At 39.1% G+C, this 40408-nt stretch carries 32 protein-coding genes and 3 pseudogenes; 2 read left to right on the forward strand and 33 right to left on the reverse strand.

What is annotated here, in order from left to right:
- A partial coding sequence (locus HT703_RS00270; RefSeq protein ID WP_172929806.1) for a transposase family protein occupies positions 1-339 on the reverse strand: 339 nt, incomplete at its 3' end.
- Positions 340-594: 255 nt separating this feature from the next.
- Between HT703_RS00270 and HT703_RS00275 the strand changes: the two are divergent.
- Positions 595-795 (forward strand): annotated as a pseudogene (locus HT703_RS00275) (helix-turn-helix domain-containing protein); the annotation flags it as partial.
- 127 nt (positions 796-922) lie between these two features.
- Here HT703_RS00275 and HT703_RS00280 read toward each other — a convergent pair.
- The 10 genes and pseudogenes from HT703_RS00280 to HT703_RS00325 all read right to left on the reverse strand — a co-directional run.
- On the reverse strand, positions 923-1807 hold the full coding sequence (locus HT703_RS00280; RefSeq protein WP_000988345.1) for a PucR family transcriptional regulator: 885 nt from the start codon (positions 1805-1807) through the stop codon (positions 923-925).
- A 3-nt stretch (positions 1808-1810) separates the two neighbouring features.
- Positions 1811-2197, reverse strand: coding sequence for a Mini-ribonuclease 3 (locus tag HT703_RS00285; protein WP_000567930.1), 387 nt, complete (start codon positions 2195-2197; stop codon positions 1811-1813).
- Entirely contained in the window at positions 2190-3533 is a 1344-nt protein-coding gene (gene cysS, locus HT703_RS00290; RefSeq protein ID WP_166727951.1) for a cysteine--tRNA ligase, read from the reverse strand. The genes HT703_RS00285 and cysS overlap by 8 nt, the downstream gene beginning before the upstream one ends.
- Before the next feature lie 82 nt (positions 3534-3615).
- Positions 3616-4509 carry a GNAT family N-acetyltransferase gene (locus HT703_RS00295; RefSeq protein ID WP_023933242.1) on the reverse strand — a complete coding sequence of 298 codons (894 nt, stop codon included), beginning with the start codon at positions 4507-4509 and terminating at the stop codon, positions 3616-3618.
- Between the two features lie 11 nt (positions 4510-4520).
- Positions 4521-5138, reverse strand: a complete 618-nt coding sequence (cysE, locus tag HT703_RS00300) for a serine O-acetyltransferase (protein WP_023933244.1) — start codon at positions 5136-5138, stop codon at positions 4521-4523.
- A gap of 15 nt (positions 5139-5153) precedes the next feature.
- Positions 5154-7367: a polyribonucleotide nucleotidyltransferase gene (gene pnp / locus HT703_RS00305; RefSeq protein ID WP_023933246.1), complete on the reverse strand. Its 2214-nt coding sequence runs from the start codon at positions 7365-7367 to the stop codon at positions 5154-5156.
- A gap of 498 nt (positions 7368-7865) precedes the next feature.
- Positions 7866-8732, reverse strand: coding sequence for a methylenetetrahydrofolate reductase [NAD(P)H] (gene metF, locus HT703_RS00310; RefSeq protein WP_023933248.1), 867 nt, complete (start codon positions 8730-8732; stop codon positions 7866-7868).
- Between the two features lie 102 nt (positions 8733-8834).
- Complete coding sequence (metE, locus tag HT703_RS00315) at positions 8835-11084, reverse strand: 5-methyltetrahydropteroyltriglutamate--homocysteine S-methyltransferase (RefSeq protein WP_054393153.1); 2250 nt, start codon at positions 11082-11084, stop codon at positions 8835-8837.
- A 260-nt stretch (positions 11085-11344) separates the two neighbouring features.
- Positions 11345-11611 carry a helix-turn-helix domain-containing protein gene (locus HT703_RS00320; RefSeq protein ID WP_054393152.1) on the reverse strand — a complete coding sequence of 89 codons (267 nt, stop codon included), beginning with the start codon at positions 11609-11611 and terminating at the stop codon, positions 11345-11347.
- A gap of 96 nt (positions 11612-11707) precedes the next feature.
- A pseudogene (locus tag HT703_RS00325) lies at positions 11708-12197 on the reverse strand (helix-turn-helix domain-containing protein); the annotation flags it as partial.
- A 154-nt stretch (positions 12198-12351) separates the two neighbouring features.
- Here HT703_RS00325 and HT703_RS00330 point away from each other — a divergent pair.
- A complete protein-coding gene (locus HT703_RS00330) occupies positions 12352-13353 on the forward strand; it encodes an endonuclease/exonuclease/phosphatase family protein (RefSeq protein ID WP_054393151.1) in 1002 nt (333 codons plus the stop codon).
- A gap of 178 nt (positions 13354-13531) precedes the next feature.
- On the opposite strand, the gene pheT is transcribed toward HT703_RS00330, so the two are convergent.
- From pheT to HT703_RS00445, 22 genes and pseudogenes are all read right to left on the reverse strand, one after another.
- On the reverse strand, positions 13532-15937 hold the full coding sequence (gene pheT / locus HT703_RS00335; protein WP_054392951.1) for a phenylalanine--tRNA ligase subunit beta: 2406 nt from the start codon (positions 15935-15937) through the stop codon (positions 13532-13534).
- Positions 15938-16013: 76 nt separating this feature from the next.
- A complete protein-coding gene (locus HT703_RS00340; RefSeq protein WP_000619957.1) occupies positions 16014-16523 on the reverse strand; it encodes an N-acetyltransferase in 510 nt (169 codons plus the stop codon).
- Positions 16523-17569 (reverse strand): phenylalanine--tRNA ligase subunit alpha, encoded by a 1047-nt coding sequence (gene pheS / locus HT703_RS00345; protein ID WP_050265989.1) that lies wholly within the window; start codon positions 17567-17569, stop codon positions 16523-16525. The genes HT703_RS00340 and pheS overlap by 1 nt, the downstream gene beginning before the upstream one ends.
- A gap of 591 nt (positions 17570-18160) precedes the next feature.
- Entirely contained in the window at positions 18161-19576 is a 1416-nt protein-coding gene (locus HT703_RS00350) for a glycoside hydrolase family 1 protein (RefSeq protein WP_000151847.1), read from the reverse strand.
- A 12-nt stretch (positions 19577-19588) separates the two neighbouring features.
- Positions 19589-21427, reverse strand: a complete 1839-nt coding sequence (locus HT703_RS00355) for a beta-glucoside-specific PTS transporter subunit IIABC (RefSeq protein ID WP_054392952.1) — start codon at positions 21425-21427, stop codon at positions 19589-19591.
- Between the two features lie 17 nt (positions 21428-21444).
- Positions 21445-22284: a PRD domain-containing protein gene (locus HT703_RS00360; protein WP_000584530.1), complete on the reverse strand. Its 840-nt coding sequence runs from the start codon at positions 22282-22284 to the stop codon at positions 21445-21447.
- A gap of 299 nt (positions 22285-22583) precedes the next feature.
- The gene (locus HT703_RS11535; RefSeq protein WP_054392953.1) at positions 22584-25367 is read right to left on the reverse strand and encodes a DEAD/DEAH box helicase family protein; all 2784 of its coding nucleotides are present in this window, start codon (positions 25365-25367) and stop codon (positions 22584-22586) included.
- 271 nt (positions 25368-25638) lie between these two features.
- Positions 25639-26442 carry a Fic/DOC family protein gene (locus tag HT703_RS00375; protein WP_172929808.1) on the reverse strand — a complete coding sequence of 268 codons (804 nt, stop codon included), beginning with the start codon at positions 26440-26442 and terminating at the stop codon, positions 25639-25641.
- Between the two features lie 356 nt (positions 26443-26798).
- Positions 26799-27365, reverse strand: coding sequence for a hypothetical protein (locus HT703_RS00380; protein WP_000253751.1), 567 nt, complete (start codon positions 27363-27365; stop codon positions 26799-26801).
- Positions 27355-28722: an AAA family ATPase gene (locus HT703_RS00385; protein WP_172929809.1), complete on the reverse strand. Its 1368-nt coding sequence runs from the start codon at positions 28720-28722 to the stop codon at positions 27355-27357. Before HT703_RS00385 ends, HT703_RS00380 begins: the two co-directional genes overlap by 11 nt.
- 106 nt (positions 28723-28828) lie before the next feature.
- Complete coding sequence (locus HT703_RS00390; protein WP_023933260.1) at positions 28829-31480, reverse strand: valine--tRNA ligase; 2652 nt, start codon at positions 31478-31480, stop codon at positions 28829-28831.
- Positions 31481-31606: 126 nt separating this feature from the next.
- Positions 31607-32608, reverse strand: a complete 1002-nt coding sequence (locus tag HT703_RS00395; RefSeq protein WP_031243479.1) for a virulence RhuM family protein — start codon at positions 32606-32608, stop codon at positions 31607-31609.
- Between the two features lie 31 nt (positions 32609-32639).
- Positions 32640-33881 carry a hypothetical protein gene (locus HT703_RS00400; RefSeq protein ID WP_050971555.1) on the reverse strand — a complete coding sequence of 414 codons (1242 nt, stop codon included), beginning with the start codon at positions 33879-33881 and terminating at the stop codon, positions 32640-32642.
- Between the two features lie 1469 nt (positions 33882-35350).
- Positions 35351-35506, reverse strand: a complete 156-nt coding sequence (locus HT703_RS00405; RefSeq protein ID WP_004237269.1) for a hypothetical protein — start codon at positions 35504-35506, stop codon at positions 35351-35353.
- A 30-nt stretch (positions 35507-35536) separates the two neighbouring features.
- Positions 35537-35734 carry a hypothetical protein gene (locus HT703_RS00410; protein ID WP_007284866.1) on the reverse strand — a complete coding sequence of 66 codons (198 nt, stop codon included), beginning with the start codon at positions 35732-35734 and terminating at the stop codon, positions 35537-35539.
- Positions 35735-36030: 296 nt separating this feature from the next.
- A complete protein-coding gene (locus tag HT703_RS00415; protein WP_031222973.1) occupies positions 36031-36609 on the reverse strand; it encodes an AAA family ATPase in 579 nt (192 codons plus the stop codon).
- Positions 36609-37169: a GNAT family protein gene (locus tag HT703_RS00420; RefSeq protein ID WP_023933266.1), complete on the reverse strand. Its 561-nt coding sequence runs from the start codon at positions 37167-37169 to the stop codon at positions 36609-36611. Before HT703_RS00420 ends, HT703_RS00415 begins: the two co-directional genes overlap by 1 nt.
- Positions 37156-37733 (reverse strand): annotated as a pseudogene (locus tag HT703_RS00425) (flavin reductase family protein). Before HT703_RS00425 ends, HT703_RS00420 begins: the two are co-directional and overlap by 14 nt.
- Positions 37734-38015: 282 nt before the next feature.
- The gene (locus tag HT703_RS00430; protein ID WP_054392955.1) at positions 38016-38411 is read right to left on the reverse strand and encodes a helix-hairpin-helix domain-containing protein; all 396 of its coding nucleotides are present in this window, start codon (positions 38409-38411) and stop codon (positions 38016-38018) included.
- Positions 38412-38506: 95 nt separating this feature from the next.
- On the reverse strand, positions 38507-38761 hold the full coding sequence (locus HT703_RS00435; RefSeq protein WP_023933271.1) for a DUF1912 family protein: 255 nt from the start codon (positions 38759-38761) through the stop codon (positions 38507-38509).
- Positions 38762-38770: 9 nt separating this feature from the next.
- Positions 38771-40105 carry a DUF438 domain-containing protein gene (locus HT703_RS00440; RefSeq protein ID WP_172929811.1) on the reverse strand — a complete coding sequence of 445 codons (1335 nt, stop codon included), beginning with the start codon at positions 40103-40105 and terminating at the stop codon, positions 38771-38773.
- On the reverse strand, positions 40105-40338 hold the full coding sequence (locus HT703_RS00445; protein WP_000368739.1) for a DUF1858 domain-containing protein: 234 nt from the start codon (positions 40336-40338) through the stop codon (positions 40105-40107). Before HT703_RS00445 ends, HT703_RS00440 begins: the two co-directional genes overlap by 1 nt.
- Positions 40339-40408 lie beyond the last annotated feature (70 nt).

Genomic DNA, 40408 nt, shown 5'->3' on the forward strand with positions numbered 1-40408 from the left:
AATCATTACCGTGTCCTCAGAACTGAGAGGAGTTCTTGAAATCGTAAAACCACTTTGAACAAGAGTTACTTCAACCCATTGGCTCCGACGGAGTAAGTTGCTTTCGTGGATACCAAAATCAGCCGCAATTTGTTCATAAGTTCGATATTCTCGCACATATTGAAGAGTGACCATAAGAAGGTCTTCTAGGCTTAGTTTAGGTTTTCTTCCACCTTTTGCGTGTTTAAGTTGATAAGCTGTTTTTAATACAGCTAACATCTCTTCAAAAGTGGTACGCTGAACACCAACAAGACGCTTAAATTGTGCATCAGTTAGTTGTTCACTTGCTTCATAATCCATAGAACTATTATACCATATATTGTTTCGCAGGAAAGTCTAATATATAAATAGCAACTTACGACTATTTACCCCACTGTACCTCCTATGAAGAGTATACAGTCTAGTAGCAATTATACCACCCCCCCCCCGAATTTTGCAAGGAAAAACATTTGATTTTTTAGGTTTTGTAATTCGAATGTGATAATGTCTTTAGTAAATCGAACGTGAAAATGTCCCATTTGATAAAATAGTCGTATGAAAAGGATCCAACTGAATATGAATGAAACGAAAAAATATCTTGTGATAAAAGCTATAGACCAAGGAAAGAAAACAAAGAATCGAGCCTGTGTCGAACTCAATCTTTCTAAAAGACAAATCAATCGTCTGCTACTAGCCTATCAACAGAAAGGAAAAGAAGCCTTCAGACACGGAAACAGAAATCGAAAACCAAAACATGCAATCCCTGATGAAAGCAAAATAATTGCCCTCAATCTCACCATTTTTTTTGGGACATCATCACTTTCGATTGACAGCCTCAATCCACTATAACTCTGCACATAAAAATGGAGAAGATGGCAATCCTCTTCTCCAAATATTAACTTCTTTACAAACCAACTATAGTTGACAAAGAACCTAAAATCAATTGATAACACAAGGTCAAGTCGGTCAACTCTTTCAACTGAAGCCCTGTCAATTCTTCCCATTTATCAATTTTGTATTGGAGAGAATTGCGGTGCAGATAGAGTTGCTGGGCTGTTTTTGTTAGGACAGCACTATTTTCCCAAAGGGAGAGAATGATTTCCTGAATCTGATCTTGATCCAAAATCATCTGGTGTAGACATTCCTTGATTGGCTTCAAGTCCACGAGCCTTTCTCCCATACTCCAAAGATAGAGCTGTGAAAAAGTATGAACACCTTGGTGACCCTGACGCCACCAAGTCTTAAACAAATCTCTCTCTGCTTTAATCAAGTCTGATAGGGCTTGATGTCTTGCCTGAGACCAAACCTGGCCTAACATGATAGAGAGACGAAGTCCAAAGTCATACTCAACCGCTTCAATCGTATCAGATAAGATTGAACGTACAGAGGTGTACTTATCTTGTTGCAGCACGAAAACATAATCCTGAGCTCCGACCTGAAGCACCGTCTGACAATTCGGAAAAAGAGTCCGCATCATATCTAGCCAAGAAGCCAGATTTTCCTGCTGAAAATAGGAAAGATGGCAATACACCAACTGAATCTTTTTAAAAGTTTGCGGTGCCTGACCCTTCCCCTCAATCAGATAGGAATACCAAGGATTGAGCGAACGAGCCTGCTCCTGCTGGGTCAAAAGGGAAATCAACTGCTTTTCACGCTCACTGAGCCCAGCTTTCTCCAGCAAAATCCACTGCTGAGAAGCTAAAGGGAGAGTGAGATAGCCCTCTTTCTCTACTGGTTGGTCTGAAATCTGAGCCTCAGGAAACCAGTCTTGTAGTTCTTTTGTCATCATGTCCTAGCCCTCCACTTTTTGGATGCACCACCAAATCAAGCTCTCAAGACGTTCCAGATTTTCAGTCATATGGAGATAGCCCATCACAGCTTCAAAACCTGTGGACATGCGGTAAGTCACCACATCGGCATTTTTAGCCTTTGTGTGGCTATTGGTATTGCGGCCACGTTTGTAGATTTCTTTTTCTCTTTCCGTTAGGACTTGCTCCTCTAACATGAGGGAAATCAGGCGAGCCTGAGCCTTGGCCGACACATACTTGGTCGCTTCTTGATGGAGTTTATTGGGTTTGGTCATGCCTTTGAGGATGAGGTGACGACGAATATACATGGAATAAACCGCATCTCCTTCAAAGGCTAGCGCAATCCCATTAATGAGATTGACATCAATCACGTGTCCACCTCACTCCATCCTTGGTGTCAAGGAGCTTAATTCCCTGAGCAGCCAATTGATCACGGATCTGGTCCGCTATCGCAAAGTCACGATTGGCACGCGCCTCTTGGCGTTTTTGAATCAAGTCTTCAATCTCTGCATCCAAAGCTTCCTCAACAAAGACAATTCCAAAAATTTCTAACATATCTGCAAGAGCTTGCTTGACACTTGCATCATAGTTCCCTGAGTTGATCCATTTGGCCATTTCAAAGACAACTGTGATACCGTTGGCAGCATTAAAATCTTCATCCATAGCTGCTACAAACTTATCTTTAAAGTTTTGTAACTCTTGGGCATCCACGTTTCCTGTAAATGGTTGCTCATAAGTATTCTTCAGATACTTGAGATTGGTCTCGGCATCGCGAACTGCCTTTTCCGTGAAGTTGATAGGCTTACGGTAGTGCTGGGTCGCAAAGAAGAATCGAAGTACTTGCCCATCAAGAGTTTTAAGGGCATCGTGTACCGTAATGAAGTTACCCAAGGACTTAGACATTTTGACATTGTCGATATTGACAAAGCCATTGTGCATCCAGTAGTTAGCAAAAGTCTTGCCTGTTTTAGCTTCAGACTGGGCAATTTCATTGGTGTGGTGTGGAAACTCTAGGTCAGCTCCACCACCGTGGATATCAATGGTATCACCTAAAATCTCTGTCGACATGACTGAACACTCAATATGCCAACCCGGACGTCCAGGTCCCCAAGGACTATCCCAAGAAATCTCACCTGGTTTGGAAGATTTCCATAGGGCAAAGTCTACAGGATTTTCCTTACGAGCCGTTTCTTCATCGATACGACCTGAAGCACCTAGCTCCAAATCTTCCAAGGTTTTATTAGCCAATTTGGCATAGTTATGGGATTTTTCCACACGGAAGTAAACATCCCCTTGACTCTCGTAGGCAAAGCCTTTTTCAATCAAGTCTTCCACAAAACGGATGATGTCTGCCATAAACTCCACCACACGCGGATGGCGAGTCGCAGGTTTGACGCCCAAGGCCGTCACATCCTCACGAAAGGCAGCGATGTACTTGTCCGCAACCTCCTGAGGCGTGATGCCTTCTTCCCTGGCACGGTTGATTATCTTATCATCTACATCCGTAAAATTGGAAATATAGGCAACCTCATAACCACGATACTCAAAATAGCGACGAATGGTATCAAAAGTCACCGTTGAACGGGCATTCCCCACGTGGATATAGTTGTAGACGGTTGGTCCACAAACATACATCTTGACTTTGCCGTCCTCGATTGGGACAAATTCTCGCAAATCACGAGACATGGTGTCGTAGATTTTAATCATAAAATAATAGTCAGGAAAACCAAAATCAAAGAACACTTAGTTTCATCACTAAGAGTTCAATTGAATTTCAGTCCGAATATCTCTACACTTCGGAATCCCTTACTCCTTTCTCATTCAGATAAACCACCTGAGTCTGTTTGACAAAGCCAATTTTTTCATACAAACGTTTGGCACCTACATTGCTATCCTCTACTGCAATTTGGAACTCCTTATCATTTTGCTCAATTAGTTGGTTGACAAGGGATTTTGCTAAGTAGCTTCCATAGCCTTTCCCACGTTCAGGTTCCAATATTGCTAAACCGTAGAAGTAATTCGTATTAGTCGATAAATCTACCGTGCAAGTTCCAATAACCTGACCGTCTTTTAACAAAATATACAAGCGACTTTCTGGATCCTTCAGAGCTTCAGCGACATATCTATCCACAACTTCTCTAGATTCATGTTCCTCTGAAAATGCCTGAAATTTTAACTGACTAATTTGATCCTGATACGAACTATCTGCTAACAAAACTTCAAGATTGGAAAGATTGGAAACATTTCCTAACGGATAAGGTTTTCTATCCTTACCTAACCAAGTTTCTGTCTCTTCATCCTCGACCAATCCCCAATTATTGACAAAATCAGGATGACGCTCTAGAAAAATACGCTCTGTCTGAAAAGTGACTGAACAAATAGAGAAAGAAGCTGTTTCTTTCTCAAAACTCGTAAACAAAACACGCGCAATTCCCTGACGGCGATGATCTGGATGAACCAGTATCGTCACTTCCACATCTTGATCATCTGCATAAACAGTTAAGAGACCAACAAGTTCGCCTTTTTCATAATAAAGGAAAAAGGCGGGCATGTTTGGGTCAAAATTAAGCATGTTAGAGAGATAGGGATCACGATAGGTACCGTCATAGTTTTGGCAACAGTTAATTAGTTTTTTCGCCTCAGATAACTCCTCTTGGCTTAACTTGTTTCTTGCTTGAATCATATAGGTATCCTCTACAAACCAGACGATCTATGACTGGCTTCTTTAGCCTGCTCGAGTTTATTAACATAATACTCTCGTTTTTCTTCGACTTCGTGAATGACAGGCTCATCCTTCTTACCATGAAGGCGGACAATCTTAGCCGGAATACCGACAACCGTCACATCACTAGGTACATCTGCCACGACAACTGCTGCTGCACCAACCTTGGCATTTTCACCGATTTCCACTGGTCCGATGACTTGGGCATGAGCCGATATGAGAGCTCCCTTTCGAACGGTCGGATGGCGTTTTCCAACATCCTTACCAGTTCCACCAAGAGTCACCCCGTGATAAAGAAGAACGCCTTTTTCAACGATCGCTGTTTCTCCAATCACCAAGCCTGAACCGTGGTCGATAAAGACACCTGAATCAATCTGGGCACCTGGATGAATCTCAATCTGAGTCCAAAAGCGCCAGAACTGACTGTGCATACGAGCCAGGAGTTTGAAGTCGTACTTCCAGAGAAAATGCGAGAGACGGTGGGCCGCCAAGGCCTTGACACCTGGATAAGTCAGCAAAACCTCCAAAGTGGTGCGGGCCGCTGGATCATTTTCTTTTACGATATCAATGGTTTCGCGCCACCACCCCATACATTTCTCCTTTTCTTACTCTGAATCTTTTGGTGTCTCTGTAAATTCTTTCTTAGGTTTGTGTTCCTTGTGATGACGTGGGCGGTGAGGGCGCTCAGACTTTTCACCTTTTTCATCATGCTCAGGTTTTGGCGGACGAGGTAGAAGAGCCTTCATAGAGGCATCGATACGGCCTTTTTCATCAATCTTGATAACCTTAACATCAACTTCATCCCCGATTTCTACCAAATCCTCTACACGATTGGTACGAGTCCAAGCCATCTCAGAGATATGAACAAGGGCATCTGTCTTATCAAAGAGGTTAACAAAGGCACCAAATTTCTCGATACGAACGACTTTAGCACGGTAAACTTCATCCACTTTGGCTTCACGAACCAAACCAGCAATAATTTCTTTGGCACGGTTAATAGCATCTTGGTCACTAGAGTAGATAGACACATTTCCTTCTTCGTCTATATCAATCTTAACACCTGTTTCAGCGATAATCTTGTCGATGGTTTCTCCACCCTTACCGATGACAATCTTGATCTTGTCCACATCGATCTTAATCGTATCAATTTTCGGAGCAGTTGGAGCCAATTCTGGACGGACTTCTGGAATGGTTGCTTCAATCACATCAAGGATTTCAAAACGAGCTTTCTTGGCTTGGGCAAGGGCTTCAGTCAAGATTTCTGCAGTGATCCCTTGGATCTTGATATCCATTTGAAGGGCTGTAATCCCATCACGAGTACCTGCAACCTTGAAGTCCATATCTCCAAAGTGATCTTCCAAACCTTGGATATCTGTCAAGACTGTGTAGTTATTTCCATCTGAGATAAGTCCCATAGCAATACCAGCTACTGGCGCCTTGATTGGCACACCACCAGCCATAAGGGCAAGAGTACCCGCACAGATAGAGGCTTGAGATGAAGAACCGTTTGATTCCAAGACTTCTGCTACTAGGCGGATAGCGTATGGGAATTCTTCCAAGCTTGGCAAGACTTGAGCAAGAGCACGTTCACCGAGAGCACCGTGACCGATTTCACGACGACCTGGCGCACCGTAACGACCTGTTTCCCCTACAGAATATTGAGGGAAGTTATAGTGGTGCATAAAGCGTTTCTTGTACTCTGGATCCAAACCATCAATGATTTGAGTTTCTCCCATCGGAGCCAAGGTCAAGACTGAAAGAGCCTGAGTTTGTCCACGAGTGAAGAGACCGGAGCCGTGCACACGAGGAAGGAAGTCAACAACCGCATCCAAAGGACGGATTTCATCGACCTTACGACCATCAGGACGTACCTTGTCTTCTGTAATCAAACGGCGCACTTCAGCGTGTTCCATTTGTTCCAAGATTTCAGCCACATCACGCATGATGCGGTCAAATTCTTCGTGGTCTGCATATTTTTCTTCATAAACAGCAGTCACTTGGTCTTTAACTGCTTGAGTAGCAGCTTCACGAGCCAATTTTTCTTCTACTTGAACCGCTTTTTGGAGGTCGCTGTTGTAGGCTGCGATGATTTCAGCTTGCAAGTCCGCATCCACATGAAGCAATTCCACTTCTGCTTTTTCTTTACCGACAGCAGCAACGATTTCTTCTTGGAAGGCAATCAATTCTTTGACTGCTTCGTGCCCTTTAAGAAGGGCTTCCAACATGATTTCTTCTGACAATTCTTTAGCACCAGACTCTACCATGTTGATAGCGTGTTTAGTACCAGCTACTGTCAATTCAAGAAGCGATTGCTCTGCTTGTTCTTGACTTGGGTTGATAATGATTTGGCCATCTACATAACCCACTTGGACACCAGCGATTGGACCGTCAAATGGAATATCTGAAATGGAAAGTGCCAAGGATGAACCAAACATAGCAGCCATTGGTGCAGAAGCATTTTCATCATAAGAAAGCACAGTGTTGATGACTTGGACTTCATTACGGAAACCTTCCGCAAACATAGGACGGATTGGACGGTCAATCAAACGCGCTGTCAAGGTCGCATCCGTTGAAGGACGTCCTTCACGTTTCATAAAGCCACCAGGAAACTTCCCAGCTGCATACATTTTTTCTTCGTAGTTGACTTGAAGAGGGAAGAAATCCCCAGTTGCCATTTTCTTAGACATAACGGCAGCAGTCAAGACAGTTGACTCACCGTAACGCACGACAACTGCGCCATTTGCTTGCTTAGCAACCTGACCAGTCTCTACAATTAACTCACGACCCGCAAAAGTCGTTTGAAACACTTGTTTTGTCATTTTAATCCCCTTTGGATTGATGAAATTATACGCCTTGCCTACAAAAATCAAGATACTAAGGGCGTGAAGAATCCCGTATGAAAATAGGAGATTGACGCAGTGTGCGATGCGCACCAGGAAATCTATCTTTTTCACTAGGGATTTAGCCCGTGTTCAATTACTCAAGATACAAATCATTAGAAAGGTTTGATGCTAAAGCATCTAATCCTTTCACGCTAATCGCTATCAGGCGATTAGCTAAATGCTTTACTAACTCTCTCGTCAAATGATATCGATTTGACTCGTTCGTGTCGCTCAAACTAAATACTGAAAAGAACAAATTATGAAAAAATTTCTGTCATAAAATTGAGAATTGACAAAGCCTTTGAAACCCAAATACCCTCATCTTTGTATCAAGTACGTACAAAGTCTATTTTATCATATTTTTCTTAAAAAGTGCGGTCTTTACCATTAAAAAGGAACCATTCCCCTCACTTGAGAAGAATGGTTTTCTTTTTATTATCCTAGAGACTGATGATTAAACAAGGCATGTGTTGCTTGGTGGATGTATTTTGCTGTATCCGCATTGTTCATAGTGTAGAGATGCACACCGGCAACATCCTGAGTTACCAAGTCCACGATTTGGTCCACTGCATAGGCAAGTCCTGCTGCTCTGAGCGACTCAGGGTCATGCTCATACTTGTCTAAGATGGATTTAAATTTGCGTGGAAGATGGATATTCTCACAAGTCTTCAAGAGGCGGAGAGCCTGATTTCGATTCAAAATTGGCATAATCCCTGCATGAATGGGAACATCAATCCCAGCCAAGATGCACTTGTCTTGGAAATCATAGAAGCGCTCATTATCAAAGAAAAGCTGGGTTACGAGGCTCGAACAACCTGCATCCACTTTCTTCTTGAGATTTTGAATATCTAAAATCTGATTTGGCGAATCTGGGTGCCCTTCTGGATAGCAAGCACCAACAATATCAAAGTGAGGAGCTTGTTCCTTGATGAACTCAATTAAGTCCGTTGCATAGCGGAAATCCTTTTGCGGCTCCACATCTGGAATAATATCCCCACGAAGAGCCAAGATTTTCTGCACCCCAACCTTGTCCAAGTCCGCAATGGTTTCAGCCACCTTGTCCTTAGTCAAATAGATGGCTGGCAAGTGGGCAATGGTCGGAATCGCCAAGTCATTTTGGATAAAATCAGCCAAACGGACCGTCGTTTCCTTGATATTAAATTTATTATTGCTGGCAGTTACACTGATAAAGTGGGGAGTCAACTCCTGCATATCTTGAAGGGCAGAAATAATGTTATCATTACCCACGGCTGGGTTGGGAGGGAACACTTCAAATGAGAGTGACGGTGTTTGGCGTGACATAGTCATTATCCTTTTCTAGTTAATTTTTTTCGTTAGCTGGATTCCTAGAATCCAAGTGAAACAGGCAGATTGACCAAACAGCGCTTCTTGAGAAATCTAATCTTACAATTTCTCACGCGCAGCTTTCGCTGCTTCAACAAGGCGGATCAAGCTTTCTTTTGTTTCTGGAATACCACGTGTTTTCAAACCACAGTCAGGGTTGATCCAAACTTTCTTGCTTGGCACTTTAGCAAGGATGGCTTCGATTGTATTGTCGATTTCGCCTTCATTTGGCACACGAGGAGAGTGGATATCGTAAACCCCAGGTCCCACTTCTGTTTGGAAGTTTTTCGCTTTGAGTTCGTCCAAGATTTCAAGGTTTGAACGGCTAGCCTCAAAGGAAATAACGTCTGCATCCATGTTGTCGATAGCTGGGATGATATCTGTAAATTCTGAATAACACATGTGAGTGTGGATTTGTGTGTCTGGCGCTACTGTTGAGTGTACCAAGCGGAAGGCAGGAATTGCCCAGTCAAGGTAGTCTTCGTACCAGTCGCTACGACGGAGTGGCAATTTCTCACGAAGAGCAGCCTCGTCGATTTGGATGATCTTCACGCCAGCAGCTTCAAGGTCAAGAACTTCATCCTTGATAGCAAGAGCGATTTGAAGAGTAGAATCCTTGATAGAGATGTCTTCACGTGGGAATGACCAGTTGAGGATGGTAACAGGTCCAGTCAACATACCTTTAACAGGTTTGTTTGTACGGCTTTGTGCATAGCTAGACCATTTAACAGTGATAGGGTTAAGACGAGTGACATCACCCCAGATGATTGGTGGTTTCACCCCACGCATACCGTATGATTGTACCCAACCATTTTTAGAGAAGAGGTATCCTGACAAGTTTTGACCGAAGTACTCAACCATGTCATTACGCTCAAATTCACCGTGAACAAGGACATCAAAGTCAATATCTTCTTGCCACTTGATCCATTCATCGATCGTTTCAGCAAGGAAAGCGTCGTACTCTTTTTGAGACAATTCACCTTTACGGTAAGCCAAACGTTTGGCACGAACTTCTTTTGTTTGAGGGAATGAACCAATCGTTGTTGTTGGAAGAGCTGGAAGTTTGAAAGCTTCTTCTTGGATAGCTTCACGTTCTGCAAAGGCTGGCAAACGAGTGTAGTCTGTGTCTGTCAAGCCAGCGATACGCGCACGAAGTTCAGCATTTTCACCAACACGCTCAGTCGCAAAGAGTTCTTTGTTGGCTGCAAGAGCTTCTGAACCTTGACCATTGCGGATAGCATCCAAGTCACGGATTTCATCCAATTTTTCAACTGCAAAGGCAAAGTGGTTCAAGATAGCTGGTTCAAATTCTTCGTTAGCTGTTGTAAATGGCACATGAAGAAGTGAGCATGAGCTTGTCAAAACGATGTTTTCAGCTGGGATTTGCTCAAGAACAGCCAAGCTCTTTTCGTAGTTGTTGCGCCAGATGTTTTTACCATTGACAATACCTGCATAGAGAGTCTTGTCAGCTGGGAAGCCACCTTTAACGAGTTCAAGAGTTTTCTTACCTTCAACAAAGTCAAGACCGATAGCATCTACTGGCAAGTTTACAAGGTCAGCGTATACGTCACGAACATCACCGAAATAAGTTTGAAGCAAGACTTCAAGACCTTTTTTGTCAGCCAAGAGTTTGTTGTAAAGGTTCAAGAAGAGAGCTTTTTCTTCAGCTGTCAAGTCTTTTACAAGAGCCGCTTCATCCAATTGGATGCGAGTTGCACCAAGTTCAGCCAATTTAGCAAAAACTTCTTGGTAAGTAGCCACTAAGCTATCTACGAAGTCGTCTGCTTTCACGCCTTCTTCAAAGTCTGACAATTGAAGGAAAGTGAAGGGACCTACAAGAACAGGACGAGTGTTGAGACCAAGTTCTTTGGCTTCTTGAAACTCATCAAAAATCTTGTGACCTGCAAGTTTGACTTGAGTGTCTTTTTCAAATTTAGGAACGATGTAGTGGTAGTTAGTGTTAAACCATTTCTTCATTGGGAGGGCGCGAACGTCCCCTTTTTCTCCTTGGTAACCACGTCCCAAAGCGAAGTAGCGCTCAAGGTCAGACAAGTCCAAGTTTTGAACTGAAGCAGGTACCACGTTGAAAAGGAAAGCTGCATCTAGGAAGTTATCATAGTGAGAAAAGTCATTTGATGGAATCTCAGTGATGCCTTTTTCTTTGACAATGTTCCAGTGTTTAGCACGTAAGTCTTTTGCTGCTGCTAAAAGTTCTTCCTCTGAGATTTCTTTTCTAAAGTATTTTTCAGTTGTAAATTTTAATTCGCGGAATTCACCCAAACGAGGGAAACCGATGATTGTAGTTGACATGATGTGTCCTCCAAAATTTGTTGTTGAAACTATCTTAACAGAAAAGAAAGCGTCTGTATAATTGTAAAAAATTAGGGTTTGATATAGTTTGAAACTATATATCTGTTTCGGACAAAAGAAAAAGACTTGAAGCAAACGTCTCAAATCCTTTGTATAGCTTGTTTTATAGCTTTATTTCAGTTAGACGGTTCAAACGCGTTATTAGTAATTCTTATAAGTGACTATGGCTTGTTATTAGAAAAGACTATAACTGATTCTAGTCAACTTTTTCCCTGTTCAAGTCGGACGACTGCTAGTATCTTTCCTAGACTGGCTAAGACTTTTAAGACTGTGTCCAACTGAAGACTAGTCTTACCTGTTTCCATCCTAGCTATGACAGGCTGACTCACTCCACTGAGTTCCTCTAGCTTTTTCTGACTGATTCCTTGCTTATTTCTGGCTTCAATCAACTCGCTCATGATAGCTACTCGCATATCACTTTCAAGGATTTCCTCCTTGCTAAAGAGCTCAGATAGACATCCTTCCAATTACTCCCAATAGCACTATTCTTCATCACTTACCCCTCTTTCTTTTAGATCTATGTATTTTTTGAAAAAATGAGCGAATTATGATTCGATAGATTAATCAGCGGGTTTAAAATTGGGACTAACTTGTTTCTTAACAGATTTTCCTTTTCTAGGGTAAAGCAGATCCTGCTTGCTTAACCCCAATTTTCCACGATGAATCCAATAATAAATGGTTGAAATTCCCACGTTAACCCCTTTAGCCATCACCATCATTTCAGGCGAAAATTTTTGGTTATGTTTTGGTTATGTATAGTGGAGAATCTTTTCCTTTAGTTCCTTGGTCAAGCTTGATCTCTTGACCGATTGCTTGCGATTATTTTCATAAGACTGTTGAGCATAGTCGGCAGAATAAATCTCTTTGAAGCACCCTTTTCCAAGACATTTTCGGACTGTCCTACGCTTAATTTCAGTGTGGATAGTTTGAGGAGCTTTTCCAAGTAGAGAGGCAATTTCTCTATTTGATTTTCCTTCTTTTTTTCCATCATTCGATTAAGCGACGGCTATCGATTGTCAAATGTTTGCCTTTTGTAGTATAATTGTCTTGCATTTCTGTGCCTTTTAATCATTTCAATCTTAAATTGAACTTTTTTACTTGGGTTGTACTTAATCTATGAGGAAGACAAGAAAAAGAATATCAATCAAGTAAAGTCACAAAGTCACATTAGCTCCGAGCAAGCATTGCAAATTGAGGTACTCACACAATGATTAAAATATTTCTCTCTGCCTTTTCTGTCATTCTCTTTGCTATCCCTATCATAGCTTATTCTTTTTTTCCATCTTCTAATCTTAATATTTGGCTATCTACCAGACCTATCTTGGCACAGATTTATGCCTTCCCCTTAGCTACTGCAACTATGGTTTCTATTTTAAGTTTCGTATTTTTTTCCCTATCTTTTTACAAGAAAAATAAACAAATACGGTTTTATTCTAGCATCTTGCTCTTACTATCGTTCATATTACTATTATTCGGAACAGATAAAACCCTTTCTTCCGTATCAAATAAGACTAAAACCTTAAAATTAGTAACTTGGAACGTCGCTAATCAAATAGAAGCACAACATATTGAGCGAATTTTTAGCCATTTTGATGCCGATATGGCTATATTCCCTGAACTAGCTACCAATATTAGAGGTGAGCAAGAAAACCAGAGAATCAAACTATTGTTTCATCAAGTTGGACTTTCTATAGCCAACTATGATATTTTTACTTCTCCACCTACTGATAGTGGAATAGCTCCTGTGACTGTGATTGTCAAGAAAAGTTATGGTTTCTATACAGAAGCTAAAACTTTCCATACAACACGGTTCGGGACAATTGTATTACATTCGAGAAAACAAAATATACCAGATATCATTGCTTTGCATACTGCTCCTCCTCTGCCAGGTTTAATGGAAATCTGGAAGCAAGACTTAACCATCATTCATAATCAATTGGCTTCAAAATATCCAAAGGCTATTATTGCAGGTGATTTTAATGCAACTATGCGTCATGGAGCACTTGCAAAAATAAGCTCTCATAGGGACGCATTAAATGTACTACCACCTTTTGAAAGAGGAACTTGGAATAGCCAAAGTCCAAAACTTTTTAATGCAACAATAGATCATATTTTATTGCCTAAAAACCACTACTATGTTAAAGATTTAGACATTGTAAGTTTTCAAAACTCTGATCATAGATGTATTTTTACAGAAATCACATTTTAATTATTTTATACTCTTCGACAATCTCTTCAAACCACATCAGCATCGCCTTACCTTAGACATATGGTTACTGACTTCGTNNCTAGCTTCCTAGTTTGCTTTTTGATTTTCATTGAGTATTATATAAAATCACCCCTCTAGTGTTCATAAACTAGAGGGGGAATTTGTATCATACTATCGTTTAACGCACTTCTGCATTGATTTTTTCTTCGAGAGACGCTTGGATTTTTTCCATATATCGTGCGACTTCTTCGTCCGTTAAGCTGTCTTCTGGATTTTGGAAGGTCAAGCTATAAGCCATGGACTTCATACCAAGTCCCAATTTTTCGCCTGAGAAGACGTCAAAGAGTTTGATATCTGTCAAGCGTTTCACACCGGCAGCTTGGATAGCGTCCACAACTTCTTGGTGAGTGACTTCTGCCTTTAGGAGAAGGGCAACGTCACGGCTAACTGCTGGGAATTTTGTGATTTCCACAAATGGAGTAGCAGGTTGAAGGGCAGCCTCGATGGCTGAAAGGTTGAGCTCAGCCACATACGTTTCTGGAATATCGTAGGCCTTAGCAGTGACTGGATGCACTTGACCAAGGAAACCAAGAACTTGGTCACCGAGTGAAATCATAGCTGTACGACCTGGATGAAGGCTAGCGATTTCAGATGTTGCTGTATAAGTTACTTGGAATCCCAAGCGAGAAAATAGCGCTTCAAGGATTCCCTTAGCATAGAAGAAATCAACTGGAACTGCTACTGTTTGGAAATCTTTTTCTGCAACCAAGCCTGTCAAGGCAAAGGCAAAACTGTTGATTTCATTTGGAAGTTCTTCTTTTGGATTGCCTGTTTGTTCAAAAACTTTTCCAATCTCATAAAGGGCCAAGTTTTTATTCCTACGAGCCACGTTGTAGGCAACGGTATCAAGGATCCCTGAAATCATATTTTGACGGAGGACTGAACGATCCACAGTCATTGGCCACATGAGTTCAGTAAGGTTACTTGGTTGAGCTGTGAACTCAACTGCTTTTTCAGGAGTTGTCAGAGCATAGGTGATAATTTCTGTCAAACCTGCTCCTTCAGCAATGGTACGAACTTGACGGCGGAGTTTTTGTGTCACAGTCAATTCACCAGCTGTACCATCGTCTTTTGGAAGGCTGGTTGGCAAGCGGTCATATCCATAGATACGAGCGATTTCTTCAAAGAGATCAGCTTCGATTGTGATATCCCAACGACGACATGGGACTCTGACTGTAAAGCTGTCTGCATTTCCAGAAAGACCAAAGCCAAGACGACGGAAGACGTCTTCTACATCAGCATAAGACAGCTCAGTTCCGAGGACACGGTTAACATCAGCAAGGGTTGAAGAAACTTCTACATCTGAAGTATCAAGCTCACCCGCTGAAACGATGCCCTTACGCACCGTCGCACCTGCAAGTTCCGCAATCAGGCTAGCTGCCGCATCAAGGGCTTCATTAACTGTTGCCACATTAATTCCTTTTTCAAAGCGAGAAGATGACTCAGAACGAAGGTTCAGGCGACCACTTGTCTTACGGATAGATTTGCCATTGAAAACAGCAGCTTCAAGGACAACATGACTAGATTTTTCAGAGATTTCTGTTGCTTGACCACCCATGACACCTGCAAGGGCTACTGGCTTGTCTGCAACAGTGATGACTAGGTCATTCACGTCCAAGTCACGTTCTTCACCGTCCAAGGTCACCAATTTTTCACCAGCACGCGCTTCACGCACACGGATGTCAGTCCCTTCAAATGTGTCCAAGTCAAAAGCATGCATAGGTTGACCAAAGTAGAGCAGGATGTAGTTTGTCACGTCTACAACGTTATTGATGGGACGGATGCCTTCGTTCATGAGAAGGTTTTGCAACCATTGTGGACTTGGTGCGATAGTCACATTGTCCAAGATACGAGCTGCATAGTAAGGCGCCTTGCCTGTCTCAATGCCCACAGAAAGGGCATCTGTCGCAGCTTCATTTGTTTCTGTCAAAGTAAATTCTTTAAAGTTGACTGCCTTGTCATATATGGCTGCCACTTCGTGAGCCACTCCACGCATAGAAAGGGCATCTGCACGGTTTGGTGTGATAGAAAGTTCGATGATTTCATCATCCAAGTCTAGATATGAAAAGACTTCCTCACCTGGAACGGCATTTTCTGGCAAAATTTGAATACCATCTGCGAATTTCTTAGGTACAACTGAGTCAGAAATACCCAATTCACCAAGTGAACAGATCATTCCAAGTGACTCTAAGCCACGGATTTTTCCTTTTTTGATTTTGTAATTGTCAGCGATACGAGCTCCCGGAAGAGCCACCATAACCTTGATGCCTGCACGCACATTTGGGGCACCACAAACGATCTGACGCTCTTCTTCTTCGCCAACGTTAACCTGACAAACATGAAGGTGAGTTTCTGGCACATCTTCGCAGGACAAGATCTCACCGACGACAATTTTTGAAAGACCGGCAGCTGGTGATTCGACACCTTCGACCTCGATCCCTGTGGTTGACATTTTTTCAGCCAACTCCTGTGATGGCACATCAATGCCCACCAATTCTTTTAACCATTTATAAGATACAAGCATAATTTAGTTCTCCAGAATGACCATTGCCACACTGGTTCTTTTCCTTTCCTATCATTTCAATAGAAGAATTCTCTTCTTACCTTAATTTCTTTCGCAGTAACCAATCCGTATCTACTTTTTGACCAACCATAAAATGATGTTGGCTAAATTTTTCAAAACCATATCGATTATAAAACGCTTGAGCTTTTGTATTATGCTCCCAAACACCTAACCAAGCCCAAGAAAAACTATTTTTTGTAGCAAGTTCAAGAGCAAATTCAAACAGTTGCTTACCGAATCCAAATCCTTGGAATTTTTGTAGCACATAGAGGCGTTGAATTTCAAAAGCGTCCTCTAATTCTCTCTCAGTTTGAGCACTTCCCCAGTTGACTTTGAGAAAACCAGCTATCTCCTCTTCATGCATAATGAAATAGGTTTCGGAGTCAGGATTTTCCAACTCAGTTGATAAAACTCTCAGACTATAAGCCTCTTCAAAGTATTCCTGTAACTGCTCTTCCGTATTATCATGAGCAAATGTTTCACGAAAGGTTTGTTTGGCAATTTTAGCCAACACCTCAACATCTACCATTTCTACTTTTCTAATCATTATTTAAACTGCTCTGAGAAGCGGACATCTCCTTGGTAGAATCCACGGATATCGTTGATTCCGTAACGGAGCATGGCTACACGCTCTTGTCCAAGACCAAAGGCAAATCCAGAGTAAACAGTCGCATCGATACCACTCATTTCAAGGACACGTGGGTGAACCATACCGGCCCCCATAATTTCGATCCAACCTGTTTTCTTACATACGTTACAGCCTTCTCCACCACACTTGAAGCAAGAAACATCCACCTCAACAGATGGCTCTGTGAATGGGAAGTAAGATGGACGCAGACGGATTTGACGCTCTTCACCGAACATTTTTTGCACAATCAACTGAAGGGTTCCTTGAAGGTCAGCCATAGAGATATTTTTCCCAACTACCAAGCCTTCGATTTGGTGGAATTGGTGACTGTGGGTCGCATCGTCCGTATCGCGACGGAACACACGCCCTGGTGAGATCATTTTCAAAGGACCTTTAGAGAAATCATGGGCATCCATAGCACGCGCTTGAACTGGAGACGTGTGAGTACGGAGTAAGATTTCTTCTGTGATATAGAATGTGTCCTGCATATCACGGGCTGGGTGGTCTTTGGGAAGGTTCATACGTTCAAAGTTATAGTAGTCTTGCTCCACTTCAAAACCATCCACGACTTGGTAACCCATCCCAATGAAGATATCTTCGATTTCTTCACTAGTTTGTGTCAAAACGTGACGGTGACCAGTCGCAACTGGATGACCTGGAAGGGTCACATCGATACTCTCGCTTGCTAATTGAGCTGCAACTTTCTTTTCTTCCAAGAGCTTAGCAGTTTCTTCAAAAGCTGCTGTCAAGACATCACGAGCTTCATTGACGTGTTTCCCAATGATTGGACGCATCTCAGCAGAAACATCTTTCATCCCTTTGAGGATTTCAGTGAGCGAACCCTTTTTACCAAGGACAGAGACACGCAAATCTTGCATCTCTTTTTCATTTTCAGCAGTAATCTGCTTCAAGCTAGCCAGCGTTTCTTCACGAAGCGCTTTTAATTGTTCTTCAATAGTTGACATAATTCCTCCATCAGTCGCTCGTAGATAAAAAGAAAACCACATGCCAAAAACTCCACTCGGAGCGTTGACACGCGGTACCATCCGTTTTCATCTGACAAGTCAGACCTTCATTTCTAAATCCATGCGCAAGTGAATTCACCCAGCTTTCATATAGAGAGCTTGCAGTCACGGCTCTCCTCCCTGATATACTTCCCTTGGGCTACTAGTCTTTCAGATTCCTATTCAATTACTACTTAGTTTATCAGATTTTTACCATTCTTGCAAGACCTATCTTACTTCTGCTTGTTAGCTTATTCTTATCTAACTTTATAGCGGATTGAAATAAGATGAAAACAAATCGATTGGGAAAGTAAAATTAATTTCTATAAACGTTTTAGCAATTGTTTCGTACTATTTTAGATTCAGTCTACTATATATAACCAATCTATCCTAAGTTAACTATTTATAATCGGCTCTCTGTAACAAAATTAAATTAATTAATCCCCCTATAAAATAAAGAGGTTTAGAATTTGATGTCTTCCAAACCTCTTTATTTCATATTTAATGAGATGCTGCCTTAACCGTGATAATATCTAATCATCAATAAACAAACTATTTGAATAAGGATTCTCCATTTGATTCAATCACTCCTTTATACCAAGTAAAGGACATTTTCTTATATCGATTGAATGTACCACTTCCATCATCGTTTCGATCAACATAAATGAGACCGTACCTCTTAGAAAGCTGTGCAGTGGACATAGAAACGCAGTCAATACATCCCCAAGACGTATAGCCCATAATTTCCACACCATCTTGTAGAGCTTCAGCTACTTGCAATAAATGTTCTTTCATATACTGAATTCTATAATCATCTTGGACTGTTAAGTTATTAAATTCATCTTTTATTAGTTGATCTTTAGCACCTAATCCGTTTTCTACTATAAATAATGGGATTTGATAACGGTCATAATATCTATTTAAAATTATACGTAGTCCAATTGGATCAATTTGCCATCCCCACTCAGAAGACTCTAAATAAGGATTTACTAAACCACCAATAATATTCCCTTGTCCTGAATTATACTGTGTTGGAAGAGCAGATTGAGTCACACTCATGTAATAGCTAAAGGATAAAAAATCTACGGTATAATTTTTTAATAACTCTGCATCTTCAGCTGCAAACTCTATGTTAATGTCATGTTCCTTAAAATATCTTTTTGCATAATTCGGATAATAACCTCTAACATGCACATCTGAAAATAGATAATTTAGATTCTCATACTCATGAGTCGCCCATACATCTTTTGGATTTGGAGTCATTGGATAAGCTGGCATAGCTAATACCATACATCCCACCTTAAACTCTGAATGAATCTCTCGAGCAATTTTTGTAACCAAACTCGAAGCGACTAACTCATGATGTATAGCTTGATATAATTCTTGTTTCGAAAGATTCTCCTTAGGTATATCTATTCCTCCACTAGTAAACGGTAATTCCAAAACAGAGTTTACTTCGTTAAATGTAAGCCAATATTTAACTTTATCTTTATACCTTTCTAAAACTGTTCGAGCAAATTTTTCATAAAAATGAATCATTCTCCTATCAATCCATCCATGATATTTTCTTGCTAAATATAATGGAGTCTCATAGTGTGAAAGAGTTACAAGTGGTTCTATCTCGTGAGCATGTAGTTCATCAAACAATTCATCATAATATTTCAAACCAGCTTCGTTAGGTTCTTCCTCATCTCCTTTTGGAAAAATTCTACTCCATGCAATAGAAGTGCGAAAAACATTAAAGCCCATTTCAGAAAACAAGGATATATCTTCCTTATATTTATGATAAAAATCAATACCTAATAATTTTAAGTTATCTTCTGTAGGATTTTCTGTTGCTTCTCCTAATCCACCTTTGGGTAACACATCCTGAACTGATAATCCCTTACCATCTTCATTATATGCTCCCTCTACTTGATTAGCTGCAACAGCTCCACCCCAAAGAAAATCATCTGGAAAAATGGTCATAACTTTCCTCCATTATAATATTACCAGTAATTCCTTAGAATGCTCGATTGTCTGATTATTAGGTAATACTAATACATCTAGAAAATCGTTGGTATTCGTTACAATTACTGGTGTAACTGTTTCGTAGCCTTTACTCTTGATTAAATTTAAGTCCATTTCAAAAATCAACTGATTTTTGAAAACTCTGTCTCCTTCTTCTACATGACTAATAAAACCTTGACCTTTTAGCTCAACAGTATCTAATCCAATATGAATTAGTAACTCAACACCCTCATCACTCTTCAATCCAATTGCGTGCTTAGTCAGAAAAATATTTGTAATTTTCCCATCAAATGGTGCATAAACCTTACCCTCACTTGGGATAATCGCTACTCCGTCTCCAATTAGTTTATCTGAAAATGTTTTATCCTGGACATCGCTTAACGGAATGATTTCTCCTGATATAGGAGAAAATATCATTTTTTTATTTGAAACTCCAACTTCAACTTCTAAATTGCTAGAACTCCCTTCTTCATCGATTCCAAATATATAAGCTAATACAAAGGTAATAACAACCGAAATGACTGCCACAATTAAAGCATTTACAATATTTGATGGCACATCAGAATAAATAAATTGAGGCAACGCTATCAAAGCTGGGACAGCAAATAGATATGCTTTAACACTAGTAAGACCTGCAAATAATCCCGCTAATCCACCACCAATCATAGCTGCATAAAGCGGTTTTTTATATTTTAAAGTCACACCATATAATGCAGGTTCGGTAATCCCTGCAAGTAAGGCTGAGAAACCTGCTGCAAAAGCAATTTGTTTTGTATTATTATTTTTACTCTTTAATGCAACAGCCATCGAAGCAGCCCCTTGAGCTAAGTTTGACCCTAACATTGCTGGAAGAATTAATACGTCTGGAGTAGCAATAGATGCCGCCAAAAAAATAGGTGCAAAAGCCCAATGCATTCCAGTCATAACAATAAATGGCATAATAGCGCCAAGAATAGCTAATGTAAGCCATCCAGCTACACCATACATTTGCCCAACTAGATTTGATAATCCTTCACCAACAATTACTCCAATAGGTCCGACTACAACTAAGGCAATACAGCTTGATACTAATAATACTAGCGTAGGTTGCAAAAAACTCTTAGTAACAGCTGGTGTTAATTTAGCAATCATTTTTTCAATATATTTCATCAACCAAACCATAATAAGAATTGGAACGACTGACGAACCATAACTAGCTGGTGTCACAGGTACACCAAATAAACTAAGAGGATTCCCTGATTGCACCATTTGAACAAAATTTGGATGGAGAAGTACACCTGCTACAGACATAGCTAATGTAGATGTTACTTTTAATTTTTGTGATGCAGAATAAGCTAATAACAGCGGTAAGAAATAATATGGAGCATCCCCAAAAAATGTCAAAAAAGCAATAGTCTGAGAATCTGATTGCAATATACCAAGCATTGGTAAAATAATTACCAAGACTTTCAGCATACCTCCCCCTAACATTGCTGGAATGATTGGAGTCATGGAACCAGCGATATATTCAATGATTCTTTCTAAAATATTCCCTTTGTGCCCTTGATCAACTGAATCTGTTTCAAAATTGCCAAGTTTAATGAATTCTTTATAATAATTGGCTACATCATTACCAAGTATAATTTGATATTGCCCATTCTTTTTCATAATACCTATTACACCTGGTATCTTCTTCACATCATCATCATTGACTAAATTTTCATCTTTTAATTCTAATCTTAAACGTGTTACACAATGGGTAACTCTATTGACATTTTTTTCGCCTCCAATTACATCGAGGATTTTTTGTACTGTATCTTTATAACTCATGGTATTCTCCTATTCTATTAATCTAAATTTTTTGTTAAACGACGAATATGAGCCATCAAATAAACTAATTCACTAGAAGTCAGCAAATAATTGTACTCAGTTTGTATAAACATTGCCACCTGTTCACCACATTCATATTCTCTAGGATATTTATTTTTCATTAATGCTAACAAGTCTTCATCATCATCGTCACAATAAGTTGTATTTTCAACCAAGCGATGGGCAAATAATTTTATATGAGTTATGAATCTATAATAATCAATAGAATCTTGGTTAAACTCAGTACAATAGAAATCTTGAATGATTTTCTCAATTCCCATAATTATTTCAGTGATTTTATACGACTCTTGAAAATTATTTTCTAAATTAGCATTAACAAAATGTAGCGCTATGAATGCAGCTTCGTCAATTGGAAGTTCAATACCTAACTCTTTTTTTATTATTTGTAAAGCCCTTTTCCCAAGCTCAAATTCTTCTTTATAATATTTCGAGATTTCCCAGCGTAGGGGATTCGAAATAATAATCCCTTCTTTATAACGTTCTATGCTCGAAGAAATATGATCCGTTAAATTAATATAGATAATTTCATCAAAATTATTACCCAATGTTATTTTACCTAGGTTAATTATTTTTTCGGTAATGTACACCAACTCCAAAGGAACGTTAATAAACATCTCTGTAAAACGGGTCATATTATCTCTATTTTTGAGAAAAAAACTTTTCTCAATATCAATTGGATTTACTTTATCTCCAATTTTTCTTCCAAAAGCTATTCCCCTTCCAAAAAGAAGAATATCGATATCTTTTTTACTTTGCGCAATTACGGCATTGTGGTTTAGTATTCGTTTTATGATCATAAAATTTCCCTTTTAAAATAAAAGGAACCTACTTAAAAACATCAAGAAACTTCTTCTGATGTGATTAAATAGGTTCCTGCTCACTTGTATTAGTGATAACATCCTTTTATTTCAATTTTTAATGGTGACATGAAGCTTAAATAATTAATAACTCTGTAACCGTTTTTATTTTATGATATTTCAATCTATTTGTCAAGTACTTGTAGAAATTTTTTTATTTTGTGTGATTCGAATGTGAAAATGTCAACAGCCTCACTAAAGAAATGAAAATCATACATAGAAATTTTTAAAAGTTTTCTCTATCGTAAACCTGCCACTAGTTCAGAAGCTATACTAGCTGATTCCAAACGTAATATGGTCATTTCATCTACCTTCCCTAATAATGGCATTGCGCCATACCAAACAATGGTCTTGTTTACCAAAAGAATAGGCGTGACTATTTTTGATTGAGTAAAAGATACTTTAATTTTCTGGCTCTTCAACTGGTCTAGCCATGCTTTATTTGCAACCGTCTCTGGTATACATATCTCAATTTGACTAATCCTAAATTCTTTTAGAAAATTCATCAGTTTTGTCTGGTGCACATAAGGTAAAATAAGCAGACATTCCTGTCTTTCCCCTGCCAAGTCCTCTCTCAACACCTTCTCATATCTACTATCAACATAAACGAATTGTTTCTCCTCACCCTCGATGACACGATAATCCATCTTTCGATAAGCTACTTGTCGTTTCTGAAACATCTTTTCTAAATAAGGAACATGAATATCCACATAATCGAAAATCCGCACCAAAGACTTATCCTTGTAGTTTCTATGAATCCGACCTGCATACTGAATTAAATTATTTTTCCAAGAAAAGGGTGCTGCCAATATAAGCGTGTCTAGCTGAGGCAAGTCAAAACCTTCGCCAATGTATTTTCCAGTAGACAATAAAACAAACCCTTTATCTAACTGTTCTAACGTCTCCATTAAACTTGTTCTATCTCGGACTTTGGTTTTTCCGCTAATAATATAACAGTCATCAACCTCTTTCTCTTTCAATAACTTTTCAAAGACATCTATCTGTTGAATTCGATTGACTAGAACCAAGATATTCCGCCCTTCTGCCACTTGGTCTAGAATATCCTTGATAATCAACTGATTCCTCACTGAGTCAGTAGCAATCCAATCACTAAGCTGTATAAAATTACTTGCTTTGGTCTTTTCAATCTCCAAATGACCAAAAGAAGTGAATCTTAATTGCAATTGCCGTTTAAAATCCGTTTCCCTCTTATCAGCAGTATGGAGTATCTCACCAATTCTCTGAAAAACAATAGGCTCATGACCATTCTTACGCTCAGGCGTAGCCGTCAAACCGTAAAGATACTTCCCTCTAAACTGAGCAACAACTTTTTCAAACATCAAGGCAGAGACATGATGACACTCATCCACAATCATCATCTCATACTCATCCAAAAGACTTTGACTATTTTCCAACTTAAATAGAGATTGGATCATAACGACATCAACCAGTCCACTCAACCATTTCTTAGTCCCACCGTACTGCCCGACATAGCCTATTACCCTTTCACGACCTGATGGCGTATAACGGGTAGCTTCTTCCTCTTCGAAAGTCAAAAAACACTTTAGGCGATCCAGCCACTGGTCTAAGAGTTGCCTATTATGAACTAGGATAATTGTTTTTGTTTTCCGTTCAGAGATAAGAGCAGCACCTAAAACGGTCTTTCCAAAACCGGTCTCCGCATGAAGTAAACCATTTTCTTTAGAAGTCATATCTGACAGGGCTAACTCTTGCTCAAAAGTGAGTTCTCCCTTAAATTCCACTCTAATAGACCTTTGTACCTTTCTCCTATCTTCCACAGATCCCTGCTCATACTCAATGAAAATCAAAGAGCAAACTAGGAAGCTAGCCGTAGGCAGTACTTGAGTACGGCAAGGCGAAGCTGACGTGGTTTGAAGAGATTTTCGAAGAGTATTAAATTTATCTTGCAATGGATACAGCAAACCTCTTGGCAGCCATAAATAATGATCGGATTCTCCAAATAAATACATTCGCTCAGGAATTTGATAGGTTGGCTGTCGCATAGCCTGCTTTAAATAAAATTCGGGATTAGAAAATGAAGCCATATTTTTCAAGAAAAACAGCGTCTTGGGTGTCACAGACGATTTTTCAAGTTGGATCATATTGGATAAGACGACCTTCAACTCCTTATCCAATTCTTCCTTACCTAACTCCTCTTGGATTAACAGTGCCACTTTAGCAGTTGAAACCCTCTGAATTTCTTGTAGATACCTCCATTGGTCTTCATAAGGCTGAAAATGTTCATCCACAAAGACCGTTCGCCCTTGATGATAAGCTTCTCCTTGAAAAGGAAGGGCAATCAAATTACCAAATCCACCTTTAGGAAGAACATCCTGATTTGGAAACATGCGATCAAAAGAATCAAAGGACAGTTGCATACTTTCCTGCATTGCCAGTTCTAACAGTTTCTTTCCAAACAAGCGAGCCTCTCGACTCGGAATCGCTTCCTCAAAGAAGAACCAAATATGGAGTCCGTGACCCGAACGAGAAATCTCTAAATGGGCTTCCATCTGGCGTTCCCTGGCTATTCTTCGAATGGTTAAACCAGCTTCTTTCCAATCTCCTTCATCCAAATCAAGTACCAAAAAATAACAGCTATCATCTAAGTGCATAGGAAAGATACCGATAGCTGTCTCCCCACGAAAATGAGATTTCAAAACGGAATCCGTCAATGTCTGGAAACTCCGTTTTTCAGGTGACAACTGCTTCCAACCATAATCATAGGATGGAAAATACTGAATTTTCCCTTGATCATTGATAAAACTCTTAGCATAAACATCAAAACGGCCAGCAAACACGGAGGTAAACAATTGTAATTTTTCTTGCGTCGTCAAGTGACTACTTTGAAGTTGGAACATCTCCTCGAACCGAGAGCGTTCCATAACAAACTGACTCTTGTCTTTAAGACGTTTACACAAGAAAAACTCACTATCCCCATTAAAAGAAGAAAAGACATCAAGTACTTCTACCACAATTCCATCCAAAGACACAAAAACAGCCATAACAATCACCTCCTTGATTCCTATAGGCTGATTATAACAAGAATAGCTGAAATTGTACACGAAAATAAAATCCGAATAGTACTCATTTTGTATGTGGCTAATATTCCGTCTCGCTCCGGAATGTACGAGGTAAATAGAGTTTAAACGAGCAGTCTATAAAATTCAAAAAACGCATATTATCAAGTGGCCTAAAACTTTGATGATATACGTTTTCTTGTGAGAATATTTACTTCATTTTTTCCTAAAATTCAATGTTTACTCAGTATTAGGATTATAAAAAATCGAGGTCTAAATCTAGATACATTTTTTCTGAAGACAAATCATTTTGACCACCGAGCAAGAGATTTTCAAAAAAAGCTGTTAAAAACTCAGGACGTCGCTGTAAAATCTTTGCATTATCTAATACCAAGGCATCACGAAAATACTTGGCATGTTGCTGAAATGGTGTATTATCAATATCAAAACCAAACTCACGAAGATACTGAATCAAAAAGACCGTTACTGTCCGAGTGTTTCCTTCGCGAAATGGATGAATCTGCCAGATTCCTGAAATAAAATGCTGGATTTGTTTAACCACATCCGCCTGAGTTAGTGTCGCATATGCAACTTGTTTTTCCTGATTAAAATCATAATCCAAGGTCATTTGAATCATGGAGTAATCAGAGTCCACAACACTTTCACCATTCAAAACAGGTTCATTCTTTGTGATATTGGTCTGACGAAATTGCCCCACCGGAATAGAGGGTTCAAATATATCTTGAAACAACTCCTTATGAATAGCAAGTAAGGTCGCAGGACTAAAGCTAAAGCCTCTTCGAGACAATAGTTCTACAATACGTAGAGAAACCAAGTCTGCCTCTTCCGTACTTGCATCAATAGTATGGTGATAAGCCGTTGCATCCTCATAAACCTGCTCGTAAGTCAGTTCACCCCGGGACTGTTTCTCAGCCAAAGATTCCATATACGCTGATGGCACTAGATTGTCAACTTTCTGCAGACCAAAACCTATCCGCCATAAGTCACGCTTAGCTTCATAAGACAAGTTTGGGTTGTCAATGTTGTAAGTTGGTTGCATAGAAATATCCTTTCAATTGTTTTTCTGTGTCATCGGTAAATGGTGAAATTGGGGTGAACTATAAAAAACATTCATAATAAGTTCTATGAAGAAGTAATAAAAGAGTTATACTCAACATCCCATGCACTCATTTGTAATGCCTTTTGGATGAATGGTTTGATTAAATGAATAATTCTAGCTTGCATACTTATCAAACTCATAGGATACACCACTCTGAACTCGTTGGTTTGTTCAAATCCCCCAACACCTGAGAAGAAACTGCAATGTTGTACTTCTCAGAGCGGTTCGAACTTAGAGGGGTTGTTGTGTAGTGAGCTGGTTTTTAATCAAAGCTATAAAATTTTAGTATTTTAATTTTAACTGACTAAATTATTATTCTCTATAAATTCTATAAATTTTTCAGGGGGATATTTAAAAGATTCAATTCCATAAAAATCTTCTAAAGCCCTAAAATTTTCAACTTTATAAGGTGACTTACCACTTATTTTTGCCTGATGTTGTCTAATTTCATTTAAATGTCTTTTACCTTTTTGTGATTTAACTACAGTAACTGTCACTATTTTTTTATAATCAGTTTTTTGCAATCCATAAAAATTTTCTAGTAGGAACAAACTCGATAATATTTTAGCTCTAACGTTAGCATATGGAATATTTTTTGAATTCTTAAACTCTATTAAATATAATTTACTATCAGCATCTACAGGAAGAAGAGGCAGAATTGTATCTACAGATTGCCATTTATCAAAGCTATGTTTTTTAAAAATAATTTCTGAAATCTTATCAAAATTATAACAAGTATATTTAGAGTTTACCAAATTATAGTTAGAATCAGAATCATATGAGCAGGTTTTAATATCGCTACGACATTCAGAAAATCTAATATTAAAATCATGTAATATAGAGAAAATTATTTTACTCACCATCAAAATCCTCCGCTAGCTCCTCAAGGCGATTTAAAGGAACATACATTTGCTCATAAATCTTATCAATCGAGTCAGTAACATCTTCAATAGAACTATTAGCAAGATAATACTTAACAGAATCATTTGTATCATTTTTTTTGCTAAATATATCAATCGCTTCAACTAAATAAGGACTATGGGAATTGATTAAGATATGTAATCCAAATTCTTTCTGAAGTAATACTATAATTTCAGCAAATTTCAATTGCCATTCTGGATGTAAATGGACTTCTGGTTCATCTAAAATGAGTGTCCCATTTTCTCTAATCACACCATTTTCTAAAAGAGATTTAATTAAATAGAACGTTTTCATACCTGAAGAATAATTGATTATATTAAGTTTTTTTTCATCTTCCTCATCTTCTGAACTATTAACAATATCAGTCTTCAATATATGATTTATTTCATTAAACACCAAATTTAATCTGTCAGTTATCTTAGCTCGTAATGTGTAAGTGTTGTTTCTTTCATCTCTAAGCTGCTCCATTAAATAAGCATTATGATCCAATTTTAAATCAATTTTATTTAAAAATTCATTTAAAAATTTAGTTGAAAATTTATTTAAAAATTTAGTTGAAAATTTATTTAAAAATTTAGTTGAAAATAAATTTTCAACTATTGCAGCAGCATCATCTATGTATACTACATCTGTTTTAAAATTTATCAATTTATCTGCAGTAGCTCTATTTTTGTTAACTTCAACATTTATTTGTTCATCTTTTATTCTTAAAGAAATTAGTCCTGTCAATGGGTCGTATATATTATTTATTTGATTATGAAATTCATCAGTTAAATGAGCAGTTAAAATTTGGTTAAAGATAGATTGGTCTGACTGAGATAGAATTTCTTTTATATTTTCAGATAAAACATTTAGGTCCAAATCCTTAATATTTAATACAAAGTATTTTGAATTTCGTTTATTGAATTCATTAATTGATTCAATGATACTCTTCTTAAGGGATTCATTATTATGTTCACTATAATTTTTATCAAGAAATATCAATAAATTTTTTGAAATGATTTTTGTCAATTCTGTATAAAGGAAACTCGGAACGATTCTTCTAGCAATCCCTATTTCAGAATTATTTTTACGATTCATTTCGATATCAGAGAGATAGTCTTCTAAAAAATCATTAATTGCTTTAGTTCGATCGTTAGAAATTTTTTTTATAACATCATAATTGGCACTAAATATTGAAAATAAAGAACGACTTATTGTACTTTTTCCAGTGCCATTTTGACCTGCAATAACTGAAATTCCATTTATTTCAATTTCTGCATTCTTTACATTACCTATATTTTCTATTGTTAGTTTCATATATATTCTCCTTTCACCATGGAGGCAGTACTATCAGTTTAACACAAACTACATAAAAAAGCAGGTGTGAGGTGTAAATCATCTTCCAAGTATATCTCACTTCACACTACTTCACCAACTTCTTCATATCATCAATACGTGCAACTGTCGCGTCGTATTTGGCTTGGTAGTCGGCTTGTTTGTCGCGTTCTTTTTGGACGACTTCTGGTTTAGCATTGGCGACGAAGCGTTCGTTAGAGAGTTTCTTGCCCACCATATCTAGTTCTTTTTGCCATTTAGCCAGTTCCTTGTCGAGACGAGCCAGTTCTTCTTCGACATTGAGGAGGTCTGCCAGTGGCAAGTAGATTTCTGCTCCTGTGATGACGCTTGACATTGCGAGTTCAGGTGCAGGGATGTTTGATGCAATTTCCAAGTGTTCTGGATTTGTGAAACGTTTGATGTAGTTGACATTGCTGTTAAAGAAGGCTTCCAAGTCACTATCGCTAGTCTTAACAAGGATTGTGATTGGCTTACTTGGTGCTACGTTTACTTCCGCACGCGCATTACGAACGGCACGGATCAAGTCTTTGAGACTTTCCACACCAGTGTGAGCCGCAAGGTCTTCAAAGGCTAGATTAACAGTTGGGTATGCAGCTGTCACGATAGAGCCTTCTGAGATTTGTCCAAAGATTTCCTCTGTCACGAATGGCATGATCGGGTGAAGGAGACGAAGAATCTTATCCAAAGTATAAAGGAGAACAGAACGCGTGATGACTTTCTCTTCTTCGTTGTCACTATAAAGGACTTCCTTGGTCAACTCAACATACCAGTCCGCAAACTCATCCCAGATGAAGTTGTAGAGGATGTGTCCAGCCACACCAAACTCAAACTTGTCAAAGTTGGCAGTTGCTTTTCCGATGGTTTCATTGAGGTTGTGGAGAATCCAGCGATCTGTGACATTTCCAGCTTCCTTGTTGGCAACTTTTTCCACATTGGCAGTTGCTTGCTCAAGGGTCAAGCCTTCATTGTTCATGAGGATGTAGCGAGAGATGTTCCAGATCTTGTTAATGAAGTTCCATGAGGCATCCATTTTCTCGTAAGAGAAGCGGACGTCTTGACCTGGTGCAGAACCGTTTGAAAGGAACCAACGAAGGGCATCGGCACCGTATTTCTCGATGACATCCATTGGGTCAATCCCGTTACCGAGAGACTTAGACATCTTGCGTCCTTGCTCGTCACGAATGAGACCGTGGATAAGCACGTTTTGGAATGGTTGACGGCCTGTGAATTCCAATGACTGGAAGATCATACGAGACACCCAGAAGAAGATGATGTCGTAACCTGTTACCAAGGTTGAAGTTGGGAAGTAACGTTTGAAGTCTGCTGAGTCGACATCAGGCCAGCCCATAGTTGAGAATGGCCAAAGGGCAGAACTGAACCAAGTATCCAAGACGTCTTCGTCCTGAGTCCATCCGTCACCTTCTGGAGCTTCTTCGCCAACGTACATTTCACCCTCAGCATTGTACCAAGCAGGGATTTGGTGACCCCACCAGAGCTGACGAGAGATTACCCAGTCGTGGACATTTTCCATCCATTGGAGGAAGGTATCGTTGAAACGAGGTGGGTAGAATTCAACCTTGTCCTCTGTGTCTTGGTTGGCAATGGCGTTCTTAGCCAAATGGTCCATCTTGACGAACCATTGAGTAGACAAGCGTGGTTCAACCACAACACCAGTACGCTCTGAGTGACCAACACTGTGGACACGTTTTTCAATTTTAACGAGGGCACCGATTTCTTCCAACTTAGCAACGACTGCCTTACGAGCTTCAAAACGGTCCATGCCTGCAAATTCGAAGGCTAAGTCATTCATAGTACCGTCGTCGTTCATAACATTGACTTGTGGCAAGTTGTGACGTTGACCAACCAAGAAGTCGTTTGGATCGTGGGCAGGTGTAATTTTCACGACACCAGTACCAAACTCAGGATCTGCGTGCTCATCACCAACGATTGGGATCAATTTATTAGCGATTGGAAGGACGACGTTTTTACCGATCAAGTCCTTGTAGCGTGGGTCTTCTGGATTGACCGCAACCGCAACGTCCCCAAACATGGTCTCAGGACGAGTGGTCGCAACTTCAAGGGCGCGAGATCCGTCTTCCAGCATGTAGTTCATGTGGTAGAAGGCACCTTCGATATCCTTGTGGATAACTTCAATATCAGAAAGGGCTGTGCGTGCAGCTGGGTCCCAGTTGATGATGAATTCACCACGATAGATCCACCCTTTCTTGTAAAGGTCCACAAAGACCTTACGAACAGCTTTTGACAAACCTTCGTCAAGAGTGAAACGCTCACGAGAGTAGTCTACAGAGAGCCCCATCTTACCCCATTGTTCCTTGATAGTAGTGGCATATTCGTCTTTCCATTTCCAGACCTTGTCGAGGAATTTTTTACGACCTAGGTCATAACGTGTAATGCCTTCTCCACGCAAGCGCTCCTCAACCTTAGCCTGAGTGGCAATCCCAGCGTGATCCATACCTGGAAGCCAAAGGGTATCAAAGCCTTGCATGCGTTTTTGACGGATGATGATATCTTGCAAAGTCGTATCCCAAGCGTGACCAAGGTGAAGTTTCCCAGTTACGTTTGGTGGCGGAATGACGATTGAATAAGGCTTAGCCTTTTGATCTCCTGAAGGCTTGAAAACATCAGCGTCAAGCCATTTTTGGTAACGACCAGCCTCAACCTCGGCTGGATTGTATTTAGGTGAAAGTTCTTTAGACATGTGTGTGTCCTTTCTAGTTAATATCTTTAAATAAAATTAGTATGTAGAAGATATGCCTTGATTCAGCACATCTGATTTTTTCAGTATCTTCTATTAGTAAAAAAGAAACTGTATAAAAATTTTACATTAACTTTCTCTCATTATCTTCAGAATATGTTTATCAAAGTCCGATATAATTTTTTGAGTTCGGTTAAATTTTTCATACTCTTGGATGGCTTTTGAGTCTGCTTGTTTCTTGGAAATGCTTCCTTTTCCTTCTAAGATTTCATATTCATTAAAGGATAGAAAGCGATCAATACTATCTGCCAATCCTCGCATTGTAAACGTATTACGGCGCTCAACTAAACCCTCGATATAATCAAAATAGGCTGTAACAGTTCGCTCTAGTTGTCGAATTTCTTTTTCTTGCAAATAATTTTTGACTACCGTTACATCTGATTTGAGCACTCGTCCATCAGGTGCATGTTTCCAAGTAGTTAATCCCATTTTTTCTTTACTAGCATCAGCTTGCTGATAGATAATTTCTGCAGCCGTACTTCCAGTAATTGCATAATGAAATTTATTTTGCACCATAGCATAGAAGTTTTTAGTAATATCCGAGTTTCGATCATAATCTATGGCACATTCGGCAAAGATATCCGTAATTTGTTGATAGATTCGGCGCTCGCTAGAACGAATAGAGCGAATTCGTTCTAAAAGTTCACGGAAATAATCTTGTCCGAAAACTGTCTGTCCTTGTTTCAAGCGTTCATCATTCAAAACAAAACCTTTGATGATAAATTCTTTCAAGGTCTTGGTTGCCCAAATTCTAAATTGAGTAGCCTTGCTGGAATTTACGCGATAGCCAACTGAAATGATAGCATCCAGATTGTAATATTCAAGTTCACGTCGGACAGTTCTATTTCCCTCTTGTTGAACCTGTGCAAATTTTGCACAAGTTGACACCTTATCCAACTCACCACTATCATAAATGTTTTTTAAGTGCTTTGTAATGACACTTCGTTCAACTCCAAAGAGCTCTGCAAGACCTTTTTGAGTCAACCAAAGATTTTCATCTTGTAAAAGGATATCTAGCTGAACATGGCCATTGGGTGTAGTATACAGGATGAAATTAGAAATTTCATTCAAGACAATTTCACCTCCCCCCTTCCATAAACAATTACTTCTCTTTCTTAAACTTTATGCCGTTTTCTTTCAGCTTTTTAACGGTTACAGGACCAATTCCCTTCAAAGCGAGAACTTCTTTTTCAGTCCATTTTTTGAAATCTGAAGATGTACGAATCCCATTTTCAACAAAGATGCGAACAAGATCCATCCGGATTCCCTTCATTTTTTCCTCGCTCATAAAGGAGTACCAGTCTGTAACCTGGGATAGATTTCTTAACACACTGGAATGATTCGAAAATACTGGTTTACGACGGAATTTCTTGGCTTCTTTTGTTAAAAATTCTGTTAAGATAATATTTTCTTGTAAATAGTCAAGCAGAGGATACAAACTAGCTTGTAGCGATTCAACTGAATTTGGACAATAGCATTCTTGTTCTTCAATGTCTAAAATATTGAATTGCCAGTCTTTCTCTATGAAGAATTCAACAGCTTCATCATTGATTTCCACTAATTTTGCAAATAGCTGACTGGCTTCCTCAATTTTTCCTTGAGAAAAAGCAGAGATGATGGCATGAATAAGGATGGTATCATCCCGCTTTCCTTTATTTAATTCTTCACAATAGAAACGTTCAACCTTTAATTCCTGACCAGTAATATGATACAAGGAAAGCATACAGAAGACAAAATTAGGAGGAAAACGTTCTGGTCGCTTACTTAAGTATAAGTTAACCAAGTCCAAAGCCTTAAAGTAAAATTTTTCTGTCATATAATATTCAATCAGAAACATCAGAGCAGACAGGATAGGGCGAGCTTCAAAATAATTCCAACTATTGTATCCGTTCATTTTCCATTTTTCTAAAACTAGAACTTCAAAATCCAGTACTTTTTTAAAGGTTGGTAAATCAAAATCTTTAACTTCTGATAAGAATAAGTGAAAATCAGCCGCAAAATAATCTGGATTGATCTTTAAAACTTGCTTTAACAGTTTATTTCGCTTTTGTGTATTTGGAGTATGCATAGCTTCTCTAAATAAAGCGTGATCCTGATTCCAATCAAAAGTCCTATTTTTTAGTTGGTAATTGATTAGCTGGACATCTGGATACTCTCCATGTTCATCAGCATATTGCATCACTGCTGTATGTAGTTCATCGAAATTTTGAATGGTACGACGTTCTACAAAAGTTGGTTTTTTAGCCATTATTTCTGTCCAAGCAGCCTCTTCTTCAGAAATAATTTTGATATCCAACTTTTGCTGGCGTTTTAATTCTTTTTTTCTATTTTTCTTTTTAGCCATCTATTTTCTCCTCTAACTCATTCTTCAATAGACCCGACTCAACTGGCTTAGATATCCTTTGGGACTCAGCTACAGGCTTGAATGGGAAATCTCAGTTTCTTTGTGATTCGTTTACTTTGAAAGTTATCCCCCAAGCGTGACTAAGGTAGAGTTTTTTCCAGTTACATTTGGTGGTGGGAATCACGATTGAATAAGGCTTAGCCTTTTGATCTCCTGCCGGCTTGAAAACATCCGTATCAAGGCATTTTTGTAACGACCAGCCTAAACATAGGATGGAGTGTATTTAGGTGAAAGTTGATTAGACATTATTTTTTCTCCTTTTATGAATATTTCTTTTATATCTACGATTTATTAATACACTGTGCATGTTGTCACGATACACGTAATATCCATTATGGGTGTTTAAATAGAAATACTGTAATAACCAAATTATAGCCTTCCCAATAACTAATGATAATATGAAACAAACGAAAATAATTATAGTTGAGGCAAATAATTCAGACATCCAATCAGCTGCGGGAGTTATAAATTCGACCAATTTCATCTTAATCTTTAAACCCCAAATAATTTCGGTTAACTTTGGAATAATACTCAACATTAATAGAGTAAGAAAACTATATAGTTGAGTTCGATAGAGGTGTCTATCCATTTTCTCAGTTCTTATTGGTTTTTTCTTATATTTTTTTGTATCAAATTGAGAATTTATTTCTCCAATTAGACTAGGAATTAATATTGGCAAAAACCAGGTTAAAGCATTTATTAATTCATTTTCAACTTGATTAAATATTGCTAACAACAATATACAGATTGTTCCAGTTAGCCATGATGCTATTACTTCTTTGGTATCTTTTGCACCATGTCTAATTAGATTATGAATTCTCCACCAGAATATTAAATAAAGCGCAATAAATGAATTAAATATAAAAATGTCAGTTATTAAATCGGAATGAAAATCAATAGCTTTAGAAATAGTGTCTTTCCCTTTACGATATCTATTTTATTAACTTTTTGAAATATCTTGATTGATCCTACAGTTTTTATAACAGATAATACAAATGGTAATATTAAAAGTATTACAATGATAATCCAGTTATTTATGTGATTTTTACTTATGCCATAATTAATAAAAAAATATTGAGATAAGTTGATTAAAGTTGATTCAACTAGATTTAGGTTATAAAGAATGTAAGTCAAGATTCCGCAAAATATTCCATCCCATGCGTTCATAAAAGCTAAAGATTTAGTACTTTTAGTAAGAAAAACTCTAAACTTATTAAATCGATTTTTATAGTTAAACACATATATTAGTATCAAGGCAAATTGTAAAATTATAACTAATTTAAAATCGGTAAGACAGAATACAATTAGAGATATTATTGGAAAATACGTTAGCGCATACATAAGTATTTTCCAAGTTTGAGCAAAAAGATTCTTCAATCTATTGTCAGTATTAAAATAATACATTAATTTCAATCTTTGCCTCCTAAATCTAATCTAAAGGTTGGTAAATCAAAATCTTCAACCTCTGATAAGAATGGGTGAAAATCAGCAGCAAAATAATCTGGATTGATCTTTAAAACTTGTTTTAACAGTTCATTTCGCTTCTGTGTATTTGGAGTATGCATAGCTTCTCTAAATAAAGCATGATCCTGATTCTAATCAAAAATCCTATTTTTCAGTTGGTAATTGATTAGCTGAACATCTGGATACTCTCCATGTTCATCAGCATATTGCATCACTGTTGTATGTAGTTCATCGAAATTTTGAATGGTCCGACGTTCTACAAAAGTTGGTTTTTTAGCCAGTAGTTCTGTCCAGACAACCTCTTCTTCAGAAACGACTTTGATATCCAACTTTTGCTGGCGGTTTAATTCTTTTTTCTATTTTTCTTTTTAGCCATCTATTTTCTCCTCTAACTCATTCTTCAATAAATCAAACTCTACCTCTGCTGTATTGGATATTCTTACGACCTCGGATACAGGCTTAAATGGGAAATCCCAGTTTCTTTGTGATTCGTTTACTTTGAAGGGTGTACTCCAAGCGCGATTAAGGTAGAGTTTTCCAGTTACATTTGGTGGTAGGAATCACGAACGAAAAAGATTGAGACTTTTGAACTTCTTGAGTCTTGAGAACGTCTTCATGAAGTTGTTTAGATATGTGTGTGTCCTTTCTCTATTGTATTCATTTTATTTTGAATTTGCTTAGCAGCTTCTTCTGCAGACAAATTCGTATTATTTATTTTAAAGTAGTGGTGCAACTCATTCGGTTGATATTGGGAATTTAATTGAAGTGTTTCAGCGGTCTCTAAAATTTCTCTTTCAGATACCTCAATATGCCGTTTTAAGGGTTTGTGCTTTAATCGATTCTCCGTTCGATTTCGACGTATGCACTCTTCAAGACTTGTTTCCAACTCAACAAAAAGAATCTCTTGATGATAATCATCCAACAAATTCTGAATTTGCTTTAAATACATCAGCTGATACTGATTTGAAAAATCAATTACATCTGTTAAAATTACTGATCGCTGATTTCTTGCACTTGCTCCAAGGAATGAAAAAGTGATTCCACGAACAAATTCCCACATTTCCTCTGTATAGTCCTGATAGATTTCTAGTGCAAAATCAATGGCTTGATGGTTATAAAATAGGGTAGCATCCGTCAGTCGAGATAATTCTTGACCAATGGTCATTTTTCCTGATGCTGGAGCACCAATGATGAAAAGATGCATCAAATCACCTCCCACTCGCTCTTCAGCAAGCCATATATCAGACTGTCACAGCGGTTTCCTTGAACATCCTTTCGGTCTCTTATGCGAGCTTCGAGGGTAAAGCCAAGCTTTTCCGCGACTCGTTTACTTTGAAGGTTATATCCAAAGCAAGTTAGTTCAATCTTGTGAAGACCCAAATCTTTAAAGGCTAAGTCAATCAAGGCAAGCGCTGCTTCTGGCACATAACCTCGCCCCCAATAGTCTGGGTGTAAGGTATAACCGATTTCCAGCACATCATCTTCATGGCGATGGTTGAAATCGACAGAGCCAACGATCTTATCCGTTCCTTTGACGACAATCCCGTAGCCTGCTGGGAGATTTTCCTTTTGATTACGCTCCGGAAGAATGTGCTCCAGATAATAAATCTCATCTTCCAAGGTCTTGACTGGAGGAAAACCTGCTGGATAGGCGACCTCTGGCAAACTAGCGTAGGTATGGATATCCTCAGCATCTGCCACTGTACGAACTCGTAGGACGAGTCGTTCGGTTTCTAATCGTTCTGGTAATTCAGCTCTTGACATCCTTCATCCTCGCTTTCTTAATGAAGCTCCCCATAGGGTCTACTCGGTCATCTAAATAGCGATAAACGCGCTGGTGGCCATCCCCATAAAGTAAGTAGGTGCAAAACGGTCATTTCTAAAATGTCCCTTTTCATCCAAAAGTTCTGGGTCAACAAATCGCTCAACAATCTTAGCGAAAATATGACAAATTCCCTCTTCCTCATCAATCCTATCTACCTGACATTCTAACACGACTGGACAAACCTCTAAAATCGGTGCCTGAGTCCGTTCAGAAATCTCGTAGTCTAGCCCCAGGTGTTTCAATTTCTCTCTATGACTGATAAAACCAGCCTGCTCCATCTCGAGCATGAGATTTTCATCAGGAATATTCACAGTAAACTTCTGGTAATGCTTGATTTGCTCAGCCGCATTTTCCTCAGCTCCGACACCAATGGCTAGCCAATCTCCCAAGCTATAAGAGGAGCTACAGGTCGTAATATTGTGTCCAAAATTCTGATCCTGATACCCCAAAATGAAGATAGGAAAACCATAATAGAGTTTACTTGTTTTAAAAGATTGCTTCATAACAAGCTCCTTTGACTAAGACGCAAAAGAAAATCCCTGCCATCTACATGACAGGGACGAATGTGTTTATCCGCGGTACCACCCAATTTCGGGCCAAGCCCGCATCTTTAGTCTTTAAAATAAAAAGACAGAAATATTTCATTTTTTCAGTCATTAGCAACCAGTTTTGACACATTTGTGGACTTCTCAGCGCCGCCACTTTCTGTAAAATGTGGGATTCAAAACACCTCTAATGGCTCTATTGTAGCAAGTTTTTCTCGGAAATGCAAGACTAAAGAAAAATTACTTGAACTTGATGCCATTTTCTTTCAATTTCTTGATGGTAGCTGGGCCGATTCCTTTCAAGGCAAGGAGTTCTTTTTCAGTCCAGTTTTTGAAATCTGAAGCAGACTTGATTCCTTCATCATAGAAAGTCTTGGCACGATCAAGTGGAAGTCCACCCAAATTTGCTGCAAAATCTTCTACAGAATTAACTACTTTTTGAGCTTGCTCTTTGGTAGCTTCTACTGCTTGTTCAACTTTTTTAGAAACAGCCTTATCAGCTGCGCTTGCTGACTGTTCTGCACGCTTCACGACTTTTTTTGTCTCATCTACAACCTTAGTCACAGTACTTGAAAAGGCACCTGCGCGACGGAGGCCATTTCGCAATTGTTTTTTACGATTGAGTTTCTTTGACATGATAAAATCCTTTCAATAAAAAATCCCTGCTCTGACAAGGATTTAACATAAACATTCTATCAAGATTTTAGTGAAAAATCAAGAATCTTTCTCGTTTAATAATTTCGCTCACCAAACAAGCCTTCTGGCAAATCATGGAATCCCTTGCCTACTTTGAAGTTTTCAAACTTACCAAGCAAGAACAGATAAGCATCCAAGCGACTCTCGTAGCGAATCATGGCATCTTTGGCACGCTCGTCCTGGTCTTCTTCGTAAACTTTTTGGCTTTCCTTGTGCGCCATGTCGTTAATCATGATTTGGGTATTGACCCAAGCTTCAAATTCCTTCATAAATTCTTGTTCGTAACTCATTTTTTCTCCTTATTCTAATCCACGGAAATAGTCCGTATCAATCTCACGATAGGGATGGATATCCTGAACGTATTCCAGTACACCTTGGAATTCTCCGTTTTCATCGTGTACTGCAGCATAGGTGATGTGGACAAACTTACCTCGCGACTCAGACTTGAACCACATTTCATACTTGTCCTTGGTCCCCTCACGAAGTCCCTTCATGATAGCCTTGACCTTGTCCAAATACTTAGGCGGATGACAGAGTTCGACATTGCGCCCGACTTGGGACGGCGTTCGTTTGAAAATCATCTCATCAGCTGGCGTATTGTCATTGTAATACTGGAAAATATCGTCTTTATTGACAAAGGTAATTTCCATGGGGAGGTGATTGAGGATGAGATTAGCCTGCTCGACTGAAAGATAGCCATTACCAAAAGACTGCTGACTATGGCGGTCCAGCACTGCTTCCTTTTCCTTAGGGGTAAAGGTAATGGTAAACTGTCCTTCTGGCGTATCAATAACCTGCTGAACTTGACCCTCTGCCGTATCTAGCTGTACAGGCTCCTCTTCACTCTTTTCCTCAACAAAACTCTGGCGTTCTGGCACCCATTTCTCAGACGGACGGATAATAGCATAGCCATAGGCATCGCTCTCCTCCGCAATCTGAAGCCAGTCATCCTGAGTAAAGGACTCAAGGAGAATCATGAGAAGGATAGATTCTTCCTTGAAAATCATACTTTCAAACTCTGTCGCAAAAGCTTCAAAAGCTTCTTTTACGCTGCTAATTGACACTTCTGGTAGTGACTTGGCTGTCGCTAAAGCTGTTTGAAAGAGTTCCCTGATCTGATCATCCACTCCCCACATAACTTTTGGAGGTGAATCGTGTCCATAGCGCTCCATGATGGGGAAGAAGAGCTCTTCCTTACGTTGGTAATGGATGTCAAATTGCCCCAAAAGACCCATCTGACGCACCAAGCCCTTGCGCATCTCCGCCAGCATTTCTTCATCTTCCATAGACTCATAGGTATCCAACAATCTCCGAATACGAATCAAGGCCGCACGGAGGGCTAGATTTTCTTCTTTGAAAATCCGAACTGGGTGACCTGGGTGCTCGGTATCTGCAACTTCGACATCCTTAACAGCATTTTTAAAAAGATTGGCATGAACATCACAGAGTTCCATGACATCTTCAAAGGTGACACCTGAGTCTGAGTTCATCAGCTCGTGCTCCATAAGGGAAATCTCGATGGCTGAAACACCTATAAAGGTCGCATCAAAGCGCTCCTGAACCGACTCAGGAGAGGAGCCATTATGCAATTCTAACAAAATATCCCGCAGGACATGAATTCGTTCATCTGCCATTAGTCTAACCCAATCACTTCGTAACCGTTTGCTTCCAGCGTGCGGACAATCTTGTCCATAGGAGTTCCTTCAAGCTTAGAACCTTGTTTGAGCGATACTTTACGACCAACTGTGTTGCGCATTAAGGGATTGGCAAGGGGTTTAAAACCCAACTCCACTAGAATTTCCAAGACTTCTGGATGCTTGTCCACCACTTCTGCAACGGGAATTGACACATCGATGATATTGTCCATGACGACCTCCTTTGTATGTTCTAATACTCAATGAAAATCAAAGAGCAAACTAGGAAGCTAGCCGCAGGTT

Source organism: Streptococcus sp. 3874, assembly GCF_013276425.1.
Classification (GTDB): Bacteria; Bacillota; Bacilli; order Lactobacillales; family Streptococcaceae; genus Streptococcus; species Streptococcus pseudopneumoniae.

Excerpts from the sequence above, each read along its gene's own strand:
- HT703_RS00280 (WP_000988345.1), bottom strand. The coding sequence starts at position 1,807 with ATGATGACAAAAGAACTACAAGACTGGTTTCCTGAGGCTCAGATTTCA.
- cysS (WP_166727951.1), bottom strand. The coding sequence starts at position 3,533 with ATGATTAAAATCTACGACACCATGTCTCGTGATTTGCGAGAATTTGTC.
- HT703_RS00295 (WP_023933242.1), bottom strand. The coding sequence starts at position 4,509 with ATGATTCAAGCAAGAAACAAGTTAAGCCAAGAGGAGTTATCTGAGGCG.
- cysE (WP_023933244.1), bottom strand. The coding sequence starts at position 5,138 with ATGGGGTGGTGGCGCGAAACCATTGATATCGTAAAAGAAAATGATCCA.
- pnp (WP_023933246.1), bottom strand. The coding sequence starts at position 7,367 with ATGACAAAACAAGTGTTTCAAACGACTTTTGCGGGTCGTGAGTTAATT.
- metF (WP_023933248.1), bottom strand. The coding sequence starts at position 8,732 with ATGTCACGCCAAACACCGTCACTCTCATTTGAAGTGTTCCCTCCCAAC.
- metE (WP_054393153.1), bottom strand. The coding sequence starts at position 11,084 with ATGTCAACTACAATCATCGGTTTCCCTCGTTTGGGTGAATTCCGCGAA.
- HT703_RS00330 (WP_054393151.1), top strand. The coding sequence starts at position 12,352 with ATGATTAAAATATTTCTCTCTGCCTTTTCTGTCATTCTCTTTGCTATC.
- pheT (WP_054392951.1), bottom strand. The coding sequence starts at position 15,937 with ATGCTTGTATCTTATAAATGGTTAAAAGAATTGGTGGGCATTGATGTG.
- HT703_RS00340 (WP_000619957.1), bottom strand. The coding sequence starts at position 16,523 with ATGATTAGAAAAGTAGAAATGGTAGATGTTGAGGTGTTGGCTAAAATT.
- pheS (WP_050265989.1), bottom strand. The coding sequence starts at position 17,569 with ATGTCAACTATTGAAGAACAATTAAAAGCGCTTCGTGAAGAAACGCTG.
- HT703_RS00350 (WP_000151847.1), bottom strand. The coding sequence starts at position 19,576 with ATGACCATTTTTCCAGATGATTTTCTTTGGGGTGGAGCTGTTGCAGCT.
- HT703_RS00355 (WP_054392952.1), bottom strand. The coding sequence starts at position 21,427 with ATGAGTTATAAAGATACAGTACAAAAAATCCTCGATGTAATTGGAGGC.
- HT703_RS00360 (WP_000584530.1), bottom strand. The coding sequence starts at position 22,284 with ATGATCATAAAACGAATACTAAACCACAATGCCGTAATTGCGCAAAGT.
- HT703_RS11535 (WP_054392953.1), bottom strand. The coding sequence starts at position 25,367 with ATGGCTGTTTTTGTGTCTTTGGATGGAATTGTGGTAGAAGTACTTGAT.
- HT703_RS00375 (WP_172929808.1), bottom strand. The coding sequence starts at position 26,442 with ATGCAACCAACTTACAACATTGACAACCCAAACTTGTCTTATGAAGCT.
- HT703_RS00380 (WP_000253751.1), bottom strand. The coding sequence starts at position 27,365 with ATGGTGAGTAAAATAATTTTCTCTATATTACATGATTTTAATATTAGA.
- HT703_RS00385 (WP_172929809.1), bottom strand. The coding sequence starts at position 28,722 with ATGAAACTAACAATAGAAAATATAGGTAATGTAAAGAATGCAGAAATT.
- HT703_RS00390 (WP_023933260.1), bottom strand. The coding sequence starts at position 31,480 with ATGTCTAAAGAACTTTCACCTAAATACAATCCAGCCGAGGTTGAGGCT.
- HT703_RS00400 (WP_050971555.1), bottom strand. The coding sequence starts at position 33,881 with ATGGCTAAAAAGAAAAATAGAAAAAAAGAATTAAAACGCCAGCAAAAG.
- HT703_RS00405 (WP_004237269.1), bottom strand. The coding sequence starts at position 35,506 with ATGCATACTCCAAATACACAGAAGCGAAATGAACTGTTAAAACAAGTT.
- HT703_RS00415 (WP_031222973.1), bottom strand. The coding sequence starts at position 36,609 with ATGCATCTTTTCATCATTGGTGCTCCAGCATCAGGAAAAATGACCATT.
- HT703_RS00420 (WP_023933266.1), bottom strand. The coding sequence starts at position 37,169 with ATGTCAAGAGCTGAATTACCAGAACGATTAGAAACCGAACGACTCGTC.
- HT703_RS00430 (WP_054392955.1), bottom strand. The coding sequence starts at position 38,411 with ATGTCAAAGAAACTCAATCGTAAAAAACAATTGCGAAATGGCCTCCGT.
- HT703_RS00435 (WP_023933271.1), bottom strand. The coding sequence starts at position 38,761 with ATGAGTTACGAACAAGAATTTATGAAGGAATTTGAAGCTTGGGTCAAT.
- HT703_RS00440 (WP_172929811.1), bottom strand. The coding sequence starts at position 40,105 with ATGGCAGATGAACGAATTCATGTCCTGCGGGATATTTTGTTAGAATTG.
- HT703_RS00445 (WP_000368739.1), bottom strand. The coding sequence starts at position 40,338 with ATGGACAATATCATCGATGTGTCAATTCCCGTTGCAGAAGTGGTGGAC.